Here is a 57671-nt window from a genome sequence, read left to right as displayed (position 1 = left end):
TTACTATGCCGGAACCAACTCATGGCTGCAACTGAAGGATAAAAATGGAAAAACAATAGATGAATACACAGTTGTGAAATGATAAAAAGTTTGTACTTATTTCTTGACAGATAAAAAAAAGTAGTCTATATTAAAATTACAGTTAAATATTTGTTAGGTGAGGCTCCTATATGGACACAAGCTACTGCCGCGAAAGAATCGAGAGACTCTTAGTTGGTAGAACAGGAATAATCGTGAAGGTTATTCATAATGTAGCTGATACGGTGTATCTACGCCCTATAGTGCTAAAGCTCAACATTGATCATGATGAATGTATTAGCATGCTCTTTGTTGGGGCGTGCTTTTTTTGCGAAAGCCGTTCCATAAGGCACACCACCATTTATTTTTCTAAAAAAATATATTGATTGGTTTTTATAATTATTTGATACATCGAGTAGGGATAAAAATTAATCAGGGTCTTGGAGGTAAAGACAATGAAAAAAATGGACGTCAAGAAAAATTCAGGAAAAGAAAAAGAACTAAAAAAACTTGCTCTTTTATCTGAAAATGAACTTTTCAAAACATTCAAAACTTCTTCACAAGGTTTGTCAGAAGAAGAAGCAGAAAAAAGACTAGAGGAGTTTGGTCCTAATAAGGTTGATGCTGAAAAGCCAACACCTGCAATTATTCTATTTTTAGAAGCACTAAAGGATCCCTTTGTTCTAGTATTAGCTGGTTTAATGCTCGTATCATTTGCAACAGGTGATTATCAAGCAGGATTTGTTATGGCTGTAATGATTCTAGCTAGTGCGACAATTACCTTTGTTCAAGAATATCGTTCACAGAAGGCAAGTCTGGAATTAAAAGAGTTAATTGAAAATACTTGTGCCGTTACTCGTGATGGTGTAACAAAAGAAATTCCTATGGATGAAGTTGTTCCTGGAGATATTGTTAATCTTGCAACAGGGGACATGATTCCAGCAGATGCAGCATTAATATGGACAAAAGACTTATTTGTTAATCAATCTTCGTTGACTGGAGAATCTCTTCCTGTAGAAAAATTTGTTCATGCAGGTGTTAGAGATGAATCAGAAGGCTCAGCAATTGATATGAAAGACCTTGTCTTCATGGGTACAGACGTATTAAGTGGTAAGGGACGTGCTGTAATTCTGAAAACCGGTCAATCAACATTTTTCGGAGATATAGCTCTAAATTCTACCAAAAAACGTGGTAAAACATCATTTGACAATGGACTATATAAAGTAAGTAGACTTTTACTTCGTATGTCGTTGATTCTTTTTCCAATTGTACTTTTAATTAATGGTTTTACAAAAGGAGATTGGGGACAAGCATTCTTCTTTGCAATTGCGGTTGCGGTTGGTCTAACTCCTGAAATGCTACCAATGATTGTTACAAGTAATCTAGCTAAAGGAGCTATGACTCTTTCTAAGGAAAAAGTTATTGTTAAGGAACTCCCTTCAATTCAAAACTTGGGATCAATGGACGTTCTATGTACGGATAAAACTGGGACAATTACAGAAGATCGTGTAGTGCTTGTGCAACATTTAAATCCACTTGGAGAAAATAATGAGAATGTACTTGATATGGCATTTCTCAATTCTAAATATCAAACAGGTTGGAAAAACCTTATGGATATTGCCGTAATCAATTACTATGATGAGACTGGTCGCAAAGAGCCTTTTACAAATGTTGAAACAATTGATGAAATTCCTTTTGACTTTTCACGTCGTCGTTTAACAGTTGTTGTAAAAGCAGATGGTCACCAACTAATGATTACAAAAGGTGCTGTTGAGGAAATGGATGCTGTTTGTTCTCATGCTGAAATTGATGGAGAAGTTGTTGCACTTACTCCAGAATTACGTGAACAAATGCGTGCAGTTAACGTTGAACTTAATAAACAAGGTATGCGTGTACTTGCAGTAGCCATTAAGAAAGACGTTCATGATAACGCAATTTATTCAGTTGCTGATGAAAGAGATATGACCTTAATCGGATTCATGGGCTTCCTTGACCCAGCTAAAGAATCAGCAAAAACTGCGATTGGTTCACTACATGACCATGGTGTTACTGTTAAGGTTTTAACTGGTGATAATGAAATCGTTGCTGCCAAAGTTTGTCGAGATGTAGGTATTGAAGTTGAAGATTCAATACTTGGAACTGAAATTGAGAAAATGACTGATCAAGAACTTGCTGAGAAGGCACGCACAGTAAACTTATTTGCAAAACTTAATCCAATGCAAAAATCACGTATTATTGCTGCCATTCAAAATGATGGGCATACAGTTGGATTTATGGGGGATGGTATTAATGATGCACCAGCCCTTCGTACAGCAGATGTAGGTATTTCTGTAGATACAGCAGCAGATATTACAAAAGATGCTAGTTCTATCATCCTTCTTGAAAAGAGCTTAGATGTTCTTGATAAAGGTGTTGTAGAAGGACGTAAGGTATTCTCAAATATGATGAAATATATTAAAAATACAATTTCATCAAACTTTGGTAATGTATTCTCTATCTTGGCAGCAAGTGCCTTCTTACCAATTCTACCAATGCTTCCAATTCAATTATTAGTTCAAAATCTAATTTATGATATGGGACAACTTACTATTCCTTGGGATAATGTAGACAAAGAAGAACTTGCTAAACCAGTTAAATGGAGCATTGATGGGCTACTTAAATTTACTCTTTGTATTGGCCCAGTATCAAGTATCTTTGATATCATTACTTTCTTAGTAATGTGGAATATCCTTGGTTTCAATTCAGATGCTAAACAAGGTATGTTCCAAGCAGGATGGTTTATGGTTGGTCTTACAACTCAAACACTTGTTATGCATATCATCAGGACTAAGAAAATTCCATTTATCCAATCTAATGCTTCACTTCCAGTATGGATTTCAGGAATCCTAGCAATTGGAGCTGGATTTGTAATCATGCTTACTCCAATAAACGAATACTTTGATTTCTTACCATTACCAGCAAGCTATTGGCCATGGTACATTGCAATTACAATAGGTTATCTTATAACTGTTGAATTTGCAAAAAGAATTTATATCAAACTTGGAAATGAATGGGTTTAAAAAATTTACGCTAGTTTGCTAGCGTAAATTTTTTTGTTGTATAGTATTTAAAATTTATGTGTAAATACGTATATAGATATGATAAAATTAATTATTAAATACTTTTTATTTTAAGGAGACGTAATAGTGAGTAAAAAATTTGTAGTTGGTATTGCTTCAATGCTAGCATTATCTACAATGTATAGTAATTCTGCTTTGGCCAATGAGACCTCTTCTAGTTCATCTGAGAACTATACTACAAGTAGTTCAATTGATAGCCAAGCTAAAAGTGAGCAAAAGATTGCTGAATCAACTAGTGGTAGTGATTTAGATCAGTCCACTACTGATTTTAGTGACAGCTCTCAGTCAAATGTAAGTTCAAGCAGTTCAAGTGAAGAAATAACTGAAAATAATTCTGTAAAAACTGCTGATGCCATATCAACGACTGAAGAAGACAAAAAACAGGATAAGATTTTTTTAGATACATTGACTCTTTCTAAAAAAATAATTGCACCTGCTCAAGAACAATTACTTGATATTAGTAAAGTTAGTCAAAATAGAATTTCACAAATGGAATTAACGTCAAGTGACGGTAAAATTGTTAAAATTGACAAGACCGGTAAAATAGTCGGTGTTTCAGTTGGAAAAGCAAAGATAAAAATTGAATTTAAAGATACAAAAGAGTCTAAAATTTTTGATATTGAAGTAATTAAACCTAGTATTTTATATAAAACCCATATACAAAATATAGGTTGGGAAAAAAATTATAAAACTAATGGTGAAATGAGTGGAACAGAAGGCCGTTCGCTTAGACTTGAAGCAATTGAAATAAAACTTAAAGATATCACATATGATGGTAGTATAAAGTATCAAACACATGTTCAAGACTACGGTTGGCAAGATTGGAAAACAGAAGGACAAATCAGTGGAACTTCTGGTCAATCTAAGCGACTAGAGGGAATTAGGCTCAGTCTAACTGGAGAATTAGCTCAGAAATATGATATTTACTATAGAACTCATGTTCAAAATATTGGGTGGTTAGACTGGGCGAAAAATGGCGAAGCATCAGGTAGTCAAGGTTTGTCTGCTAGGCTTGAAGGTATAGAAATCCAGTTGGTTGAAAAAGATAAAGGGAGTTTAACGACAAAAAGAACTTTTGTAAATGGCTCAAACACTAATCTTATTTATCAAGTTCATGTTCAAAATAACGGTTGGCAAGATTGGAGAAGTAGTGGACAAATAGCTGGAACAACAGGAAGTTCATTGCGACTTGAGGCTTTAAGGATGAAAATGGTTGATACTGATTTAAAAGGTGGTATCTCATATCAATCACATGTCCAAAATATTGGTTGGCAGAATAGTGTAGCAAACGGTGAAATGTCTGGTACATCTGGAATGTCATATCGAATGGAAGCAGTTAAAATTAATTTAACCGGTGAGATTTCAGGATTTTATGATGTTTATTATAGAGCACACGTTCAAGATAGAGGATGGTTAGGATGGACTAAGAATGGTCAACCTGCAGGTAGCGAAGGGGTATCTAAAAGGGTAGAAGCCATAGAAGTTAAACTTGTTCATAAGGATCAAAAAGGTCCTAATCTTTCAAATAGTTTATATACAAGTGAAGTTCCACAAAAAATGGCAAGAGTTCAAAACTTGTTAAATAGAAAATATAATAACCAAAGTTATGGTATATATGTCATGTCAGAAAACGGACAGTATTCTGCTTCTATTAATGGAAATACACAATTTATTGCAGCGAGTACGGGTAAGTTACCAGGAATATATTACACTCAGAAAAGATTAAATAATGGAAGTCTAAGATTGAACCAACAATGGAACTATAATGGAAATGTTAATAATTTCTCTGGAGCCTATCAACCATGGGGTGCAGGAGTAATGTCTAAATATCCAGACTATAGAAATTATAGTGTTGATACAGTACTTCATAACACAATCAAGTATTCAGATAATGTTGGTGCAAATTTCTTAGGATATTATGGTGCAAATTCTTATGATCAAACTTTTTTAAGAGAAATTAATAGGATTACTGGTAGAAATTGGAGTTTCTTCACACTAATAGCAAGTGCTCGAGATAATGCAAGATTGATGAAAGGTATATATGATATTGGTGGTATCTCAAATACATACTTCCAAAATACAGTTTATGATAATGAAAGAATTCCTAAGTACCTTCCAGTAAAAGTTGGTCACAAAATAGGTGATGTATATGATTATAGACATGACGTTGCTGTAGTTTATACAAAAGAGCCATATTTTATCAGTATCATGACGAAAAATAATACTTCGTATGAAACAATTTCAAGAATATCGAAAGATGTGTATGACATATTGAAGTAACTTTTATTGAACTTAGAAAAATAAGAGTTTAAAATAAAAAAATTCGCTAGGAAACTAGCGTTTTTTTGTTATAATAATGAAAAAAGGAGAATATATGATTATTTGGTTAAATGGAGCATTTGGTGCTGGTAAAACAACTATTGCAGAGATACTTAATGAAAAAATTCCAAATTCTTATTTATATGATCCAGAAGAAATTGGTGATTTTTTTAGACATAATTTACCAAAGTCAATTCAAAAAGACGATTTTCAGGAATACGAAGAATGGCGGGCTTGGAATTTCCATATTTTGAAGAAATTAAATGATGAGTATGAAGGTCACGTTATTGTTCCAATGACACTCTATAAAAAAGTTTCTTTTGAACAAATTATTGGTAGATTAAGAAAAGAAAACATTGATATCGGACATTTTATTCTTGAAGTAGATAGAGATCAGATTCTTAAACGACTTTCTAGCAGGTCAGAAGGATTGCAAGAATGGGGAGCTAATCGTCTGGATGATATTAATAGATGTTTTGAAAAGATGACCCATGAAGAAAGAATAAAAAATGATGGAAGAAAACCTATTGAGACGGCTGATGAAATTATTGAACGTCTTAATTTAGATTAGGAGAATATTTTATGGAAAAGAATGAAGTTTCAATTACAAAAGTTGAGTCTAGCCAAATTGAAGAATTACTCAACATTCAGAAAGCGTGTTTTAAGAAACTTTTTGACAAGTATCAAGATGTTGATACAAATCCCTATGCTGAAGATTTAGCATGGATTACTGAAAAGTTTAATCGAACTCATGCTCAATATTATTTCATTAAGAACCAAGAAGAAGTTGTGGGTTATTTTAGGGTTGACATCTTTGATGAAACACCAACTAGTGCAAGAATCGCAATAATTGGAGTAACTCCTGAACATGAAAATAATGGATATGCCAAAACTGCAATGAGATTGATTGAAGAAGAAAATCCTCAAGTTTCTAAGTGGCAAATTGAGACAATTAAACAAGAAGATAAACTCGTTCATTTATATTCAAATCTTGGTTATGAGTTAACAGGAAAAGTAGAAGCCATTAAAGATGGTATGGATATTGTGTATTTGGAAAAACATATTTAGATAAACTATAATTCAACATAGAAAAAGCCCTTGAAAGCCAAACTTTCAAGGGCTTTTTTATACATAATTAATGTAAATTATTTAAAGCTGTCTTTTATATTTTTTGCCATTTCTTTGAAATCTTTACTGATTCCTTTTCCCATTTTTTTATATTCTTCGCCGATACTTTTGCCTTTTTCAGCATATTCTTCGCCAATGCTTTTGCCTTTTTCAGCATATTTTTTTCCTAATTTTTTACCATCTTCGGCATATTCTTTGCCTATTTTCTTTCCTTCTTCTGAAATACCTGAAGCTTTGTTTTTGATTTTATCTACAGTTTCTTTAGATGATGACATATAATTTCTCCTTCATAATAAGTACTATCTACTTCAATGTAAGCAAATTTTACCACTCTATATTAAGAAAATAAAATATTTAGGGTTTTAATAATACGAAAAAAAATTATAACAAGTTATTTCTTTCTAGTTTCTTTTAATTTTTCCCTGAATCGTTTAATATCAACATTTTTAATACGATGACGAATATTCACCACACAGATGATAACCATTAGCACTGATAATAGTATTAGCATTAAGAAGCTGATATGATAATCAAAAGCGTGAGCTAGTTCATATATGGCAGTGATTCCTTCCAACATACCAGCTAGTGCTACATAAAACCAGGCAGTTGCCTTTCTGCCAAAGACGATAGCTTCTTCAAAGTCCTTATTGCTTATCAGGCTCTCGCTTAGAATAGCTATACCACGTTTTTTCTCTAGTTCAAGTTTGAGAGGAGGAAGTATCCAGTACCAAGGAGAGATTTTTGGATATTTTTTTGACTTTTTGGTAAATCTTCCTACAACTCTTTCTTGCTCTGATAATTCAATATATGCTTGATATAGGGGGAAGGCAAAAAGAAGCCATTTGGCGATAAATGAAATTATTACAATAAATTTTTCCATGATAATTCTTTCTATATTTTTCGTTCAGAAATATTATAGTACTTTGTGGATTATATTCAAGAATACTGCAGATTAATTACAGTAGAAGGCGAGAGTTTGACCACTGAAAACTTCGACATTTCCACCAACTTTATCTACAAATTCATTGCTTGTTGCATTGACAGATTTCCAAGAAACAGCAAGATTCTCTGCATTGTATAGGAACCCTCGGATATTGACTAATGATTTATCAAAAGAAAGGAAAGAAATATATTTATATCCTTCTTTATAAGGAACAAAATTATTCCCTTCCTTTAATAAATAGCAGTAATTATCATCATTTCTGAGAATTACATCATATTCCGCAATAAGTCCAACAGCTGCAATAGTCATATCAATACGACTTCCATCAGCAATAAACACAACTTCCTGAGGTTTGCGAGACACAGCATATTGAACAGCAATCTCACCATCAATTAAATCCTTCGCTGCTGGAAAACGGATTAATTTATCACTATATGCTTCAATTTCTTTAAACTCTTCTTCTGATACTGAGTCGAAGTCACCAACAGCATAGTTGATAGGAAGTCCAGCTTTCATCAAGTCCAAACATCCTCTTTCAACACCAATCGTATAATAATCCTTATATTCACGCGCTAAATCAATATGCGATTTACTACAAACAATTAAAATCTTTTCATTCATTATATAATCCTCAATCTAATATTCTAGCCATATAAAACTCATCATAATATCGTCCGTTCATCAAAAGAGAGTCTTTCTTGACACCTTCTTCTACGAATCCAAATTTTTCGTATAGAGCAATAGCTGCCACATTTTCAGTGACAACAATTAGTTCTAGACGATGAATGCCTGAAACACGTGCCCAATCAATCACTTGAGCTAAAAATTCAGAGCCAAGACCTTGGCCCGCATAATCTGACAGCACACCAATTACCAAGTAAGCAGAGTGTTTGATTTTCGCAAGAGACGAAAGGTGTACGCTGACATATCCGACATATATGCTATCTTCCTCAGCAACTAAAATTAGGCCATTTTCCGAGGTATTTCGGATAAAAGTTTCTAGCTTTTTCCTATCGTATTTTCTTTCTTCGGGTTGATAAAGCATGTAGGTCGTTTCTTTGTCTAAGGTCGACATTAATTCGAATAATTTATCGGCTTCAATCTGCGTATTTTTAATAATCTTATCTGTCATCTGCCCTCCAATTTTGTGGCTTTTGTTCATTATATCAAAATTTGCTATACTTATGTAAGAAGCAAAGCTTATAAAGTAAGCACATGTAGAATCTTAAGGGACTAAGAAGGAGATGTAAGAAATTGGATACCAAGAATTATTTAGTCGGTGAGACTATTTATTTAGACCGTGTAAAAGAAGAAGATATAGACGAATTGCTTTCAATTGAGAATTCATATGCGACAAAATTCCTAGCTGATGATGAGCTACCTTATCCTCAAACAAGAGAGGAATTAGAAAATACTCTTGCAGTTGAAAGCCCTAACCAATTTTTAGGGATTTATAATTCTGAACGTCGTGAAATTATCGGAAGTGTTGCTGTTTTCAATGTTAATCTCGTTCACTCAAACTGTGAAATTGGACTTTCAATATCAGAATATTGGCAAGGTGAAGGAGTAGGAACTGAAACTTTTGAACTTATCCTAGGCCATATCTTCAATAATTTACCAGTTAATAAAATTAAAGTTGAAGTATTTGATTTTAATGAACCTGCTATTAAGTTATACGAAAAATTTAATTTTCATTTAGATGGTCGATTGAGACAGGAAATATTCCGTTTTGGTGAATACCATGATTTATTAGAGTATAGCTTACTTCGTGAAGAGTATGAAGCTAATTTAGTTTCAACAGATGATGATTTGGATTAATTTCAAATTTTAGAGTTTAATATTGGGGTAGAAGTTTGATTAAAAATATCAAGAAATTTTTAATTATTATATTACTATTGTTTTTTGCATATATTATTCTTAGTGAAGAGTTTGGGCCATTAGATTTTTCTGGGCAATCCTTGTTTAGGATTCTTATGGTTATTTCGATTATTATTATTATCATCATATATATTTTTGCTGAAAAATTTGAAAAAATTTATACTGAACGTTCAGCGATGAAATATCAACTAAAAAAAGAACGCATAAGACAGGAAAATGAATTAAAGCAGCAAGAGATGAAGCTCCTTAATCAAAGATTGAAGCAAGAACGAATACAGAAAAATAGAAACAGAAAAAGAAATTATAATGAAGTTGATGGTTGGGATGACTATTAATATCAAAATTTGTTATATTAATCAACAAGAACATAAAACATACACTAAATAGAGGCTAAATTATTTGCCATCAATTATTTGTGTGTTATACTAATTAGGTTATTATATTTAAAGTCGTACAGATGGTAGGTAATTTACTTTTTGCCTATCCGAGAAGATAGAGGCGGCTCCTATTGCATATTTTGTAGTAGGAGTCGTTTTTTTGGGAAAAATTGACTTTGAATTATAGATTTTAATGGAGGTAGCAATGCAAAAAAGACAAACAAATGTTCTTTTGGTAACTGTGGCTGTGTTTATCGCAACTTTTATGACAGCTATTGAAGGAACTATCGTAACAACAGCCATGCCAACAATTGTTGGGACATTACATGGTATTGAAATAATGAACTGGGTGTTCTCAATTTACCTATTGACTAGTGCAATGGTGACACCTATATATGGAAAACTTGCTGATAAGATTGGTCGTAAGCCTGTATTTATTTTTGGTACTTTAATTTTTATTATCGGTTCAGCCCTATGTGGTTTTTCAAACTCAATGATGACTTTAATACTTGCACGTGCAGTACAAGGGATTGGTGCAGGGGCGATGATGCCGGTTTCGCTTACTATCATTGCTGATATGTACTCACCAGAAAAACGTGCTAAGATTATTGGATTAACAAGTACAGCTTGGGGTATTGCAAGTATTGTCGGACCTATGGCTGGTGGTTTAATCGTTGATTCTGTTGGTTGGAATTGGATCTTCTTTATCAATGTGCCAATAGGTATCTTACTGATTGCCATGATTGGCCTTTATCTAGTTGAAGGTAAAAGAGAAGCTGAAGCTAAGAAAATGGATATCTTGGGAAGTCTGACACTTATGTTAGCGCTTATGTCCTTACTTGTTGCCTTCCAAATTTTAGGAGATTCTGGAATAAACTTTGTAGTAATTGGATTGTTACTGGCAACAATTATTTTCTTCATTTTATTTGTGATGGTAGAAAAAAGAGCAGAAGATCCTGTTATCTCTCTAGAATTATTCAAGAACCAAACATTTATCATTGCTAACTTAGTTGCTGCCTTGGTCAGTGGGTTCCTCATGAGTTTAGATGTTTACATACCAATGTGGATGCAAGGTGTACTGGGCTATAGCGCTGGTATCGGTGGACTTGTTCTAGCACCAATGTCTATTTTATGGATCTATGGAAGTAATCTTTCAAGTAAATGGTTAACAACAAAATCAGTAAAATGGGTTCTAACAGTTAGTACGACCATCACATTCATTGCTGGTTTAGCACTTGTTTTAATTCCTGCAAACTCACCGTTTATAGTATTTGTACTAATTTCAAGCTTACTAGGAGTTGGTCTTGGAGCAGTGATTGTCTCAACAACAGTAATTTCTCAAAATAGTGTACCTCAAGAAGAACTTGGAGTAGCTACATCATTCAATACTCTTGCTAAAACAATTGGTCAGACAATCATGATTTCAGTATTTGGAATCGTTCTAAATACAGTTATGAAAGCAACACTAGTAAAAGAAAATATAAACGTAGATAAAGGAATTATGAATCAGCTTGTAAATCCTCATACAGCTTCAAGTATCCCTGCTGACCTCCTTAAACCATTGAAAAATGTTTTATTCCAAGGTCTTCACGGTGTATTCTTAACTGCATTATCACTTGTTTTAATCTCAATACTTGTGGTTCAACTTATAAAAAGTCCAAAAAAGTAAATTAATATTTTTCCAGTCAAATGGCTGGTTTTTTTGCGCAAAAAAAGCAACTTAATTAGTCGCTTTTGTATAAATATTTTTATGAAGTTTACATCTTGGATTAAAAGATGATTTGCAAGAAGGACAGTTATTGAGCTCACTATATATTTTATATGAAAACTTTTGCCCACAAACGCAACACATTACAGATAATTTATTTGAATAAAAGTCAAAACCTTCAAAACTATGCAATTCATTTTCATCATGACATTTAAAACAGGAATATAAATTATTACAAATTTGGCATCTATTAGCAATAATATCTAAGTCTGTATGATAGTGTCGACATCTGCCTTGATTATCAACAAGAAAACCGTAAACTTTTTCCATAAACTTTTCTTATTTTTTATCAATTATTGATAAAGGAAGTAGTGAGTAAACCACTGAGGCAGCAACTGCTTTAACTGTATCTCCAGGAATAAAAGCAAGTTGTGCTTTAAAAGCAGAAGCAAGAGACATACCTTTAATATTAATGTGCATGCCGATTGCACCAATACCATCAAGTAAAAGAACTCCAATTAAAAATGTAACAATTAATGCAGTGAAAAGGTTATTTGGTTTTGGAACATATTCCATAGCCCATGCGATTAAAAATGCACAGATTGGATAAGCAAGTAAATATCCTACTGAGGGACCAAAGAATGGTGTAAGTCCTCCACGACCACCAGACAAGAAAGGTAGACCTGCCGCAACCATAAGTAAAAATACAATAACTACTGTAAATGCTTCACCCTTACGAAGTAAAAGTCCAGTAAGCAAAATACCTAAATTTTGAATAACAATTGGTACTGGAATAAATCCTAATGGAATTGGTGGAAAGAAACCTAATACTACTATAATAGCAAGCATCATAGCACAAATTGTGAGTCGTTTGATTTTCAAAATAAAAATCTCCTTCTGTTAACTTATTTTACTTACATAGGTTAACAAAAATCAATGAACATTACAAGGTGCTTAATAATTTCCTAGTGTTTTTTTTCTGAACTTTCTATCTTGAAATCACAAATTTTTTAAAAAAATTGCTATAATGAAAGCGAATACAAAGTTGTACCAATTTAAAAAGACAAGTTGTAAAGGTGGAGAATATGAGTCAAGACAAGTATTACCAATTACTAAGGGAAAATTATGGAAGTAGAGAAGCAGTTCTAACTGAGATCATCAATTTAGAAGCAATCCTACAATTACCTAAGGGTACTGAACATTTTGTTAGTGATATACATGGCGAATTTAACGCATTCGATCATGTTTTGAGAAATGGTTCGGGAAGTGTGAAAGAGAAGTTAAAAGAGTGCTTAGAAGATGATATTGATATCAATGAGTTAGCGGTTCTTATATATTATCCAGAAGAGAAGATTTTACAAATTAAGGAAGAATTTTTACCAAGTGAACTTAACGATTGGTATAAAAAAAATATTATGCTCTTAACCCGAGTGATAAACTATGCTAGTCGTAAGTATACACGTTCAAAGGTTAGAAAGGCTTTACCACAACGTTTTTCATATATAATTGAAGAACTCTTAACTGAAGTTCAAGACCAAGACAAATATGAATATTATCACGCAATTATAGATAAAATTATTGAGTTAAATCAAGCACCTGCTTTAATACATGATCTTTCCGAAACTATTCAAAGATTAGTTGTTGATCATCTTCATGTGGTTGGAGATATTTATGACCGTGGACCGTCACCGGATCTTATAATGGATCGATTAATTGATTATCATTCAGTTGATATTCAATGGGGAAATCATGATATGGTATGGATTGCTGCCGTATCTGGGTCATTGCTTTCAATAATAAATTTAATTAGAATTTCTGCAAGATATGCAAATCTAGATACACTAGAAGAGGGATATGGGATTAATTTACGTCCTATTGTGGAGTATGCCAAGAAATATTATGAACCATTAGATATTTTTGCACCAAAACTTTTAGCAGGAGATAATTCTGTATCTGAAACTGAAAAAAGAACATTAAATCTTGTTCAACAAGCAACTGCAATTCTCCAGTTTAAACTTGAAGGGCAGTTAATTGCTAGACGCAAATGTTTTAAAATGCAAGATCGTGCTATGCTATCAAAAGTAAATTATGAAGATAGCACTATTGAAATTGGTGGAGTTTCATATGAACTGAAAAATTTTTCTATACCTACAGTTGATATTGATGATCCTTGTAGACTAACTATAGAAGAGGAAGCAATCCTTGAAAAATTAAAAGTATCTTTTCAGTCATCAGATCGGTTAAGAAAGCATATGGACTTTCTCATGGAAAAAGGTAGCATGTATCTTTGTTATAATGGTAATCTTTTGATACACGGATGTATTCCGCTCCATGAAAATGGCGATTATAAGTCGCTGACTTTAGAAGGTAGACACTATTCTGGTAAAGATTTATTAGATTATTTTGAAAGACAAGTCCGTGTTTCATATCGAAATCCTCAAGTAACTGATGATATTCCTACAGATTTGATGTGGTATCTATGGACGGGGGAATGTTCGTCTTTATTTGGTAAAGATGCCATGACAACATTTGAGCGTTATTACATTGAAGATAAAGCCACGCATGAGGAAGTGAAGAACTCATATTATAAACTTAGAAATGAAGAAGATGTTTGTCGCTATATCTTGAGAACATTTGAACTACCTGAATCTGGACATATAATAAATGGACATACTCCTGTAAAAGAGAAAGATGGTGAAAATCCAATAAAAGCTAATGGTCATTTAGTTGTAATTGACGGTGGTTTTGCAAAAGCCTATCAAAAACAAACCGGACTTGCAGGCTATACTTTGCTTTCCAACTCATATGGCATACAACTCGCAGCCCATCAACCTTTTACATCAATTGAAGATACCATAAAAAATGGTTTTGATATTCTTTCAACTAAACGACTTGTTGATAAAGTTGATCAAAGAACGACAGTTAGTCAAACTAACATTGGAAAAAGATTAATTCAAGAAAGAGAAGATTTAGAAGAACTATATATGAACTTTTAAAGTCGAATGATAAAGAAATTATGCATATAAATGCTCACTTTTAGCAACTTTATTGTTAAAAAGTGAGTGCTTTTTTGTTTAAAATACTGTAAAATATATTTATTAACAGAAGGAGGCTTTTTCGTGAGCAAAGTAACAGAGTATGTAACAAGTATTCAAAATAAAATTCATTCAAATGATCCAAACCAAGTTGAATTTTTACAGGCTATTGATGAGTTTTTACCATCAGTAATTCCATTCTTGGAAGAGCATCCTGAATATGTAGAATCTGACATTTTGTCTTTAGTTACTGAACCTGAACGCTTGATTCAGTTTCGTGTTCCATGGCAAGATGATAAAGGTAAGTGGCAAGTTAACCGTGGATACCGTATCCAATTTAACTCTGCAATGGGACCTTATAAAGGTGGATTACGTTTCCATCCAAGTGTAAACTTAAGCATTTTGAAATTCTTAGCTTTTGAGCAAATATTTAAAAACAGCTTAACTGGTCTACCAATCGGTGGTGGTAAAGGTGGAAGTGACTTTGATCCTAAAGGGAAATCTGATGCTGAAATCATGCGTTTTTGTCAAAGCTTTATGACTGAGCTTTCTAAACATATTGGACCTGATACAGATGTACCTGCTGGAGATATCGGTGTTGGAGGACGAGAAATTGGTTACTTATTTGGTGCTTACAAACGTCTAAAACAATATGATGCTGGAGTTCTAACTGGTAAACCGCTTGATTTCTGGGGTTCAAAAGGACGTACAGAAGCTACTGGTTACGGTGCAGTTTATTTTGTTAAACATTTACTTGCTGATCTTGGTCAAGATTTCCAAGACAAAAAAGCAATTGTTTCTGGTTCAGGTAATGTAGCAATCTATGCTATTGAAAAACTTGAACAACTTGGTGCAAAGGCAATTACAGCATCTGATTCATCTGGTTTTGTATATGATCCAGAAGGTATCGATGTAGCTCTATTAAAAGACGTCAAAGAAGTTCGTCGCGAACGTTTAACTGCATATGTTGTTGATCGTCCATCTGCACAGTATTTCGATGGTGAATCTGTTTGGGATTTCAAAGTCGAAGCAGATCTTGCATTCCCATGTGCAACGCAAAATGAAATCAATATTGATCAAGCTAAGATTCTTGCTGATAATGGTGTTAAAGTTGTTGCTGAAGGAGCTAATATGCCATCAACTCTTGAAGCAGCTGAATACTTTATTGAAAATGGAATTTTCTACTGTCCAGGTAAGGCAGCAAATGCTGGTGGAGTAGCTGTATCTGCACTCGAAATGAGTCAAAATTCTCAAAGACTTCAATGGGAAAAAGACCAAGTTGACTCAATGCTAGATAATATTATGAAAAATATCTTTGAAGCTTGTCGCGATACTGCTAATGCTCATGGAGCAGAAAATAACTTCATGCTAGGTGCTAATATTGCAGGATTTGAACGAGTTGCAAAAGCAATGCTTGCTCAAGGATTGGTATAATAAAATTACAAAAGTTTATATTTTTAGTTTATACTAGAGATATAAACTTTTTTACTTATAAAGGAGATACGAATATGAAAATAGGATTTATCGGAACAGGCGTTATGGGTCATGCAATTGTAGGTCACTTAATGGATGCGGGTCATGAACTCTTTGTCTTCAATCGTACTAAGTCAAAAACTGATGATTTGGTAGAACGTGGTGCTGTATGGAAAGACACGCCAAGAGAAATAACAGAAGCATCTGAAATTATCTTTACTATGGTAGGTTATCCAAGTGATGTTGAAGAAACATATTTTGGTCCAAAAGGGATTCTTCAAGCAGATGTAAATGATAAAATCCTAGTTGATTTAACCACAAGTACACCAAGTTTAGCAGTTAAGATATATGATGCAGCAAAAGAAAAAGGAGCAAGTGCCTTAGATGCCCCTGTTTCAGGTGGTGACCTAGGAGCTAAAAATGCAACTTTAACTATCATGGTAGGTGGAGATGAGTCTACATATGAGAAAGTTCTTCCATTGTTTGAAGTAATGGGTAAAACATTTGCTTATCAAGGAAAAGCCGGAAGTGGTCAGCATACAAAAATGGCTAATCAAATTATGATTGCGGGAACAATGACAGGAATGACAGAACTTTTAGTATATGCAAAAGCTGCTGGTCTCGATGTTGAGAAAGTAATTGAAACAGTAGGTGGTGGAAGTGCAGCCAACTGGTCGCTAGCTAATTATTCTCCAAGAATTCTTAAAGAAGACTATTCTGCTGGATTCTTTGTTAAGCATTTTATAAAGGACTTAGGAATTGCCCTAGATGAAGCAGAAAGGATGAATATTAACTTACCAGCCACAAAAGTTGCCCGTAAATTATACGTAGAACTTGCAGATAAAGGCTTTGAAAATGATGGAACCCAGGCGCTTATTAAACTTTGGTGGGATTAAACTATTATAAAAAAACTTAGGTATGAAATTAAAGAAGAACAGTGAGTTTAATCACTGTTCTTCTTTTTGATGTAATTTGAAATAGGTTTTTGATATTTTTCGGTATCCCAGTTACCATTATTAAAATAATCAGCAATTAGATATCCCATATAAGGACCAGTAGTAAGACCTGATGAACCCAAGCCGCTAGCAGCAACAATCTTTTCATTGTCTTCCAGTGGAGCGAAAAATGGAGCAAAGTCACTTGTATATGCGCGTGTTCCCACTCTGAAATCAAAGGGGCTTGAAAGTAGTTCGACTGATTTACTTTCATCTAAAAATCCTTTTGCATATTCAGTAAGGAAATTATAGGCATCTTCCGTTGGTGTTAAATCCCACCCACCATCATTTTCATGAGTAGCACCGATTAGAATGTTACCTTCTGAGAAAGGTATCAAATCAGCTTCACCATCTAACACGACAACTGGCCAATCATTTGATTCTTTAAGATTTGTTTCAAAGGTTAAAAGTTGTCCTTTTTGAGGTCTGATATCTGTTTCATATCCTAAATTTGAAAGAATATCCTTTAAGTGAGGACCAACGGTCAGTATTAAATAATCAAATTCTTCTCTTTTGTCTTTAGTAAGAATATACAGCTTACCATCAATCTCTTCAATACTAACTTTTTCATTAACAATTTGTATTCCTTTAGAACTAGCTAACTGACTCATCTTTTCGAGATACTTAAGACCATCAAGTCTACCACCACCAGATAATTTAAGAGAAGGCATCCCTTTTAATAAAGGAAGTTGTTCTTTTGTTTGATTTGGATTTAGTAGATCAATTTCCCCCATTTCAGGAGCATCAACCAATCTTTCTTTTGCAAGCTCAAATAAGTCATCCAGATTCTTTTGAGGTCTGATAATTAAGGTTCCTGATTTTTTATATATTGTTTCATCTAGCTGAAAATCTTCAATTAGCTTTTGATAGAATTTTGTTCCATCCTTGGCTAGTTGGTACCACTTTTTATTTCGTCTCTTTGATAACCATGGTGAAATTATTCCAGCACTTGCCTTGGTAGCCTGTCCAAGACCATCGTCAAAAATTGTTATATCAAATTTATCAGTATCTAGATAGTTAGTAGCGGTAAGTCCAATAATGCCGCCACCAATAATAGCTATTCTTTTCATCTTAATCTCCTGAATATATTATTTACCTATTTTCCCATAATTAAAGTGGAAAATCTAGTTAGTCAATTTTTCTATTTGTTCCCATTTTACTTTGTTGTTATAGACAAGTATGATATAATATCGAAAAAAGTTAATTAATTCACTAAGTTTGATTGTATATGAGGATAGAAAATATGGAAAAGCATTTTGAAGATATTGACCAAGAGAACTATACTCCAATTATAGAAGAAGATTCGATAGTTAGAGAAATGTGGGGAGAAGCCGATACGGTACTTTTTATATTTGGAGGATGTGCTGCAGAATTTGCTTTAAATAAAGCAGTTGATTGGCTTTATTTTACTGGAAAACTGCCTAATAATCCTATTGGTAGACTATTTTCTACAATCAAATATTCTCATGCAATAATGTCCGCTGATCCAGTTGAGGGAAACCTTGCTTTAGAAAATATTGTCAATATTCATAGAAACTTACAAAAAAATAGAAAAATGAATATTCCTAATTGGGCCTTTAAAGATGTTCTGTATATGCTTATATATTATTCTATTGTTTCTTATGAAGCGTTAGAACGTAAAGTTACTGATCAAGAAAAAGAAGAAGTATTTGAAGTATTTTATAGGATTGGAACTGGCTTATTAATTAAGGATTTACCTAAAAGTTATGGGGAATGGGAAATTGATTATCAAAAACATTTAGATGAGGACTTGAAAAAAAGTGAGCTAACTGACGATTTGTTAAAACAATATAAAAGAAATATAGGAGTTTTTAGATATTTTATATTAGTTGAAATTCAAAAATTATTAGTAAATGAAAAAGTTAGGAGTTTGTTAAATTTAAAAAGATTTTCTTTAGTTTCTGTAATTCTTCCATTTTATAAATTTTCAAGGCTAATAAAACTTGATGGTTTTATTAGAAATTTCTTACTTCCTAAAGAGTTTAAGGAACAAGTGAAAAAACTTGATATTATCTAGTTTACTTTCGAACATAAGTAAAAGATAATAATCTTCTATATGTTATAATTTGTATACAAATAAAATTATTTACATACGAGGTTAATAATGGAAAATAATATATTGATTTTAATAATAATTTTACTCTTAGGAGTACTAGGATACGTATTTTTCAAGAATAGAAATAAACAAGGAGATGTTGAGAACACGGCTAATCCATCAGATGAAAAAGGTGTGGATGATGAAATTTTCGAGATTGAGGATAATAGCCCTGCTATCGTAATTGAAGAGTTATTTGCGACCGATGCTTTTAACCATGCTAATCTAGCAGAAATAACTGATAAGGAAGTTATTTCACAACTCTCAGACCTTGTTTCAGGGGCGGTTGACGTCTTGACCAAACGAACAAGTAATAAAAGCATAAAAGATATGGAATTGTACAAGGTTATTATTCCAGGAACTTCAAATGTTTCCCAAGCAGCTAAAGCAAGTGATGCTGTAAAAGGAATTTATAAGGATGCTTCTGGAATCGAAAAGCAGTTGAGTCTTAATAAAATTGACCCTAAATCAATTGCTAATGCTGGTTCTTCAATATTTAGTCTTGCGGCTGTTATGAACGTAGGCGCTATGGTGGTTGGTCAATACTATATGGAAGAAGTCAGTGAGAAACTTGAAAATGTTTCAAGAAGTATCTCCAAGGTTCGCGACTTTCAAGAAAGAGAATTTAAGAGTAAGATTCTTGCCTTAGTTGCACGTGTTGGAAAAATTACCGAGTTCAGTAAAGAGATTATTTATAACGATGACCTTAGAAAAAGTAAATTGATGACTCTTGAGGCACTTGAAGGTGAAGCAACACAACTCATTCAACAAGTGAATATCTCAATTGAGGAGCTTTCAACTGTCGAAGAAGATGGAAGATTTAAGAATTATAATCAAGAAGTCAATGAAATTTCAATCCTTCTTCAATACCAATCAATTCTTCTGACTATTTTAAATGAAATTAGTCAACTCACATATCTTCTTTCAAAAGGGGAAGTTTCAACTGAAATGAGTTACTCGATTTATAATAAGTATCTTCAACAGTCAAATTTAACACGTGACTTACTTGCTGACTGGCATGAATTTCAAATTGAGCATTTTAACATCGACCTTGAAAATAAAAGAAGAGAAAAAAGAGATTTATTCGGTAGAGCACAGGGTGCTATTCGTGAAGAATGGAAGTACAAAGATGTTTCTGAAGATACCGTTCAAAAAATTAATACCCAACGTGAGGATAAAATCCTTAAACTAGATGAACCAAAAGATTATTTGGATAAGGATGTTGAAATAATCGTAGATGATGGAAAATATTATTATCTTGAAGAAAAATAGAGATTTAAGGAAGCGTTCGTTTGAGCGCTTTTTATAAGGAGAATATATGGATCATATTGAAATTTATGTTTCAGATTTGATGAAGACAAAAGATTTTTATGAATTTTTATTAGTTGGTAATTTATCTTTTGAGATCTATCAAGAGTGGAGTGAAGGTATTAGTTATCGAAAAAACGGCTTTTATATCGTTTTTGTTCAATCTAAAAATCTTAATGTAAAATATAATCGGACAAATGTTGGACTAAACCACTTGGCATTTAAGATTGATAGTCATGTGCAGTTAGAAGTATTGAGAAATAAATGTATAAGCAAAAATATTGTTTTACTTTATGATGAAAAATATCCCCATGCAGGTGGTCAAGACCATTATGCATTATTTCTTGAAGATCCAGATAGGATAAAAATCGAAATCGTGGTAGAATAATATTAATTAAATAAATAACTATATATAACAGGAGTTTTCATATGAATAATTTAAAAATAGAAAAGGGTGGGCGTCAAGAAGCTGAAGTTCTTGATGAAAAACTAGAAGAATATAATTTATCTAAAAGACCACTTATGCAAGATTCTGATTATGTTCCCTTTATAAGAGTTATTCGTGATAACGAAGGGAAAGTAATCGCTGGAGCAGTCGCATATTCATCAATGTATTATATTGGATATTTAGAAACTTTATGGGTATCTGATGAATATCGTAGACAGGGATTAGGACATAAATTACTAAATGCAATTGAAAATGATTTAAGGGAATTTGGATGTGAAAACTGTCATCTAGATACTTTTGATTTTCAAGGACCTGAATTTTATAAAGCACAAGGATATAGTCAATTTGGAAAAATTGAACATAAGAAGGTGGGAATAACTGAGTACTTCTTTGTTAAAAGTCTTTAAAAAATTTTTTTAACTAAAATATGCACTTATGTGTTCTAATTTTCTGAAAAGTTCTTCAATTGCTTCGTATTGATTGTAATTACTTATAAAAAAGTATATTATCTTAATAAGCTATATCTGTTAAGCGCTTACAATATAATGAGGAGGAGTTGTCTATGTCAAATTATCAAGTAAATCAAGAAAAAATTGTTAATAGAATTATGAATGAAATTTCGAGATTCGATGAATCCGATAGTAAATACATTAGCCAACCACTTGATGGACGCTCTCAAAGAATTAGAGAGTGGTATGAAACTAAAAAAGCACTCCATGAAATTAAGAAAATCCTTAAATATTCAGAAATGCTTTCTGACTATGATGAGCACGGAGCTGAAAACGAACTAAAGGAATTGGAATACTATATTAATCGTGTAACAAGATACAATTATTAAAATAAACTATAAAAACTTCAGATTTTCGTCTGAAGTTTTTTAACTTATCTAAGTTGATTATTTAATCATATCGTTTTTATCGTAAATATGATGAGCAATTTCCAAAACCATAGCTGGTAATGAAAATAGTAATTCACGAAGCATTTTTCCATTCGTAGGGTCCAGTAGTGCGGTAATCACCTCAGTAAGTAAAATTTATTTTTTTCTATGTTGTGATTTTTGGTTTTGGCTTTCAAATCCCTATTATAGCAGGCAAATAACCAAAAGATTCTTGTCTTTATGGCATTTAATTACTCTACTTACCCTTTAAAATAACTTTATTCCTTTTTATTTTTTAATTCGAAAAAAATCACCTAGGTTGACTGACAATACTAACACGGAAAATAATATAACAATCCAATAATTTATTATATTAGAAAAGAATTCTATAATAATCGGTTCATCCACAAACATTTCTTTAAATATATTCAAAAAGTTTGGATTGATGATATTATGACGTAAGAATAATACACAGAACAAAATAAGATTTACTACATCTAATATCGTTACCCAAATGTATAGTTTTACATTCATGTATCTGTTCACAATCACACTACACTCACGAATTAAAACTACAACTAGCATTCCAATAATTACAAACCTCAACTGCAGGAATAAATCTTCATTTAGAATACTAATTCGTTTCCCATGACTTACTGCATAAAATATCAATGATGGTTTGATATATGTAATAATACCGATTACAAATGAAATTATTAGAATACAAATCGATTTTATATTTATGTTTTTTCTCGCTTCATCGGATGTCTTTTGAAGAGTACCAATATTATAACTATTGAATTTTACATTGTATCTTTGTAAAAGTACAAATATTGCGGTAATTACACAGAAATAGAAGCAAAATGCATATATAGCTGATTCAGTGCAAGCCTTCAAATTACTCATCCAGTCCTCTTGTGAAAAGGCATTCGTTATATAAGAGTCAGTTACACTAATAATGACAACCAATGGCAACACCAATAGTAATATACGCTTATAATATCTAAAATATATGCCAGATAATAATGTATTTTTTTCATCTCCCATATACTTTTCTGCCACATGATAAGGACTACCTAGCTCTTCAAGGACAGCATATACATCGGTCTCCAGGGCTTCTCTTCCCGACGTTCTTTCCTCTAACTTGTCTAAAATTAAGCTGTTCAATTCTTTTTTGACTTTCTCTCGCTTAGGATAATCCAAATGTTTCACTACGTCATATAAATAATTATCAATAATACTACGCATATTTACTCCTCTTATCTGATTATTTCCACATTTTAAAACACCATAATTTCATTTAAGCGCTTATATTATTGGTGCAGATTACATATTCAATTCCATTAATTTTTTCAAAGCTTCCAACATTGGGTAAAAGAATACCAGTTATCATCTTCATCAGTGTAGACTTTTCACTACCATTTTTCCCCTTGATAAATGAAATTACCCAAGTATTGTACTTGAATTGACAACTTGCGGAAGTTTTTAAATATCATTTTTTTCTTTTTTTCAATTGTTGATTTATGGTATCTACATCTTTTCTTTGGAAAAAGTATATCCCAATCCAAATGATTACATAGATGAATATAAATTGTGCTAAATATGTGAAGATGTGATTTAAAAGAAATGTTCCACTTCCTAATATGAAATTGGAAATAGTTATAATAGTTAGAGTAACGAAAAAGTGGATAATTATTGCAGTTACATAGCTTAAACTAGTAATATCAAAAATTGTTGTTACCATTCCAACAATAAATCCCATGATAAAGACAGTAATTACCGTTTTTTTATCCAAAGAAGAATCAAGATAGAATAATGAACCTACTAAAAAGCCAAAGCTTGACATCAGCATTCCCATTATTCCGTATTTTAAAATTTTTTTCATATTATTACCTACAATCCAATTAATTTTTTTAGGTCAGGAAGATACTTGCGACTAACATTTGTCTTAACTTTATTTGTCAAGAAAGCAGTCATATTACCAGAAAATGCTGCTTCTAAATAATCTAGGTGGTCGATATTAATTATTGTATTTTTAGAAATTTGAATAAATGTTGATTTAGGTAGTTGATTATATATAGTTTTGAGTTGACCCTTTGTTTCATATATTTTGTCAACTGACTGTATGATAATTTGATTTGTAAATACTTCAATTAATATTATTTGGTTATAAGAAAGCATTTCAAGCCTATCTTCCGTATTAATAGCTAGAATGCTTCTCTTACTTCCTAAATTTTCAATATCAGACATAAGTTTCATAACATCCTTGTCTAATTCACTTGCTTCAATAATTACCTTTATTTCATTTTCTGCCAGTTTAGGATTTTCCCGGTACTTTATATCCATAATTATCCTTTTCTTTTACTTTCTTATTTTATCTATTATCATACCACCGATTAGACAAATTAGGCAAAAGAATATTAAAATCAAAGCATTTTGATAGCCACTCGTTAGTTTTCCATAAAACTCAATTCCAATACCTAATAATTTCCTAAAATCAAATTCCTCGCTAGTTGGCATTTTTATTTTTTCTAAAGGTCTTTTTAAAAGAATTTCTCTAAAAAGAGAAGACGAATAAGGAGCAGGAGTTAGTTTTATTATTGAGTAAGCTGATTTGGAAAATACACCTAGTGGTATATAGGCACCTGCGAAAAATCCGATTGCAGTTGATAGAAGTGCTTCAATTCGGCCTAAACTTTTTATATTCTTAATATTTTTTATGACAAGTAGGTTAAACCCTGACCAAACCAGACTATTAAGGATAAAAATTGGAAGTAGTGTTAGACTTGTTTCAACGTCTATTTTAAGGTCATCAAGGATGAAGAATAAAGCATAGGTCAATAGATAGACCATAGCTTGCATGACAAAGGAAATTATCACAGATGAACATAGATAAGATAAGGATACTTCACTTGATTTTAGAGATGTTAGCGATAAATCCTTTAATACTCCCTTTTCTCTATCATAGACGCTTTGACTAATACCGGTAAAGCTCGTGGTCATAGCGGTAATTGTAAGAATACCACCTATCAACCAAAGGTCGAGTATTTTATCTGTATTGCTAATCCCTGACATACTATCAAGCAAATTATTTTTAAGAAAAACTAGATAGAGTGTCAATGAAATCATTGATGAAAAAAGTGAAAGTATAACGTTTTTAGGTTGTGAGAAGAAAAGTCTCAAATTTCTATTTATGAATGATTTCATGCCCTAAGCTCCTTTCCAGTAAGTGTTAAGAAAATATCATCAATTGTCCCTTTTTGAAATTCAAAATCAATCCAGTCAGCATCCTCGAGTATTTTATATGCTTGTCTGGCACCATCTAATTTGATTACTAAAGTATCTTCGTCTTTTTTTTGCGAAAAAGCTTTGTATTTTTCGTATATTCTATTAAGAGATTCATGATTTTTAGTTTTAAGAGTTAAAATTGATTTAACATATTCATTTTTAAGATTTCCAACACTGTCACTTGCAATAATATTTCCCTTATCAATTATATAAATAAAATCTGCCGCTTCGCTTTCTTCAAGATAATGAGTGGTTAATACGATTGAAAATTTATATTTTAATTTTAGTTTTATAAGGATATCCCAAATAAGCTTACGATTTTGTATATCAAGACCTGTTGAAGGTTCATCAAGAAATAGAATTTCTGGCTTGTTTAATAAAGATCTAGCTATATCAACTCGTCTCTTTTGACCACCAGATAGATTTCCATAATTTTCGTTTAGAAGTTCTCTTAACATAAATTCATCTAATAAATCTTCAAACCAAGAATCATCTATATTTTTATACATTTGTAGGCGATAAAGAAGATTCTTTTTTACTGAGAGTTTTTCATCTAAAATACTATCTTGAAAAACAACTCCAATTTTTTGTTTATACTCTGAAGAATTTACCTTTAAATTTCCATAAGTAATTTGACCACTAGATGGTTCAAGAAGACCAATCATCATATTTATCAAAGTAGATTTTCCTGCACCATTCGGACCCAGAATGGCAATGAATTTATCTGAGTCGATCTTCAAATTAACATTATTTACAACAATATTTTTCCCGTAACGCTTGGAAAGACTTTTTGCTTCTAACATATGTTTCCTCCTTTAAGTTTATAGACCAAGTATAAATTAGTACATTTGAAAAATATCGTGAGATTAGATAAGAGGTGAAATTTCAATTATGAGTGGTGGAAAAATCATGCTATAATTACAGGAAAAATGATGGGAGTGTTATATGTGTATCTTCTGTAGTCAAATTGATAAGAAGCAAATTTTACGTGAATCTAAAGACTTCTTTTTGGTTTTAGATATTAACCCTAATCAAATTGGGCATTTACTGCTTATTTCTAAGAAGCACTATGAAAGCTTAGAAGATATTCCTGATTCAGTCTTACTTGATGAGATTAAATTTGAAAAAGAAATTGTAGGTATACTAAAAGAAAATTTTGATATCCTTGATGTGACAATATTTCAAAATAACGGATTTACAATGGATGAAGGAGTGCATTTTCATAAGCATATTATTCCTAGGTACAAAGAAGATGGTTTTTGGGATAATTTTCATGTTAAAGAAGTCCACATGGATTTAGAAAAATTATCTGAGCTACTTAAGAAATAGTATAGGAATAATTATGGAATTTATTAAATTAAGAGAAAAAAGTGATATTATTCAAGATGCAGCAGTTTGGTTTAGTCAAAAGTGGGATATTTCAAAGGAAGCATATATTGAAAGCATGCATCAAATGATGGAAGGTATAGGAGTTATTCCTCAGTGATACTTAGTCGTAATTGATAATAAAATCATAGCTGGTGTTGGAGTTATTGAAAATGATTTTCATGAACGAAAAGATTTGAAACCTAATCATTGTGCCTTATATGTTGAAGAGGAATATATAGTCACTTAAAAATAGATTAATACATCGTTGACTCATCTCGATGAACGCTAGTTCTATCATCAATTCGTCGCCTTGTCTTATTTCTATTTTAATCAACTATAGGTCACAAGGTATTGCTCGTGACCTTCTAAATTTTGTTTATCAAGATATGCTCTCTTTAGATATTGATATACTATATTTGATTACCGACCATGTAAATTTATATGAAAAATTGAATTGGAATTTTTTAGCTATGGTAAGAGATGATGACAATATGTTGACTAGAATGTATGAATATAAAATAAATACGAACGATTAATTATTTTTATATAAAATCATTCGTAAAAACTTTGACAATAACTTTAAGCCTTGTTAAAATTAAATTATCAATAATAGAAGGCGAGTTTATTTATAATGAGTGCTGAAGTTGCAGTAATAATGGGAAGTACTTCCGATTGGGAGACTATGAAGTTGGCTTGTGATATCTTGGAAGAGCTTGAAGTTTCCTACGAAAAAAAGGTTGTATCTGCTCATAGAACACCTGACTTGATGTTTGAATTTGCGGAAAGTGCACGTGCGCGTGGACTAAAAGTAATTATTGCAGGTGCAGGTGGAGCAGCCCACTTACCAGGAATGGTTGCGGCTAAAACTACTTTACCTGTTATCGGAGTCCCTGTTAAAAGCCGAACATTAAATGGTTTGGATTCACTTTTATCAATTGTTCAAATGCCTGGAGGAGTTCCAGTTGCGACTACAGCTATTGGAGCTGCAGGAGCTACAAACGCAGGCTTATTAGCTGCAGAAATTCTGTCAATTACTAACATTGAACTTGCAGAAAAACTGAATAAACGTCGTAAAAAGCTTGAAGAACAAGTATTAGAAAGTAGTGATCAACTTGATTAAGGATTTAATATTACCAGGGTCAACCATTGGAATTGTTGGTGGTGGTCAACTTGGTCAAATGATGATAACTTCAGCAAAAGAAATGGGATATAAGGTTATAGTACTTGACCCAACGGATGATTGTCCCGCAGGACAAATGGCTGATAGTCAAATTGTAGCTTCATATGATGATTTTCAAGCCTTAAAAGAACTTGCTGAAAAATCTGATGTTGTAACTTATGAATTTGAGAATGTTTCAGTTGAAACACTAGAAAAACTGTCAGACATAATAAATCTTCCTCAGAGTACAAATCTTCTTGCCAAGACTCAAGATAGACTTACAGAAAAAGAATTTTTAGAATCATGTGGAGTTGATATTGCGCCACATAAGCAAGTTGAAACAAGTGAGCAACTAGGAAACGCTCTTGAGGAAATTGGTTATCCATCTGTTCTTAAGACAATACGTGGTGGCTACGATGGAAAAGGTCAATATGTACTCAAATCAGTTGAAGATATTTCTGATGCTGAAAAATTGTTAAGTACAGGTGCAGTTTGTGAGCTTGAAGCGTGGGTTCCTTTTGATAAGGAAATTTCAGTTATAGTTGCTGGTAATGGATATGAGTTTAAGGTATTTCCTGTTGTAGAAAATATTCATGTAAATAATATCCTTCATGAAACAATTGCTCCTGCTCGTGTTAGCGATGACATATCTGAGAAAGCAAAAAAAATTGGATTGATAATTGCTGAAAAGCTTGATTTAAGAGGTGTACTAGCCATTGAAATGTTCCTAACTAAAGATGGAAAAATTTATGTTAATGAGCTTGCTCCCAGACCTCATAATTCAGGTCACTATTCAATTGAAGCTTGTAATTTCAGTCAATTTGATGCACATATTAGAGGTGTACTTGGCTGGCCCCTTGCTGATGTTGAACTTTTATCACCAGCACTTATGGTCAATATTCTTGGACAACACCTTGAAGGAACATATGATTTGATTTCTCAAAAAAATGACTGGCATTTTCATTATTACGGAAAAGATGAATCAAAAGTTAATCGTAAAATGGGTCATATTACAATTTTAACTGATTGTATTGAAAATACTTTAAGTGAAGTAGACGAAAATAAAAATTGGTAATAATCTTAAAAAGATGAACTATTATGTTCTCTTTTTTTATTGACAATGTATATAATTTATAATAATATTTGTATAAGTACAGAGTTATATAATTATATTACATATTTTGTTTATAATGAAGGAGAAGTCATGAATAAAAAAAATTTATTTTCAACGTGTATAATTTTTTTTGCTATTCTAGGAACATATATTTTTTACGCAAATAGTAAAGAAAAAGAAGTTTCTAATGGCCTTGAAATAACTACTTCTAACACTAAGGTGGGTAGTGATGAAATCGCTACTACTTACGAAAGTGACAACGAATATAAAGTGAGTAATTCAGCTACCAATTTAGAAAATGAATTACCAGTCAATGATTCTTCAAAAAGAGTTATTGACAATAGTAAAGAGAATTTAACCAAAGAAAGTCAAAATAATATGCAATTGTCAACAAAGTATAGAATAGATGTTGTTCAGCAAATTCAAAAGACACCTACAAATTGTGCTCCAACTACTGTTAGTATGATGCTTTCTACAAGAGGCATTACTGTACCACAGGAACAACTTGCTATAGAGATGGGAACGACTAACACTTGGGGAACACATAATAAAGATGCAATCAGAATTTTAAATAAACATCTAATTGGTAGGGAATCTCCAGCTGCAGATCAGACTGGTTATAGAATCGCAAGGGTAACTGATCCTTCAATAAATTCTGAAGATATGATTTTATTTAAAATGAGGCTCGTCGAAAATTTTAAAAGCGGTTATCCAATGTATTATACATTAGAGTTATCTTCTTTATATCCTGAGAAAAAAGGTGAGCATAATGTTATAGGGACAGGTTATAAGACAAGTGATGATGGTTCAGAAATTATTGGTATATATTATGTTGATCCATTAGCATCAATGCAAGATCCAGTATATGCTGGCTTGAAGGTAATCACTCCAGAAGAACTTCTTTCTGCTATGTCAGTTTGTGTAGAACCTAACTATGCTTGGTAAATAACTAAGGAAAAGTCAACAAAATTTGTTGGCTGTTTTTTTGTGTCTTTTGTTGTTGAACAAATGTATAAATTTTTTACAACAGATTATGATTGTGATATTGTTTAGTTAGAAAAAAATAAATAAATAAATAAACGAAAAAGGAGAAAATTTATGTTAGAAACTACTCAAAAAACAGCGCTAAGTGAATCAATTGATTCACTCGTTATTAAGGCAAATGAGGCCTTAAATGAAATGAACAATTTTGATCAAAGCCAAGTTGATAAAATCATTGGTCGAATGTCTGAAGTTGCTATGCAAAATGTTGAAAAATTAGCAAAAATGGCTCATGAAGAAACAGGGAGAGGTGTTTACGAACATAAGGTAATAAAAAATACTTTTGCTGCTGAAAATGTCTATAACGATATTAAAAACGAAGCTACAGTTGGAATAATTAAAGAAGACACTGAAAAAGGTTTGATGTATGTTGCGGAACCAGTTGGAGTAATCTGTGGAGTTGTACCAACTACAAACCCAACATCTACAACAATCTTCAAATCACTAATTGCGTTAAAAACTCGTAATCCAATAATTTTTGCATTTCATCCGGCTGCTCAAAAGTCATCTTCTGAAACAGCTAGATTAATGCGTGATGCAGCAATTGAAGCGGGTGCTCCAGAGAATTGTATCCAATGGGTTACTGAACCTTCTATTGAAGCTACTGGCTTATTAATGAATAATCCGGGAGTAGCTATTGTACTTGCAACAGGTGGTGCAGCCATGGTGAGAGCAGCGTATTCTACAGGAAAACCCGCACTTGGGGTTGGACCTGGGAATGTCCCAGCTTACGTAGAAAAATCTGCAAATATCAAACGTTCAGTTGAAGACATTTTTAACTCGAAAATATTTGATAATGGTATGATTTGTGCAGCTGAACAAGTACTTATTGTTGATGAAGATATCTATGATGAAGTGAAGAGTGAGCTTGAAACAAAGGATACATACTTTGTAAGAGATGAAGATATTCCACGCCTTGAAGACGTAGTTTTAAATGAAGAAAAAACAATGGTTAATGGGGCAATTGTTGGTCTTCCAGCAACAGTAATTGCAAAAATGGCAGGAATTACAGATGTTCCTGAAAATACAAAAATGTTAATCGCAGAAATTGATGATGTAGGTGTTGATTATCCACTATCGAGAGAAAAATTATCTCCAGTTCTTGCAATGGTTAAATCAAGTGATAGTAAAGATGGAATTAATAAGGTTGAAAGAATGCTCAATGTTGCAGGTCTTGGACATACAGCATGTATCCATACTGAAGATAAAGAATTGCAGAAAGAATTTGGTCGTAGAATAAAAGCTTGTCGAATTTTAGTTAATTCACCATCTTCACAAGGAGCGATTGGAGATTTATTTAATAACTTGACACCTTCGCTTACATTAGGATGTGGTTCTTATGGACGCAATTCATTATCACATAATACTACTGCTATGGATTTACTAAATATTAAGAGAATAGCTCTAAGAAAAGAAGATCTGTAAAAAAATACTTTTAAATAAATAAAAAGTACATTTTAATAAAAATGTGCTTTTTTTATCTTTAAAAACGAACATTAATAATAAAATTTGTTAAAATGATAAGAATTAAATTGACTATACCATTTTACAGGTGTTATACTTTATTTACAGAAAAGACGAATATTATCTGCAAATTACTAATTAAAATTAAGAATATGGAGAAAAAATGGAAAAAGGTAATTCAATTTATCAAGGTAAAGCAAAAGAACTTTATTTGACAAATCAACCAGAAGTACTTTGGGTTGAATATTTAGATCAAGCTACTGCCCTTAATGGTGTTAAAAAGGACAAGGTTGTCGGTAAAGGTCAAATGAATAATCAAATTACTTCAAAAATTTTTGAAATTTTAGCTGACCAAGGAATTGAAAGTCACTTCATTGAAAAAATATCAAATACCGAACAATTGATTAAAGCCGTTGATATTATTCCTTTGGAAGTTGTTGTTCGAAATTTTGCTGCCGGCTCATTTTCAAAACGTTTAAACGTTGAAGAAGGAGTTGAATTACCATTTCCTATTGTTGAATTTTACTATAAAGATGATGCACTAGATGATCCATTTATTAATGATATGCATGTTAGGGTATTAGATATTGCAAGTGATGAAGAAGTAAAGGAAATTAAAGAGTTAGCACTTAAAGTTAACGAAGAGTTGAAAAAACTTTTTGCTTCAGTGAATATTAAATTAATTGATTTCAAAATTGAAGTTGGTCGTGATTCTCAAGGAAATATTCTTTTAGCAGATGAAATCTCACCAGATACATGTCGTTTGTGGGATATGGATACAAATGACCATTTAGATAAGGACATATATCGTCGTGATTTGGGAGATTTGATTCCAGTTTATGAGGAAGTTTTAAATCGTATTAACACATTATAAGAATCAACTTTTTACAAGAATAAAATAAAGAAAATCAGGAGAAAATTATGTATTTCGTTAAAGTTTATGTTACCTACAAAGAATCAGTTTTAGACCCTCAAGGTGAAGCAGTTAAAGGTGCCATCCATAATCTTGGATATGATGAAATCAAGGATGTTCGTATTGGTAAATATTTTGAGTTCAAGGTAGAAAAATCTGATCGTGATGTTGAAGCTGTGATTGAAGAAATCTGTGACAAGTTACTTGCTAACGTAAACATGGAGACATACTCTTACGAAATCACGGAGGAAGCATAAATGAAATTCGCAGTTATCGTTTACCCTGGTTCCAACTGTAACATGGACCTATACTGGGCAATCAAGGATATTATAGGCGCAGATGCTGAATATGTTCGCCATGATGCTACAAGTCTTGAAGGTTTTGACGGAGTTCTTCTACCAGGAGGTTTCTCATATGGTGACTATCTCCGCTGTGGAGCAATCGCCCGTTTTTCTCCAATTATGGACGAGGTTAAACGTTTCGCAGAAGAAGGAAAGCCAGTCTTCGGTACCTGTAATGGATTCCAGGTTCTAACTGAAGCTGGTCTTCTACCAGGAGTTTTGCTTAGAAATCGTGACCTTAAATTCATCTGTAAAACAGTTCCTTTGAAAGTAGAAAATAATAACTCTAATTTCACAAGTGAATATGAAGCAGGTGAGATTATCAATATTCCTGTTGCACATGGTGAAGGAAATTACTACTGTGATGATGAAACTCTTGAAGAGCTAAAGGCTAATAATCAAATTATCTTTACATACGACGGAGAAAATATTAATGGAAGCCGTGAAAGCATTGCGGGAATTACAAATAAAGCTGGTAATGTCTTGGGAATGATGCCACATCCAGAACGTGCAATGGAAGCTATTCTTGGATCAGAAGATGGCAAGAAATTCTTTAAATCACTACTTAAAAACTTTTCAGAGGGAGCAGCAGTAAATGTCTAAAATAGTTGAGCCAACAGCACAAGAAATTAAAGACCAAAAAATTTATAGTGAGTGGGGACTTACTGATGAAGAGTATCGTATGATTTCAGAAGATATTCTTGGACGTTTACCAAACTACACTGAAACTGGACTATTTTCAGTAATGTGGAGTGAACATTGTTCATATAAAAACTCAAAGCCAGTTCTAAGAAAATTTCCAACAAGTGGACCTCAAGTTCTTCAAGGACCAGGTGAGGGAGCAGGTATTGTTGATATCGGTGATAATCAAGCAGTTGTATTTAAGGCTGAGAGTCACAATCACCCATCAGCAGTTGAACCTTATGAAGGTGCAGCAACTGGTGTAGGTGGAATTATTCGTGATATCTTTTCAATGGGAGCTCGTCCTATTGCGATTCTTGACTCACTTCGTTTTGGTGAAATTGATAACCCTCGTACAAAATATTTAATTGAACAAGTTGTTGCTGGTATTTCAGGATATGGTAACTGTATTGGAATTCCAACTGTTGGTGGAGAAGTTTCATTTGATCCATGTTATGCAGGAAACCCATTAGTAAATGCAATGTGTGTTGGATTAATTGACCACAAAGATATCCAAAAAGGTCAAGCTAAGGGTGTTGGAAACTCAATTATGTATGTCGGAGCAAAAACTGGACGTGATGGAATTCACGGAGCAACTTTTGCCTCTGAAGAATTTAATGAAGGTGAAGAACAACAACGTTCAGCTGTCCAAGTTGGTGATCCATTTATGGAAAAACTTTTATTGGAAGCCTGTCTTGAATTAATTCTTGATCATTCTGATATTCTTGTAGGAATCCAAGATATGGGTGCTGCCGGACTAGTTTCATCAAGTGCTGAAATGGCCTCAAAAGCAGGATCAGGCCTTAAACTTTATCTTGATGATGTTCCACAACGTGAAACAGACATGACTCCTTACGAAATGATGCTTTCAGAATCGCAAGAGCGTATGCTTATCTGTGTTGAAAAAGGTCATGAAGATGAAGTGGTTGATTTATTTAAACTATATGATTTAGATGCAGTAACTATTGGTCATGTTACAGATGATGGACAATATCGCTTGTACCATGAAGGAGTTGAAGTAGCTAATTTACCAGTTGATGCCCTTGCAGAAGACGCTCCAGAATATCTTAAAGAAAAAACTGAGCCAGTACGTATTGCTGAGTTTGCTCAAATGGAAGACTTTGTTCCAGTTGTTGAGGATGCAGGACAGACTCTTTTGGATCTTCTGGCACAACCAACAATTGCTTCTAAGAAATCGATCTACGAAACATATGACTCTCAAGTTTTAACAAATACAGTTGTTCGTCCTGGTTCTGATGCTGCCGTCCTTCGTGTTCGTGGAACTAATAAAGCATTAGCCATGACTACTGACTGTAATGGTCGTTACTTATATCTAAATCCAGAAATCGGTGGGCAAATTGCGGTTGCAGAAGCAGCACGTAACATCGTAGCCTCTGGTGGTAAACCACTTGCAATAACTGACTGTCTAAACTATGGTTCACCTGACAAGCCAGAAGGATTCTGGGAACTTTGGACATCAGCAGATGGTATTTCTAAAGCATGTCGAGTTCTTGATACACCAGTAATTTCAGGAAATGTATCAATGTACAACGAAACTGACGGAAAATCAATTTATCCAACTCCAATGATTGGTATGGTTGGTCTAATCCAAAATCTCGAAGATGTGACTACTCAAGAGTTTAAAAATGTTGGCGATTTAATCTATCTAGTTGGAAAAACTGAAGATGATTATAACGGTAGTGAGATTCAAAAAATGCAAGAAGGTCGTATTGAAGGTAAGTTGATGAACTTTGATATTGACTATGAAAAAGAAATACAAGATTTAGTTCTTTCTTCAATCCAAAAGGGACTCGTTGTTTCGGCTCACGATTTGGCAGAAGGTGGATTTGCAGTTGCATTAGCTGAAGCAGCTTTCAAAAATGAACTTGGTCTTGACGTAACAGTTGACTTTGAAAAAGAAAAGCTTTTCTCAGAAAGTCAATCACGCTTTATTCTATCTGTAAAACCGGAAAATAAAGCACAGATTGAAGAAGTTTTTGGAAGTTATGCAGTTGAAATCGGAAATGTAACTGATTCTGGAAAACTAGAAATTAAAACAGTTGATGCTGAATTATCTGTTTCAACGAAAGAGGCTAAAAAAGTTTGGGAGGAAGCCATTCCATGTCTTATGAAGTAAAAAGTCTTAATGAAGAATGTGGGGTTTTTGGAGTATGGGGACACACTGATGCTTCTCGTGTAACCTACTTCGGACTTCACAGCCTACAACATCGTGGTCAAGAAGGAGCTGGGATTGTTTCTAACGATGAGGGTAGACTTTTGGGATATAGAAATCTAGGTCTTTTATCGGAAGTTTTTTCTGATGATAGAACTATTGGTAAGTTAAGTGGCGATGGTGCGATTGGACATGTTCGCTATGCTACTGCTGGAAATGGAAGCGTTGATAATATTCAACCTTTCCTTTTCGATTTTTATGATGGGCAAGTAGCTCTCGCTCATAATGGAAATTTAACAAATGCTAAATCCCTTCGTGAAGAATTAGAACGAAATGGAGCAATATTCCATTCAAATTCAGATACAGAGATTCTCATGCATTTAATCAGAAGAAGTCACAAGGATACTTTCCGTGAACAACTTAAGGAAGCTTTGAATGAAGTTAAAGGTGGTTTTGCTTATCTTTTGATGACTAAAGACTCAATGATTGCAGCTCTTGACCCAAATGGTTTTAGACCCCTTTCAATTGGTCAAATGAAGAACGGAGCTTATGTTGTCGCTTCTGAAACGTGTGCCCTTGATTCGGTTGGAGCTGACTTTGTTCAGTTTGTAAAACCTGGTGAACTTGTTTATATCAATGACGAAGGTATTACGATTGAAAACTATACTGATGATGTAATGCCTGCTATTTGTTCAATGGAATATATTTACTTTGCTCGTCCTGATTCAAATATTGCTGGAGTAAATGTACATACTGCTCGAAAGAATATGGGACGTGCCTTGGCTCGTGAAGCATACATAGATGCTGATATGGTAATTGGTGTTCCTAATTCATCTCTTTCTGCAGCTAGTGGATATGCTGAGGAATCAGGTATTCCTTATGAGCTTGGTCTTGTGAAAAATCAATATGTAGCAAGAACTTTTATCCAACCAACCAAAGAACTTCGTGAACAAGGAGTTCGTATGAAACTCTCTGCAGTACGAGGAGTTGTTGAAGGCAAGAAAATTATTATGGTTGATGATTCAATTGTTCGTGGTACTACATCTGGAAGAATCGTTAGATTACTTAAAGAAGCGGGAGCTAAGGAAGTACATGTAAGAATTGCATCTCCACCACTAAAATATCCATGCTTCTATGGGATTGATATTCAATCTCGTCATGAGTTGATTGCAGCTAATCACTCGATTGAAGAAATTCGTCAATATATTGGAGCAGATTCTCTAAGCTTCCTTTCTGTTGACGGCGTAGTTGATTCAGTTGGATTAGATTATGATGCACCATACGGTGGTTTATGTATGGCATATTTCACTGGTAATTTTCCAACACCACTTTATGATTACGAAGAAGAATACCAAAAATCACTTGAAGAAACGACTAAATTTTTCTAGGAGGAAAAACGTGGCAAATGAATATGCAAAAGCTGGTGTTGACGTTGAAGCTGGCTATGAGGTAGTTGAAAGAATTAAAAAACACGCTAAGAGAACAGAACGTAAGGGTGTTATGGGAGCACTTGGTGGATTTGGTGGCTGCTTTGATATTAGTCAATTTGACCTTAAAGAACCAGTTTTAGTGTCAGGAACTGATGGAGTCGGCACAAAATTGATGCTTGCCATTCAAGAAGACAAACATGATACTATCGGTATTGACTGTGTGGCAATGTGTGTTAATGATATCGTAGCTCAGGGTGCTGAACCTATTTATTTCCTTGATTACATTGCGACTGGGAAAAATGTCCCAGCACGTCTTGAACAGGTAGTAGCTGGAGTTGCTGAGGGATGTGTTCAAGCGGGAGCAGCTCTTATCGGTGGTGAAACTGCTGAGATGCCTGGTATGTATGATCAAGAAGATTATGATTTGGCAGGTTTTGCTGTCGGCGTTGCCGAAAAATCTCAGTTGATCACAGGAGAAAAGATTAAAGAAGGAGATATCCTTATTGGGCTCCCGTCTACCGGAGTTCATTCAAATGGATATTCACTCGTTAGAAAAGTTTTCTTCCAAACCAATGATTTCAAGGGCTCTGATAGACCAGAAGAACTCAAAGGATTGAGTGTAGCTGAAGAACTACTCAAACCAACAAAAATTTATGTCAATTACCTACTTCCTCTAGTTAAAGAAGAGTTAGTAAATGGAATCTCACATATCACAGGCGGTGGTTTTGTAGAAAATATTCCTCGCATGCTTCCTGAAGATTTAGCAGCTGAAATTAAACTTGGTTCATGGCCAGTTCTACCAGTTTTCAAAGCCTTAGAGAAATTTGGTCAAATTCCAAGTATGGAAATGTACGAAATCTTCAACATGGGAATCGGTATGGTTCTATCAATTGACGAATCTAAAATTGAAGAAGTAGAAGCAAAATTAAATGCTATAAACTCCGATTTCTATGAAATTGGTAATGTTGTGAAAAAAGAAGATGATAAACAGGTAATTTTTCATGGGGAATAGTTTAAAAAGAGTTGCTGTTTTAGCATCAGGAAATGGTAGCAATTTTGAGGCAATTATCCAAGCGGTTGAAGAAGGAAGAATTAACTGCAGTGTAGAATTAGTATTTTCTGACAAACCAGATGCTTATGTTCTTGAAAGAGCAAAAAATCATAAAATACCTTTTACTTCATTTATGATTAAGGATTTTTCTTCAAAGCTAGAATATGAGCAAGAACTACTAAGAATTTTAAAGGAAAATCAGATTGATATTTTGATACTTGCTGGCTATATGCGCCTGATAGGTAATGAACTATTAGCTGCATTTCCACAAAGAATTATTAATATACATCCTTCGCTTCTACCATCATTTCCTGGACTTCATGGTATTGAGGACGCCTTTAATTATGGGGTTAAATACACAGGTGTGACAGTCCATTATGTAGATTCAGGAATTGATACCGGTAAAATCATTAATCAAGCAGTAGTCGATATTGCACCTGATGATGATTTAGAAAGTTTAGAAGCAAAGATTCATCAGACTGAACATATTATATATCCAGACACTTTAGCGAAATTAATTAATAAGGGAGAATAAAATTGTCTAAAAGAGCACTAATTAGCGTATCAGATAAAGCAGGAATCGTAGAATTTGCTGAAGAATTAGCAAATTTAGGTTTTGAAATTATTTCAACTGGGGGAACAAAAAAAGCACTAGATGATGCAGGTCTTGCAACGATTGCAATTGATAGTGTAACGGAATTTCCAGAAATGATGGATGGTCGTGTTAAAACTTTACATCCCAAAATTCACGGTGGACTTCTTGCGAAAAGAGATAATGAAGATCATGTTAAGGCAATGGAAGACCATGATATCAAACCGATTGATTTAGTAGTCGTTAACCTTTATCCATTTAAAGAAACAATTCAAAAAGATGGAGTTACAGAGGCAGAAGCAATTGAAAATATTGATATTGGTGGACCGAGTATGATTCGCTCTGCTGCTAAAAATAGTGATGCTGTGACAGTTCTAGTTGACCCAGTTGATTATGAACAAGTGCTTAAAGAACTTAAGGAAGAGGGGGTTACTACCCTTAAAACAAGGAAAAAATTAGCTGCAAAATCATTTAGACATACTGCAGCTTATGATGCTTTGATTTCTGAATATTTAACAGACTTGGTTGGTCTTGAAACTCCTGAAAAATTAACACGTTCATATGACTTAAAACAAAATTTACGCTATGGTGAGAATTCACATCAAAAAGCAGCTTTTTATAAGAATCAACTCCCAACACCTTATTCAATCGCTCAAGCTGAGCAGTTACATGGTAAGGAATTATCTTACAATAATATTAAGGATGCTGATGCAGCTCTACGTATTGCGCGTGAATACAGTAAACCAACTGTAGTTGCTCTTAAACATATGAACCCATGTGGTATCGGAACTGCTTCTGATATTGATCAAGCATTCGATTTTGCCTTTGATGCAGACCCAATTTCAATTTTTGGAGGGATTATTGTTCTAAATCGTCCAGTTAATGTAGAAACTGCAAAAAAAATGAGTAAAATTTTCTTAGAAATTATTATTGCTCCAGAATTTACTGATGCAGCTTTGGAAGTTCTTACTAAAAAGAAAAATGTTAGACTTTTGACTCTTGATTTCACAAACACTGTAACTAGAGAAAAAGAGTATGTTTCTGTCTTGGGTGGTCTATTGGTTCAAGAACAGGACCTTCCTCATGCTGATAAAATTCAAGATTGGCACGTTGTGACTGACCGTCAACCAACAAACGAAGAGTTGGAAGCTTTAGAATTTGCATGGAATGCAGTTAAGCATGTTAAATCAAATGCTATTTTGCTTGCAAATAAAGAACAAACAGTCGGTATCGGTGCTGGACAAATGAATCGTGTTGGTTCAGTTAAAATTGCCATTAATCAAGCACAGGAAGCTGGTAAACTTGAAGGAGCAGTACTTGCTAGTGATGCCTTTTTCCCAATGAATGACAGTGTAGAGTTTGCAGGAGAACATGGAATTAAAGCAATTATCCAACCAGGTGGTTCAATCAAAGATCAAGATTCAATCGATATGGCAAACAAATATGGAATCGCAATGATCTTTACCGATGTAAGACACTTCAGACATTAAGAAGAAGTGTGCAGTCGAACGTTAAGAATCAATTAATAGGTGAGCACACGGTTCATTAACTATTAACGAAGTTCATAGCCGTTTGCGAGGCAATTAAATAGATTCTGTAAGACGAAACACGACAAAGAGGAAGTGCTATTCCGACTGTTAAGCATTTGAAAGTAAGAGATCATGCAGTATATTTACTCCAAACTCTTTTGTTTGGAGCTGGATGATCTCTTACGAGAAGAATGCTAGGAGGAAATAGCATGACAAAAAAGAAGTGCTGAAATGACTGGTCAGAATTTGAGCATAAGGTAGATTTACAGTTTATTGACTTTGAACGCTGTTCAAAGCTGTAAACATACTTATGTTGAAAATTCTAGGAGTTGAAGCATGACAACAAAAGAAGCGTTAAAATGACTGTTTTTATTAATATTAAATAGAATGGAGAATGAGTGAAATTACTTGTTATTGGTAGTGGTGGTCGAGAACATGCTATAGCAAAAAAACTTCTTGAAGATGATAAAGTTCAAGAAGTATACTGTGCTAAGGGTAATCCGGGTATGGTTGAAGATGGAATTAAGATTCTAGATATTGCTGAAGATGACCATTCCTCATTAATTGAATTTGTCCAAAGAAACGAAATTGATTGGACATTTGTTGGTCCTGAAATTCCACTTGCGAATGGTATTGTAGATGATTTTGAAAAAGAAGGATTGAAAATTTTTGGTCCTAGAAAAGCAGCAGCTCAAATTGAAGGTTCAAAGGATTTTGCCAAACAATTAATGGATAAATACGATATACCTACTGGTTCATATAAAACCTTTACCGACCTTAATGAAGCCAAAGATTATATCAAATCTCAAGGCGCTCCTATAGTTATTAAGGCAGATGGGTTGGCTGCTGGTAAAGGTGTAGTAGTAGCTGAAACAGAAGACCAAGCTATTGAAGCAGTCGAAGATATGCTTGAAAGTAACAAATTTGGACAGTCTGGTGCTAAAGTTGTTATCGAAGAATTTCTGGCTGGTGAAGAGTTTTCACTTCTTGCCTTTGTTAAAGGTGCAGATGTGTATCCAATGGTAATTTCACAAGACCACAAACGAGCATTTGATGGTGATAAGGGACCGAATACTGGTGGTATGGGAGCATATTCTCCAGTACCTCAAATTCCTCAATCAATGGTTGATACCGCAGTTGAAACGGTATTAAAACCTGCAGCAAATGGAATGCTACTAGATGGTAAAGAATTTACAGGAATTTTGTATGCTGGCTTGATTGCAACTACTGATGGACCAAAAGTTATTGAATTCAATGCTCGATTTGGAGATCCTGAAACACAAGTTGTTTTACCAAGACTTGATTCATCACTTGCTCAAATTATTGATGACCTATTAAATGATAGGGTTCCCCAAATAGAATGGAATGATGACATAACACTTGGTGTCGTCGTGGCAGCAGATGGCTACCCAAATGATTATAAAAAAAGGATGGAAATTCCAAAATTTGATAATCCAGATATCCAAGTATATTATGCAGGGGTCGCAAGAGAAGATGATAAATTAGTATCAAGTGGTGGAAGAATATTCCTTGTAGAAGCTTCAGGAAATTCACTTGAAGATGCACAAAATAAAATTTATTCTGCCCTAAAAGAAGTTTCATTACCAGATATGTTTTATCGAAATGATATTGGAGATAAAGCAAAATAAAAAAGTTCCCTGAAATCAAGAGATTTTAGGGAACTTTTTTGGAACAATATATTATTCAGCTATATCAATGATACGATCTACAAAATCTTCGTAGAAATCTTGCTCATGGGAAACGATAATTACGGTTCCTGGAAATTTTTCGATTGCTTCTTTTAAACTTTCTTTAGTTTCATGGTCAATGTGATTGGTTGGTTCATCTAACATTAAAAAGTTAGATTCATCCATTGTCATTTGGGCAAGTTTTACCTTAGTTTGTTCGCCACCACTAAGTCGTTTAAGTGGTTCCTGGGCTAATTCATTGACAAGACCTGCACGTGATAATTCCCCTCTTAAATCCTTGATAGTAGCTTTTGGATATAAATTACTTAAATATTGTAGAGGACTTTGCATTGGAGAGTCCCAATCTAAATCCTGAGAAAAGTAGCTAATTGAAGTTTTTGCTGGAAAGGCAAATTCACCAGAAAGACTAGGTATAACACCTAAAAGTGTCTTTAAAAGTGTAGATTTACCAATACCATTGAATCCCTTAATAGCAACTTTTTCACCGTAACGAATCGTTAAATTGATTGGATCAAGAAGAGGTTTTTCATACCCTATTGATAGCTCATCGGTGGTGAGTGCAAGAGTAGTTACAATCTCTCTATATGGGAAGTTAAAGTTTGCTTTTGCAGTATGGTCTGGAGGAGTGAGACGTTCAATTTTATCAAGCTGCTTTTCACGACTTTTGGCCATTGTAGAACGAGATCCTGCCTTATATTTTCTAATATAGGCCTCGGTTTTTTCGATATGTTTCTTTTGTGATTCGTAATTTCTAATATATGATTCACGGTTTACTTCTTTTTGTTTAAGTGATTTATCAAGATTACCAGTATATTTAGTCAGTTTGCCAAACTCAATATCTGCAATGTGAGTGGTTATTTCATTTAGGAAATTTCTATCATGTGAAATTACGAGGAAAGTACCATCGAAATTTTTAAGAAATTCAGTTAACCATTCAACATGAGTATCGTCGAGGTGGTTAGTTGGTTCGTCAAGTATAAGAGTATCTGGCTTTTCAAGCAAAAGTTTTGCTAGAATAACCTTTGATCTTTGACCACCACTTAGATTTTTGAGACTTGTATCAAGTCCTAAAACATCAATTCCAAGACCAGTTGCCATTTCGTGAATCAACGTATCCATTTGATAAAAATCGCCTTGGTCTAATTGATTTTGAAGTTCTCCAGCCTTATTTAAAAGTTTGTCATCCATATTTTCAGCATAATCAATATATAGTTGATTAATTTGTTTTTCTTTATCTAAGTCTTTTTGAAAAGCTGTTTGTAAAAACTCCATGATTGTCAAGTTTTCATCAACTTCTACATACTGGTCTAAGTAGCCCAGTTGCATGCTTGGTGGAAAATATACATTTCCATCATCTGGAAGTACTTCACCGGTAATGATCTTTATTAAGGTAGATTTTCCGGCACCATTTTGTCCAATAAGACCTACATGTTCCCCTTTGTTTACTTGTAAATTTAAATCTTGATATAATATTTTATCACCAAATTGTTGGCTTATGTTGGTTAATTTTAACATTTTATTTTCCTTTCTTTAATGCATATAAAAAGCTACGAATTCATTGTCTTCGTAGCTTCATGTTTCATCAAAAATTGGGTACAAGAAAAAACACCAATTTCTGATGAAGCTTTTATATAAGGCTCTTAACAATGCTTCACCATTATCTTATGTCAAGAGCTGCTTTTCTAATAAATTTTAAATATGTTTTCATTCTCATAAGTCGTATACCTCAATTATACAGAATAACATAAAAATATCTCGATGTCTAATACTGTATTATTTTTAGAAATGTGTTATATTATTTTTTGAGGAATAAGAGGAATAATATGAAAAAAATTGATAAAAAAAATAGTTTAAGTATCATCATCATAGTACTAATAGTTGGAGTTTTAGTTTACGGTATAAAAATGTCATCAAAATCATCTCTCAAAAAAGAAATTCCAACTATTTATGTCCCTGGAACTTCTGGTACAGTGGGTAGTCTTGACGGTTATTTTGAAATTGCAAAAATAAAACAAGAAGATATACTCAAAATTAATATTGATGAAAAAAATAATGTTACTGAGTTACAAAAAGTTAAATTAAAACCATCTGATATAAAAAATATTGTAATTGCCTTTTCGGATGCTGGTGAGGATATTGATTCTATGGTTCGACAATCAAGCTATTTACAATCAGCTTTTGAATATCTGGAAAATAAATATAATATTTCTAATGTGAATTTTATTGGACATAGTAATGGAACTGTTGCACTGACAAGTTATTTCACTCAAGTTAAGCCAGTTAAATACTTCAATATTAATAAGATTGTTGCTATTGCTGCACCTTATAATAATGTCTCATATGCTAATGCAGATGATACAAAAGAAAGTGACTATCTTAAAGCCTGGAAAAAAAATACCAATGGAATACCTAGAAACGTCCAGCTGTATAATATTTATGGAAATGTAAACGGCGAAAATAATGATACAATCGTAACTCTAGCAACTATAAAGGAGTCGGAGCAGTTATATCCAAGAAACAATATCCATTATAAAGAATTTAAAGGTAATAAAAGTGAAGCGGGACATGTTGAGCTTTTATTTAACAAAAAAGTTGTTAAATATGCTGAATCTTTAGTTAGAGAATAATCAAATTTATAATAAAAAAGGTAATTTATCCATTTATGGATGAATTACCTTTTTTATTATGGTTATGAATAGGACATTTTAGATTATCGCATGAAATTTTTACATTGTTTTTTTCAATATTATTTTTTATGTAAGAATTTTCATTTCTTACAAAAGTATTCAAGGCAGCACTATGTGCATTTTGTATATGTTTACTTACAACTTTGTTTAAAACACTAATATCTTTAGCTTCAATAGCTCTGATAATCATTGCATGTTCTTTAGTTGCCAAATTTCGTCTTTCTTTTGAGGCAAAAGAAAAGTTACGAAAGTTTTTAAAATAAGTATTTAACTCATCTAAAAGTATGTTTAAAGTACTCATTTTAGCAATTTCAGAAATCTTATCATTAAATTCATTCAAGACTTCTCCAAGATGAATTAGGTCATCTTTTTCTTCATACTTAACCATGTCTTTAGAGTAGCTTTTCAATTGTTCCAATTCAATTTCATTTATATTTTTTAAGACCTCTTGGTGCAGTATCAACTCTAAAGCTAATCTGATCTTATAAATTTCGTCAATCTTATCTGTTGATACGTATTTGATTACAGTACCATATTGTGGAATTGATTCTGTCAAACCTTCTTCGGTTAATTTTTTTACAGCTTTTCTAATTGGGGTTCTTGAAATTGAAAGGAGCTCTGCTAAATAGTTTTCGTTAATTCTCTCTCCTAAGGGGATTGTTCCATCTAAAATCGCACCCTTAAGAGCATCATAAACGATATCAGATAATGGCTTATGCTGTTTGAAATTTATCTTATTTACTAATTCATTTTTGTAATTAAAATCACTCAATTTAATTTCCCCCTTTTTAAAATTAAACATTTGAGCCATAGAAGCTATTACTATTTTATCACAATTAAAAAACGCATTCATCTTGTTTATAAAAAAACAACAGAAAAACAAGGAGTACAACTCAAAAACAAAAAAAGAAGCGCTTTCAATTGGTATATGTGCTATATTTAACATAAAAGAAGGAGGATTTATTTATGGTAACATTTATGGCTTATGCCCTTATCGTTGTGTTCATGATTCTGATCATGACTAAAAAGTTAAGTCCATTTGTTGCACTTGCATCCGTACCATTATTATTTGGTATAGTAGGTCAATTAATGGGATTATGGAACATTGACTTAGGTAAGGCAGCGTTTGAAGGACTAAAGAAAACAGGTCCTACAGCAATCATGCTTTTATTCGCGGTATTATTCTTTACACTAATGATTGATGCAGGCTTGTTTGATCCATTGTCTAACGCAATGATTAAATACGCTAAAGGTGATCCATTAAAAGTAATGCTTGCGACAGTATTCTTATCAGCAGGTGTATCTCTTAATGGAGATGGAACAACAACAATGATCATCGTATGTTCAGCCTTCGTTCCAATCTATAAGAAACTTCATATGAAAATGCTAGATTTAGCAGTTCTTACAATTCTTTCTCACTCAGTCTTAAATCTATTACCATGGGGAGGACCAACAGCTCGTGTAATTACTGTATTGAATCTAAATGAATCAGAAGTCCTTCGTGGCTTAGTTCCAATTATTATCTTTGGTACAATCTACATGATTGGTGTAGCTTACATTATGGGTCGTAGTGAACGCAAACGTTTAGGAGTAACTCATTTCACGGACGAACAAATCCAAGAAATGACAACAATCTCAGATCCAGAGTTATTAGCAATCCGCCAACCTAAGAAACTATTTATTAATTTTGTCTTAACAGCGGCAGTAATCGTATTATTAATCTGGGGAATTGTTCCATCAGCAATTATCTTTATCGTAGCAACAGCACTTGGATTAATGATTAACTATCCAAAACTATCAGATCAACGTGCTCGGATTGAAGCTAACTTACCAGATGGCGGACAAGTAGCTATGGTAGTAATAGCAGCAGGAATCTTCATGGGAATCCTTGCTGGAACAGGAATGGACAAAGCGATTGCGACAAGTCTATCATCAGTAATTCCAGCATCATGGGGCTCATATTGGGGCTTGGTTGTTGCTTTCCTATCAGCACCAGGAACATTCTTCCTATCAAACGATGCCTTCTACTATGGAGTACTACCAGTACTAGCAGAAGCGGGAGTAAACTATGGATTCACACCATTACAATTAGGATTTGCTTCATTAATTGGTCAAGCCTTCCACTTATTGAGTCCATTAGTACCATTTATCTATGTATTACTTCGCTTAACAGATGTAGACATGGGACAATGGCAAAAGAAGAGTGCATTATGGGCAATCGGATTATTCATCGTTTATTTGGTAGTAGCAATCTTATTTGGTTTAATGCCATTTAAAGTTTAATTATTAGTTAGTTAATAGTACAGAAGAGAAGAAGCTAGGAGGCTTACCATCTTGAAAAAAGAAAATTTTATATCAACATTAAAAAATGAAGGTAAATTCTACAATTTAAAAGAATTTGCTCAATCTTATGGGAAAGATTTATCGACTTTACCATATAGTATTAGAATCTTACTTGAAAATATTCTTCGTAAAGCTTCATCAGATGAAGAGCTTGAGAAAAATGCAAATAAGATTTTTAACTGGAAAGATAATGCTGGAGACGATATTGCATTTTATCCTGCAAGAATCTTATTACAGGACTATACGGGAGTACCTTGTGTTGTAGATATCGCTTCAATGCGTGATGCAGCCAAGGAATTGGGTTTAAACCCTGAAGACATTAACCCAGAAATTCCTGTTGATTTAGTAATTGACCATTCAGTTCAAGTGGACCAAGCCGGAAATCCAGCTGCAATGGCTTATAATATTAAAAAAGAATTTGAAAGAAATTCTGAAAGATATGAGCTTCTAAAATGGGCTCAAAAATCATTTACTAATTTTAGAGCAATTCCACCAGATACAGGTATTATTCACCAAATTAATATTGAATATTTGTCACCGGTTGTTCAATACAATGAGAAAGAGAATACTTATTTTCCAGATAGTGTTTTTGGAACAGATTCTCATACAACCATGATTAACGGTCTAGGAGTTCTTGGTTGGGGAGTTGGGGGTATTGAAGCAGAAGCTTGTATGTTGGGCGAACCTTCAGTATTTTCAATCCCACAAGTTATTGGAGTGCGTTTTATAAATCAACTTCCATCAGGAATTGTTGCTACGGATTTGGCGCTAAAAGTAACTCAAGTATTGCGTGAAAGAAATGTTGTAGGAAAATTCATCGAGTATTTTGGTCCAGGTTATGAAACTTTACCTCTTCCTGATAGAGCAACTATTTCAAATATGGCTCCTGAATACGGTTCAACATGTGGCTTCTTCCCAGTAGATGCTGAGACAATTAATTATCTTCATTTAACTGGTCGAAAAGAAGATGACATCGCTAACATTGAAGACTACATGCATGAAAATCATCTATTCTATAATGCTGATGAAGAAAGCAATATCGAATATACTGAAGTAATTGAGATAGATCTAGCGAAAATCACTACCAACCTTGCTGGTCCCAAGCGTCCACAAGATATGGTAGAGTTATCTCATCTATCGTCAGAATTTAAAAAAACAATTACAGCTCCTCTAGGTAATCATGGTTTTGGGTTAACGGAAACTGAATTTGACAAAGTGATTCCAATTGAACTTGACGGACAAAAAGATGAGCTAAAGACAGGGGATGTTTTAATTGCAGCAATAACAAGCTGTACAAATACTTCAAACCCATCAGTATTGATTGGCGCAGGTCTTCTAGCTAAAAAAGCGGTAGAACTCGGTCTAACAATAGATCCAAAAGTTAAGACATCGTTTGCGCCAGGTTCTCAGGCAGTAACAAGATATCTTGAAGAAGCTGGACTTTCACCTTATCTTGATAAACTTGGCTTTAACATAATTGCTTACGGATGTACAACATGTATCGGAAATTCTGGTCCACTTGATGCTACAATAGAACAAGCTATCATTGATAACGATTTGGTATCTGGGGCAGTCTTGAGTGGAAATAGAAACTTTGAAAGTCGTGTCCATCCTTTGATTAAAGCAAATTATCTTGCCTCTCCAATTTTAGTAATTGCTTATGCACTTGCTGGTAATTTGAGAATGAATCTTCAAACGGACGTCATCGGTAAATCTAGTGATGGAAAAGATATCTACCTAAAAGATATTTGGCCAACAAGTGATGAAATCAATGATTATGTAAGTAAATTTGTCACATCTGAAAATTACCGTAAATCATATGAGAATATTTTCTCAGGAACAGAAGAATGGAATAATCTAGAAGTTGTTGATTCACCAACATTTCCTTGGAATCCAGAGTCAACTTATATAGCTAATCCACCATATTTTGATGATCAAGTAAAAGGAATTGTTGAATTACCAAAACTTGAAAGTCTACTAGCTTTAGCTAAACTAGGGGATTCTGTCACAACTGACCATATTTCACCAGCAGGATCTATTGCCATTAAATCAGCAGCGGGTGAATACTTGAAGGAACATGGAGTTGCTCCTAAAGATTTCAACTCTTATGGTTCACGTCGTGGAAATCATCATGTAATGACAAGAGGAACACTAGCAAATACAAGACTTCATAACGATTTAGCTGATGGCAAGGAAGGAAGTTGGACGGATTATTTTCCAACAGAAGAAATAATTCCAATCTTTAATGCCAGTGAAAAGTATTTGGCTGATAAGCAAGAACTTGTAATTTTAGCAGGCAAAGACTACGGTATGGGATCATCGCGTGACTGGGCGGCCAAAGGTGTTAAACTTCTTGGAGTTAAGGCAGTAATTGTTGAATCTTATGAAAGAATTCATCGTTCAAACCTTGTTATGATGGGAGTTGTACCACTTGAATATATTAATGGTCAAACTGCTGATAGCCTTGGTTTAACTGGAAAAGAAAATTTCGAAATTCTTCTTGGTGATAATCCAACACCGAAGCAAATTGTTAAAGTTATTGCTAGAAGAGAAGATGGAACAACAATCGAATTTGATACTCTATCAAGATTTGATTCTGAAACAGAGATTAAATTCTATCACGATGGTGGAATCTTAAATACTGTACTAGATGAAAAAGTACGTCAACACAAGTAACATATAGGGCGTGGAAGTCGACATACTTCCATGTCTTTTTGTATAAATATGTTTTTTTGTGTTCTTTTGCAAAAATTGGTATTGTTAAACAAATCACGATAAAATCCTTTTGTAATATAGGTTTTATGTATTTTATTTTTAATAATAAAAAAATTGTCTAAATATTTGAAAAAATATTTATATTTTTATACAATTTTCTATGTTATATTATGTGACATAGAAGGAGGATTTATTTATGGTAACATTTATGGCTTATGCTCTTATCGTTGTGTTCATGATTCTGATCATGACTAAAAAGTTAAGTCCATTTGTTGCACTTGCATCCGTACCATTATTATTTGGTATAGTAGGTCAATTAATGGGATTATGGAACATTGACTTAGGTAAGGCAGCATTTGAAGGACTAAAGAAAACAGGTCCTACAGCAATCATGCTTTTATTCGCGGTATTATTCTTTACACTAATGATTGATGCAGGCTTGTTTGATCCATTGTCTAACGCAATGATTAAATACGCTAAGGGTGATCCATTAAAAGTAATGCTTGCGACAGTTTTCTTATCAGCAGGTGTATCTCTTAATGGTGATGGAACAACTACAATGATTATCGTGTGTTCAGCATTCGTTCCAATTTATAAGAAGCTTCATATGAAAATGCTAGATTTAGCAGTTCTTACAATTCTTTCTCACTCAGTCCTAAACCTATTACCATGGGGAGGACCAACAGCCCGTGTAATTACTGTATTGAATCTAAACGAATCAGAAGTTCTTCGTGGCTTAGTTCCAATTATTATCTTTGGTACAATCTACATGATTGGTGTAGCTTACATTATGGGTCGTAGTGAACGGAAACGTTTAGGAGTAACTCATTTCACGGACGAACAAATCCAAGAAATGACAACAATCTCAGATCCAGAGTTATTAGCAATCCGCCAACCTAAGAAACTATTTATTAATTTTGTCTTAACAACGGCAGTAATCGTATTATTAATCTGGGGAATTGTTCCATCAGCAATCATCTTTATCGTAGCAACAGCACTTGGATTAATGATTAACTATCCAAAACTATCAGATCAACGTGCTCGTATTGAAGCTAACTTACCAGATGGTGGACAAGTAGCCATGGTAGTAATCGCAGCAGGAATCTTCATGGGTATCCTTGCTGGAACAGGAATGGACAAAGCAATTGCGACAAGTTTATCATCAGTAATTCCAGCATCATGGGGATCATATTGGGGCTTGGTTGTTGCCTTTCTATCAGCACCAGGAACATTCTTCCTATCAAACGATGCCTTCTACTATGGAGTACTACCAGTACTAGCAGAAGCGGGAGTAAACTATGGATTCACACCATTACAATTAGGATTTGCTTCATTAATTGGTCAAGCCTTCCACTTATTGAGTCCATTAGTACCATTCATTTATGTATTACTTCGCTTAACAGATGTAGACATGGGACAATGGCAAAAGAAGAGTGCATTATGGGCAATCGGATTATTCATCGTTTATTTAGTAGTAGCAGTGCTATTTGGTTTAATGCCATTTAAAATCTAGTGATAACAATTAATGTTTTATCAATAACTACAAGCACGGATAATTCCGTGTTTTTTGATTCTTGTAATAATGGATTAATTGAATTAAAATAAACAGTAAACACGTATGTTAGGCAGAGGTTTACAAATGAACGAATATGATTTTACCATTATTGGCGCAGGAGTTAGTGGACTTTTTACAGCCATTGAAATTATAAAAGAAAAGCCTGGAGTAAAAATTTTAATCATTGAAAAAGGTCCATCATTTGATAATAGGACTGAAAGTGATGTATATAATGGATTTGGAGGTCTTGGAATCTCAGAAGGAAAATATAATTTTTCGGTAGATTTCGGAGGTGATTTAGTTGATAAAATCGGTCTTCAAAATACTACTTATTGTTTATCAAAGGTTGAAGAATATCTAAATGAATTTAACGGGAAAGATAGCTTGAATTATCAGAGCCATTATTTTCAAGCACCAGATGAAAGTGAAATACGTTTTATTGATAACAAGGTAAAACATCTTGGTAGGAAGTTATCAAAAGAAGTTATAAAAAATATATTTAATTATTTGGTGGAAAATAATACTCAAGTGATAAATTCAGTAAATATTTTAGGAATTGAAAAAAAGAATTCAAAATTTCTAATAAAAATTGAAGGAGTTGAAAATTCAATAATATCAAGAAATTTAATTATTGCTACAGGTATAAACAGTGACTTTGTAACAAATTTATCAGATAAATTTCAACTTACTAAGGAAAAATCTCGTGTAGATTTTGGACTAAGGATGGAGATGCCTTCAAATCAACTTAATCAAATCTTAGGAGATGATTTAGAGGTCAAAATGCTCTACAAGGATCTTTACACTTATTGTATGAATAAAAATGGGAATATCATACCAAAGAAAATGTTGGGTTTTTCTCTAGCTGATGGGCAGAACTACCGTGAAGGAGAGCTAAGTGATAACTTGAATTTTTGTTTATTTAAACCATATTATTTTGAGGGTGAGCCGCATCTATTGAATTACTTAAACAATATGATGGAAAAAATTAATAAAGCTAGTGATGAACTTATAGGTCAAAAACTTTCAGATTTTGATCCATATTTTAAGGAAAAAAATACAATAAGTAAAAGTATGAATTATCGGGAGTCAGATTTATATAATTATTTACCCGAAGATTTATTAAATGATACAAAAGGGTTTCTGCATGAGTTAGATGAATTACTTGACGAGGATATTGAAGGAAATTCAATTTTATATGGGATTGACATCAAATTTCATTCCCCGAAAATTAAAACAGACCCTGTCTTTCAATCTAGCGTAGAAGGACTATATTTTGTTGGGGATTGTTCGGGAGTAACCTATTCTTTGAGTCATGCTGCAGCAAGTGGAATCTACTTAGGAAGACAAATGGTGTATGATATATAGTAAAGGAAATATATTCTTCTTTACAATTTTGCATTTTTATTCCATAATAAAAACTTAGAAAAGAGGATTTCATGGTTCAAACAGTTATATCATTTTTAGAAAATCATTTAAGCCCAGAAGTTATTGTATTTATAATTTCAGTATTACCAGTATTGGAGTTACGTGGTGGATTAGTAGCAGCAAGCCTAATGCATGTTCCTTGGTATACTGCTACACCAATTGCTATTCTAGGGACGATGCTTCCTGTACCTTTCATTATCTTTTTCATTGAGAAAATTTTAGACTTTTTAAGTCTTCATGGGCCTATTAAAAAATTATCACAAAAAATAGTAGAAAAAGGACGTTCTGGTGGTGAAAAACTTAAGAAAAACCATCCCAATAGTCTTAATCTAGGTCTGTTGATTTTTGTAGCCATTCCTTTACCAGGATTTGGCGCATGGACTGGTGCTCTTATAGCAGCGCTTTTAGGTCTTAATCCAAAAAAATCACTTCCTGTAATTTTTCTAGGAGTAGTACTATCAGCAATTATTATGTTAGTTCTTGCATATTTACTACCGGATTTAGTACACCATGTATAAGATGAAGACATCATTTGATTGATGTTTTTATTTTTCATATTTAGCATATTGTACTGATAAAGGGGAAAGTTAAAAAACTTGAACTTAATTCTAAAAAATAATTCTTGATAGTAATAAAAAAATGCAGTAATTTTTTGTTTTAAAAAAACAAATAGACTATAATAAATCTTGTAACAACAATTGCAGAAGTATTTCACTTTTATTTTTAGAAAGAAGGAGACTAAAATGGCTACTTATGATGAAAAACAAGAAAAAGTATTAGATAAAATTGCAGCTACAATTAAAGATTTAGACTCAACTGTCGCAGACTATACTAAACTTTCAGTTGATGGTAAATCTCACTCTTTTAGAGAATGGATTGATGAAAAAAAAGCAATTCATGAAATCAAAAAAGCACTTAGAGAAGTTGGTAAGTATGATGATAATGCTGAAGGACAATTTGATAAAGAGCTTTCTGATATATCAGATTATGTGAAATCAGTACAGTCAAAATTACAAAATGATTTAGAATCTAACAATAGCTCTAAATCTTCTAACTCATCAAATAAATAGTACTAAAAGGTGCATAGGTAAACCCTATGTACTTTTTTAAATTTTCGCAGTAAATATTTTACTATTACTGATTATGCTATTATAATTAGCTTGTGAAGTTTAATAAATGTCAGAAATTTCTGAGCATATTGTTTGACCAAATTTGACCAAAGCGTTATAATTGTATTTGTAAGGTTGAGATAAGACCTTAATCCTAGTAAAAGGAGATAATTTAAATATGAATATTGAAAAAATGACAACAACTATGCAAAATGCACTTGGGGAAGCTCAAGGTATTGCTGTAACTAGGCAAAATCAAAATATTGAGATAGCTCATTTATGGAAAATTTTCTTACAGCCTAATCATTTTGCAAGAAACTTTTATACTGATAACGGAATAGATGTTAAAGATTTTGAAAAAGTAGTAGACAAAATGCTTGATTCTATACCAACTGTATCTGGAACGAATGTTCAATATGGTCAAAGTATCAGTCAAGATTTATTTAATCTGTTTAATGAAGCAGATAAGATAAGAGAAGAATTTGGGGATGATTTTTTAGCTACAGAAGTAGTAGTCCTCGCATTGATGAAACTTAAAAATAACGAATTGACTAAATATTTACTTAGTCAAGGGTTAAACGAAAAAGAAATTAAAACTTCAATAGAAAAATTAAGAGGAGGTGAGCGTGTGACTTCACAAAACCAAGAAGAACAATATGAAGCATTGGAAAAATATGCAACTGATTTAAACGAACAAGTAAAAAATGGGAAGATGGATCCAGTTATTGGACGTGACGAAGAAATTCGTGATGTAATCCGTATTTTATCTCGTAAAACAAAGAACAATCCAGTATTAATTGGGGAACCTGGTGTTGGTAAAACAGCCATTGTAGAAGGTTTAGCTCAACGTATTGTTCGTCGTGATGTGCCAGAAAACTTGAAAGATAAAAAAATCTTTTCACTTGATATGGGAGCATTGATTGCCGGAGCTAAGTTCCGTGGAGAATTTGAAGAACGTCTTAAAGCAGTGCTTAAAGAAGTTACAAAATCAGATGGTCAAATCATTCTCTTTATTGATGAAATCCATAATATTGTAGGAGCTGGTAAAACAGAAGGAAGCATGGATGCAGGAAATCTCTTGAAACCAATGCTTGCTCGTGGAGAGCTCAACACAATTGGTGCAACAACTCTTGATGAGTATCGTCAATACATGGAAAAAGACAAAGCGCTTGAACGTCGTTTCCAAAAAGTATTGGTAAAAGAACCGTCTGTTGAAGATACAGTATCAATTCTACGTGGATTAAAAGAGCGTTTTGAAATTCATCACGGTGTTAATATTCATGATAATGCTTTAGTTGCAGCAGCAACTTTATCAGATCGTTATATTACTGATCGATTTTTACCAGATAAAGCAATCGATTTAGTCGATGAAGCTTGTGCTAATATTAAAGTTGAAATGAATTCAATGCCGACAGAACTTGACCAAGTTACTCGTCGCCTTCTTCAACTAGAAATTGAAGAATCAGCACTTAAAAAAGAAACTGATGATGCATCTAAAAAACGTCTTGCTAATTTAAAAGAAGAACTTTCAGAACTTCGTGAAGAAGCAAATAACATGAAGATGCAATGGGAAACTGAAAAAGAAGCAGTTAATGCAGTTTCTAATAAACGTGCAGAACTAGATAAAGCTAAGCATGAATTAGAAGATGCACAATCTTCTTATGATTTGGAACGTGCAGCAATTTTACAACATGGTGAAATTCCAAAAATTGAAAAAGAATTAAAAGAACTTGAATCAAAAGAATCATCAAGCAACTCAATGGTACAAGAATCAGTTACTGAAGATCAAATTGCCGATGTAGTTGGTCGTTTAACTGGTATTCCAGTTTCTAAACTTGTTGAAGGTGATCGAGAAAAACTTATGAAGTTAAACGAAACACTCCATAAACGTGTAATTGGTCAAGATGAGGCTGTTGATGCTGTAAGTGATTCAATTATCCGTTCACGTGCAGGTCTTCAAGATCCAAACCGTCCTCTAGGCTCATTCCTATTCTTAGGTCCAACTGGGGTTGGTAAAACAGAACTTGCGAAAGCACTTGCTGAAGATTTATTTGATTCTGAAGACCATATGGTTCGTATTGATATGAGTGAATATATGGAAAAACATTCAGTGTCTCGTTTAGTCGGAGCGCCTCCAGGATATGTTGGGTTTGAAGAAGGTGGTCAATTAACTGAAGCAGTTCGACGTAGTCCTTATACTGTTATCTTACTTGATGAAATTGAAAAAGCTCATCCAGATGTTTTCAACATTTTATTACAAGTACTTGATGATGGACGTCTCACTGACTCAAGAGGCCAAGTAGTTGATTTTAAAAACACTATTCTTATCATGACAAGTAACATTGGTTCTCAGTATCTTCTTGATGGAGTGACTCCTGATGGTCAAATTCCTGATGATGTTAAGAGTGAAGTACTTGAACAATTACGAGTTCACTTCAAACCAGAATTCTTAAACCGTATTGATGATACAATTCTGTTCACACCACTTAGTCTTGATGATGTTAAAGGAATTGTTAATAAGATTGTTAAACAACTTTCTAACAGACTTGAAGATCAAGAAATTCAACTTGAGATTACAGATGATGCAAGAACATGGATTGCCGAAAATTCATATGAACCTGCGTATGGTGCTCGACCACTCCGTCGTTTCATAACAAAAGAAGTTGAAACACCACTTGCAAAAGAAATTGTTTCTGGTAAAATTCAACCAAAAACAAAAGTTACAATTTCATTAGGTGATAATGAACTTTCATTCTCAAATGAACCATCATCTGAATTTGAATAAATAACAAAAAACAAAATATCATTTGATATTTTGTTTTTTTGTTGAAAATTTCATAGTGATTTCACAATAAATTTTGGAATTATATACTTAATTTAATTTTTGATTTTTTAATTTATTTATAACATTCATATATATTAAGTTTATTCTTGATTTATTAACTATATATGATAATATATAGTTATAAAAATGGAGGGACACTATAGTATGAAACAAATTGAAGAAAAGAAACGTTACAAACAATTTAAAAAAGGTAAGTTCTGGGTTACAGCACCAGTTACGTTTTTAGTTATTGGAGGAACACTTGCACCAAGTATTGGTGGTATTGCTCAGACTTTAGAGAGTGTAGCAAATACAAAACCAAATGTTGCTGTTTCAACATCGAGTACATCCAGCTCTGCTAAAGTGCAAGCTGCTTCGTCGGTGGTTCCCACTGCGGTTCAAGCAACTTCCGAGGTTAAAGTAGAAACTAAAGTTCAAGAGCCAAGTCTTACACCTACTTCTGAAAAGGCAGTTTCAACAGTGGAAGAAAGCAAATTAGCTGAATCAACTTCTGAAGTTTCTACAACAGAAGTGCCAAAGTCTGAAACACCTATTGAGCAAGTATCAACTACCGAAGCAAAGACAAGTGAAACTACAAAAGAAGTATCAACTTCAGAAACACCGAAATCTGAAGTGAAAAAAGAAACAAAAGAAGTAAAATCACCTTCAACGACAACTCAAGATAAAAAAGAAGTTGCAAAAGAAGAAGTAGAAACTGCTAGGTTGATTTCAGAAAAAGTTAATTTACAAGAATTGAAAGGATTGTATCCTAAAGATATCTTTGTTGATAACGATTCTGTCAAAATTTTTGGTTATGAAGCAAGAGTATTTAAAGATGATTTAGTTTCTATTAATATTTCTCCTGCAAAAGAAGATGAAAATAAAATGGGTTATATTAATTATTTGGATGGAGATCGTCAATATAAAGCTGGAGATATGATCACTTTTGAACAAAAAAATTCTAATGGTACGTGGGAATATAAAGAAATACAGACTGAAGGAAATAATAACGCAAAAATTTTCTACACTCCAGATTCTAAAGATCCAAAGTTTATGAAGTATAAAGAACTTGTTCCTGGTGTAGAATATAGAACTTCTTACACAAACATAAAATCAAATTCGGAACCTTCTGAAAATACATATCATATTATATTTAAAGGTGAAAATCTTGTATCTGGAAATAATTATGATATTCAAGCATCATTAAGTGTTTTACCTGGTAGGAAAGTTCTATTCCACTATAAAGATGCTTCTGGAAATGTACAGTCTGCCTATATAATCGTTGGTGAAGAACCCAAAGTTGATCCTGTTCCCGAACCAAGTACAAGTGCACCAACAGCACCAACGAGTTCAAGTACAAGTGAGCCAACAGTACCAACGAGTTCAAGTACAAGTGAGCCAACAGTACCAACAAGTTC

54 protein-coding genes, 1 pseudogene and 1 riboswitch (1 of these 56 running past the window's edge) are annotated in these 57671 nt (G+C 33.2%); of the genes and pseudogenes, 41 read left to right on the top strand and 14 right to left on the bottom strand.

Annotation, left to right across the window (positions count from 1 at the left end):
• From BG262_RS01330 to BG262_RS01310, 5 genes are all read left to right on the top strand, one after another.
• A protein-coding gene (locus tag BG262_RS01330) for a hypothetical protein (RefSeq protein ID WP_070787096.1) crosses the window boundary here: on the top strand, nucleotides 1–82 show its 3' end. Its footprint begins 725 nt before the window's first position; only the last 82 of its 807 coding nucleotides appear in the window; its start codon lies beyond the left edge, outside the window; it ends in the stop codon at nucleotides 80–82.
• A gap of 60 nt (nucleotides 83–142) precedes the next feature.
• A riboswitch (M-box (ykoK) riboswitch) is annotated at nucleotides 143–309 on the top strand.
• Nucleotides 310–473: 164 nt separating this feature from the next.
• On the top strand, nucleotides 474–3077 hold the full coding sequence (gene mgtA, locus BG262_RS01325; protein ID WP_233278807.1) for a magnesium-translocating P-type ATPase: 2604 nt from the start codon (nucleotides 474–476) through the stop codon (nucleotides 3075–3077).
• A gap of 126 nt (nucleotides 3078–3203) precedes the next feature.
• A complete protein-coding gene (locus BG262_RS01320) occupies nucleotides 3204–5417 on the top strand; it encodes a serine hydrolase (RefSeq protein ID WP_070787095.1) in 2214 nt (737 codons plus the stop codon).
• 94 nt (nucleotides 5418–5511) lie between these two features.
• On the top strand, nucleotides 5512–6027 hold the full coding sequence (locus BG262_RS01315; RefSeq protein WP_070787094.1) for an AAA family ATPase: 516 nt from the start codon (nucleotides 5512–5514) through the stop codon (nucleotides 6025–6027).
• Nucleotides 6028–6038: 11 nt separating this feature from the next.
• Nucleotides 6039–6524: a GNAT family N-acetyltransferase gene (locus BG262_RS01310; protein ID WP_070787093.1), complete on the top strand. Its 486-nt coding sequence runs from the start codon at nucleotides 6039–6041 to the stop codon at nucleotides 6522–6524.
• A 77-nt stretch (nucleotides 6525–6601) separates the two neighbouring features.
• Here BG262_RS01310 and BG262_RS01305 read toward each other — a convergent pair whose 3' ends face one another.
• The 4 genes from BG262_RS01305 to BG262_RS01290 all read right to left on the bottom strand — a co-directional run bounded on the left by BG262_RS01305 (nucleotide 6602) and on the right by BG262_RS01290 (nucleotide 8659).
• On the bottom strand, nucleotides 6602–6859 hold the full coding sequence (locus BG262_RS01305; protein WP_070787092.1) for a hypothetical protein: 258 nt from the start codon (nucleotides 6857–6859) through the stop codon (nucleotides 6602–6604).
• Nucleotides 6860–6975: 116 nt separating this feature from the next.
• Nucleotides 6976–7464, bottom strand: coding sequence for a hypothetical protein (locus tag BG262_RS01300; RefSeq protein ID WP_083312853.1), 489 nt, complete (start codon nucleotides 7462–7464; stop codon nucleotides 6976–6978).
• Nucleotides 7465–7536: 72 nt separating this feature from the next.
• Entirely contained in the window at nucleotides 7537–8148 is a 612-nt protein-coding gene (locus tag BG262_RS01295) for a thiamine diphosphokinase (RefSeq protein ID WP_070787090.1), read from the bottom strand.
• A 10-nt stretch (nucleotides 8149–8158) separates the two neighbouring features.
• On the bottom strand, nucleotides 8159–8659 hold the full coding sequence (locus BG262_RS01290; protein ID WP_070787089.1) for a GNAT family N-acetyltransferase: 501 nt from the start codon (nucleotides 8657–8659) through the stop codon (nucleotides 8159–8161).
• A 122-nt stretch (nucleotides 8660–8781) separates the two neighbouring features.
• Here BG262_RS01290 and BG262_RS01285 point away from each other — a divergent pair, with 122 nt between their 5' ends.
• From BG262_RS01285 to BG262_RS01275, 3 genes are all read left to right on the top strand, one after another.
• Nucleotides 8782–9345: a GNAT family N-acetyltransferase gene (locus BG262_RS01285; RefSeq protein ID WP_070787088.1), complete on the top strand. Its 564-nt coding sequence runs from the start codon at nucleotides 8782–8784 to the stop codon at nucleotides 9343–9345.
• Nucleotides 9346–9380: 35 nt separating this feature from the next.
• Nucleotides 9381–9740 carry a hypothetical protein gene (locus tag BG262_RS01280; RefSeq protein ID WP_070787087.1) on the top strand — a complete coding sequence of 120 codons (360 nt, stop codon included), beginning with the start codon at nucleotides 9381–9383 and terminating at the stop codon, nucleotides 9738–9740.
• A 247-nt stretch (nucleotides 9741–9987) separates the two neighbouring features.
• The gene (locus BG262_RS01275; protein ID WP_070787086.1) at nucleotides 9988–11451 is read left to right on the top strand and encodes an MDR family MFS transporter; all 1464 of its coding nucleotides are present in this window, start codon (nucleotides 9988–9990) and stop codon (nucleotides 11449–11451) included.
• 51 nt (nucleotides 11452–11502) lie between these two features.
• Here BG262_RS01275 and BG262_RS11020 read toward each other — a convergent pair whose 3' ends face one another.
• Complete coding sequence (locus BG262_RS11020; protein WP_083312851.1) at nucleotides 11503–11820, bottom strand: CHY zinc finger protein; 318 nt, start codon at nucleotides 11818–11820, stop codon at nucleotides 11503–11505.
• A 9-nt stretch (nucleotides 11821–11829) separates the two neighbouring features.
• Nucleotides 11830–12372, bottom strand: coding sequence for a biotin transporter BioY (locus BG262_RS01270; protein WP_070787085.1), 543 nt, complete (start codon nucleotides 12370–12372; stop codon nucleotides 11830–11832).
• A 203-nt stretch (nucleotides 12373–12575) separates the two neighbouring features.
• Here BG262_RS01270 and BG262_RS01265 point away from each other — a divergent pair, with 203 nt between their 5' ends.
• From BG262_RS01265 to BG262_RS01255, 3 genes are all read left to right on the top strand, one after another.
• On the top strand, nucleotides 12576–14486 hold the full coding sequence (locus BG262_RS01265) for a fructose-bisphosphatase class III (RefSeq protein ID WP_070787084.1): 1911 nt from the start codon (nucleotides 12576–12578) through the stop codon (nucleotides 14484–14486).
• Nucleotides 14487–14609: 123 nt separating this feature from the next.
• Nucleotides 14610–15959: an NADP-specific glutamate dehydrogenase gene (gdhA, locus tag BG262_RS01260; RefSeq protein WP_070787083.1), complete on the top strand. Its 1350-nt coding sequence runs from the start codon at nucleotides 14610–14612 to the stop codon at nucleotides 15957–15959.
• 74 nt (nucleotides 15960–16033) lie between these two features.
• On the top strand, nucleotides 16034–16894 hold the full coding sequence (locus BG262_RS01255; RefSeq protein WP_070787082.1) for an NAD(P)-dependent oxidoreductase: 861 nt from the start codon (nucleotides 16034–16036) through the stop codon (nucleotides 16892–16894).
• A 47-nt stretch (nucleotides 16895–16941) separates the two neighbouring features.
• Here the strand turns inward: BG262_RS01255 and BG262_RS01250 are convergent, their stop codons facing one another.
• Nucleotides 16942–18063, bottom strand: coding sequence for an NAD(P)/FAD-dependent oxidoreductase (locus tag BG262_RS01250; protein ID WP_070787081.1), 1122 nt, complete (start codon nucleotides 18061–18063; stop codon nucleotides 16942–16944).
• Between the two features lie 173 nt (nucleotides 18064–18236).
• Between BG262_RS01250 and BG262_RS01245 the strand changes: the two genes are divergently transcribed.
• The 5 genes from BG262_RS01245 (at nucleotide 18237) to BG262_RS01225 (ending at nucleotide 21703) form a co-directional block, all read left to right on the top strand.
• The gene (locus BG262_RS01245; protein WP_070787080.1) at nucleotides 18237–19031 is read left to right on the top strand and encodes an oxygenase MpaB family protein; all 795 of its coding nucleotides are present in this window, start codon (nucleotides 18237–18239) and stop codon (nucleotides 19029–19031) included.
• Nucleotides 19032–19118: 87 nt separating this feature from the next.
• Nucleotides 19119–20381: a hypothetical protein gene (locus BG262_RS01240; RefSeq protein ID WP_070787079.1), complete on the top strand. Its 1263-nt coding sequence runs from the start codon at nucleotides 19119–19121 to the stop codon at nucleotides 20379–20381.
• A 46-nt stretch (nucleotides 20382–20427) separates the two neighbouring features.
• A complete protein-coding gene (locus tag BG262_RS01235; protein WP_070787078.1) occupies nucleotides 20428–20805 on the top strand; it encodes a VOC family protein in 378 nt (125 codons plus the stop codon).
• 41 nt (nucleotides 20806–20846) lie between these two features.
• On the top strand, nucleotides 20847–21272 hold the full coding sequence (locus BG262_RS01230; protein WP_070787077.1) for a GNAT family N-acetyltransferase: 426 nt from the start codon (nucleotides 20847–20849) through the stop codon (nucleotides 21270–21272).
• 155 nt (nucleotides 21273–21427) lie between these two features.
• Nucleotides 21428–21703: a hypothetical protein gene (locus tag BG262_RS01225; RefSeq protein WP_070787076.1), complete on the top strand. Its 276-nt coding sequence runs from the start codon at nucleotides 21428–21430 to the stop codon at nucleotides 21701–21703.
• A 327-nt stretch (nucleotides 21704–22030) separates the two neighbouring features.
• Here BG262_RS01225 and BG262_RS01220 read toward each other — a convergent pair whose 3' ends face one another.
• The 5 genes from BG262_RS01220 to BG262_RS01200 all read right to left on the bottom strand — a co-directional run bounded on the left by BG262_RS01220 (nucleotide 22031) and on the right by BG262_RS01200 (nucleotide 25833).
• Nucleotides 22031–22990, bottom strand: coding sequence for an LTA synthase family protein (locus BG262_RS01220; RefSeq protein ID WP_070787075.1), 960 nt, complete (start codon nucleotides 22988–22990; stop codon nucleotides 22031–22033).
• Between the two features lie 244 nt (nucleotides 22991–23234).
• A complete protein-coding gene (locus tag BG262_RS01215) occupies nucleotides 23235–23627 on the bottom strand; it encodes a DUF3021 domain-containing protein (RefSeq protein ID WP_070787074.1) in 393 nt (130 codons plus the stop codon).
• Nucleotides 23628–23635: 8 nt separating this feature from the next.
• Nucleotides 23636–24088: a LytTR family DNA-binding domain-containing protein gene (locus BG262_RS01210; protein ID WP_070787073.1), complete on the bottom strand. Its 453-nt coding sequence runs from the start codon at nucleotides 24086–24088 to the stop codon at nucleotides 23636–23638.
• Between the two features lie 15 nt (nucleotides 24089–24103).
• Complete coding sequence (locus BG262_RS01205) at nucleotides 24104–24949, bottom strand: ABC transporter permease (protein WP_070787072.1); 846 nt, start codon at nucleotides 24947–24949, stop codon at nucleotides 24104–24106.
• Nucleotides 24946–25833, bottom strand: a complete 888-nt coding sequence (locus BG262_RS01200; protein WP_070787071.1) for an ABC transporter ATP-binding protein — start codon at nucleotides 25831–25833, stop codon at nucleotides 24946–24948. The genes BG262_RS01205 and BG262_RS01200 overlap by 4 nt, the downstream gene beginning before the upstream one ends.
• A gap of 142 nt (nucleotides 25834–25975) precedes the next feature.
• Between BG262_RS01200 and BG262_RS01195 the strand changes: the two genes are divergently transcribed.
• From BG262_RS01195 to purD, 16 genes and pseudogenes are all read left to right on the top strand, one after another.
• A complete protein-coding gene (locus BG262_RS01195; protein WP_070787070.1) occupies nucleotides 25976–26359 on the top strand; it encodes an HIT family protein in 384 nt (127 codons plus the stop codon).
• A 13-nt stretch (nucleotides 26360–26372) separates the two neighbouring features.
• A complete protein-coding gene (locus BG262_RS10680) occupies nucleotides 26373–26516 on the top strand; it encodes a hypothetical protein (protein ID WP_158006628.1) in 144 nt (47 codons plus the stop codon).
• Between the two features lie 160 nt (nucleotides 26517–26676).
• On the top strand, nucleotides 26677–26934 hold the full coding sequence (locus tag BG262_RS10635; RefSeq protein WP_143602630.1) for an N-acetyltransferase: 258 nt from the start codon (nucleotides 26677–26679) through the stop codon (nucleotides 26932–26934).
• A 95-nt stretch (nucleotides 26935–27029) separates the two neighbouring features.
• Nucleotides 27030–27518 carry a 5-(carboxyamino)imidazole ribonucleotide mutase gene (purE, locus tag BG262_RS01190; RefSeq protein ID WP_070787069.1) on the top strand — a complete coding sequence of 163 codons (489 nt, stop codon included), beginning with the start codon at nucleotides 27030–27032 and terminating at the stop codon, nucleotides 27516–27518.
• Entirely contained in the window at nucleotides 27502–28632 is a 1131-nt protein-coding gene (purK, locus tag BG262_RS01185; RefSeq protein ID WP_070787068.1) for a 5-(carboxyamino)imidazole ribonucleotide synthase, read from the top strand. Before purE ends, purK begins: the two co-directional genes overlap by 17 nt.
• A gap of 129 nt (nucleotides 28633–28761) precedes the next feature.
• Nucleotides 28762–29616 carry a C39 family peptidase gene (locus BG262_RS01180; protein WP_070787067.1) on the top strand — a complete coding sequence of 285 codons (855 nt, stop codon included), beginning with the start codon at nucleotides 28762–28764 and terminating at the stop codon, nucleotides 29614–29616.
• 153 nt (nucleotides 29617–29769) lie between these two features.
• A pseudogene (locus tag BG262_RS01175) lies at nucleotides 29770–31134 on the top strand (aldehyde dehydrogenase family protein); the annotation flags it as partial.
• 205 nt (nucleotides 31135–31339) lie between these two features.
• Nucleotides 31340–32050: a phosphoribosylaminoimidazolesuccinocarboxamide synthase gene (purC, locus tag BG262_RS01170; RefSeq protein WP_070787065.1), complete on the top strand. Its 711-nt coding sequence runs from the start codon at nucleotides 31340–31342 to the stop codon at nucleotides 32048–32050.
• Between the two features lie 47 nt (nucleotides 32051–32097).
• Nucleotides 32098–32346 carry a phosphoribosylformylglycinamidine synthase subunit PurS gene (gene purS / locus BG262_RS01165; RefSeq protein ID WP_070787064.1) on the top strand — a complete coding sequence of 83 codons (249 nt, stop codon included), beginning with the start codon at nucleotides 32098–32100 and terminating at the stop codon, nucleotides 32344–32346.
• Nucleotides 32347–33033 carry a phosphoribosylformylglycinamidine synthase subunit PurQ gene (gene purQ, locus BG262_RS01160; protein WP_070787063.1) on the top strand — a complete coding sequence of 229 codons (687 nt, stop codon included), beginning with the start codon at nucleotides 32347–32349 and terminating at the stop codon, nucleotides 33031–33033.
• Nucleotides 33026–35248, top strand: coding sequence for a phosphoribosylformylglycinamidine synthase subunit PurL (purL, locus tag BG262_RS01155; protein WP_070787062.1), 2223 nt, complete (start codon nucleotides 33026–33028; stop codon nucleotides 35246–35248). Before purQ ends, purL begins: the two co-directional genes overlap by 8 nt.
• Entirely contained in the window at nucleotides 35233–36672 is a 1440-nt protein-coding gene (gene purF, locus BG262_RS01150) for an amidophosphoribosyltransferase (protein ID WP_070787061.1), read from the top strand. Before purL ends, purF begins: the two co-directional genes overlap by 16 nt.
• Nucleotides 36673–36682: 10 nt before the next feature.
• Entirely contained in the window at nucleotides 36683–37726 is a 1044-nt protein-coding gene (purM, locus tag BG262_RS01145) for a phosphoribosylformylglycinamidine cyclo-ligase (protein ID WP_070787060.1), read from the top strand.
• Nucleotides 37716–38300, top strand: coding sequence for a phosphoribosylglycinamide formyltransferase (purN, locus tag BG262_RS01140; protein WP_070787059.1), 585 nt, complete (start codon nucleotides 37716–37718; stop codon nucleotides 38298–38300). Before purM ends, purN begins: the two co-directional genes overlap by 11 nt.
• 2 nt (nucleotides 38301–38302) lie before the next feature.
• Nucleotides 38303–39847, top strand: a complete 1545-nt coding sequence (purH, locus tag BG262_RS01135; protein WP_070787058.1) for a bifunctional phosphoribosylaminoimidazolecarboxamide formyltransferase/IMP cyclohydrolase — start codon at nucleotides 38303–38305, stop codon at nucleotides 39845–39847.
• Nucleotides 39848–40284: 437 nt separating this feature from the next.
• Complete coding sequence (gene purD, locus BG262_RS01130; RefSeq protein ID WP_070787057.1) at nucleotides 40285–41535, top strand: phosphoribosylamine--glycine ligase; 1251 nt, start codon at nucleotides 40285–40287, stop codon at nucleotides 41533–41535.
• 51 nt (nucleotides 41536–41586) lie between these two features.
• On the opposite strand, the gene BG262_RS01125 is transcribed toward purD, so the two are convergent.
• On the bottom strand, nucleotides 41587–43110 hold the full coding sequence (locus BG262_RS01125; protein WP_070787056.1) for an ABC-F family ATP-binding cassette domain-containing protein: 1524 nt from the start codon (nucleotides 43108–43110) through the stop codon (nucleotides 41587–41589).
• Nucleotides 43111–43418: 308 nt separating this feature from the next.
• On the opposite strand from BG262_RS01125, the gene BG262_RS01120 reads away from it, so the two are divergent.
• Nucleotides 43419–44222, top strand: coding sequence for an alpha/beta hydrolase (locus BG262_RS01120; RefSeq protein WP_070787055.1), 804 nt, complete (start codon nucleotides 43419–43421; stop codon nucleotides 44220–44222).
• Between the two features lie 25 nt (nucleotides 44223–44247).
• Here the strand turns inward: BG262_RS01120 and BG262_RS01115 are convergent, their stop codons facing one another.
• A complete protein-coding gene (locus BG262_RS01115) occupies nucleotides 44248–45054 on the bottom strand; it encodes a GntR family transcriptional regulator (protein WP_070787054.1) in 807 nt (268 codons plus the stop codon).
• Nucleotides 45055–45248: 194 nt separating this feature from the next.
• Between BG262_RS01115 and BG262_RS01110 the strand changes: the two genes are divergently transcribed.
• The 8 genes from BG262_RS01110 to BG262_RS01075 all read left to right on the top strand — a co-directional run.
• Nucleotides 45249–46565 carry a CitMHS family transporter gene (locus tag BG262_RS01110; protein WP_070787053.1) on the top strand — a complete coding sequence of 439 codons (1317 nt, stop codon included), beginning with the start codon at nucleotides 45249–45251 and terminating at the stop codon, nucleotides 46563–46565.
• 51 nt (nucleotides 46566–46616) lie between these two features.
• Nucleotides 46617–49301 (top strand): aconitate hydratase AcnA, encoded by a 2685-nt coding sequence (gene acnA, locus BG262_RS01105; RefSeq protein ID WP_070787052.1) that lies wholly within the window; start codon nucleotides 46617–46619, stop codon nucleotides 49299–49301.
• A gap of 235 nt (nucleotides 49302–49536) precedes the next feature.
• The gene (locus BG262_RS01100; RefSeq protein ID WP_070787051.1) at nucleotides 49537–50853 is read left to right on the top strand and encodes a CitMHS family transporter; all 1317 of its coding nucleotides are present in this window, start codon (nucleotides 49537–49539) and stop codon (nucleotides 50851–50853) included.
• Between the two features lie 126 nt (nucleotides 50854–50979).
• The gene (locus tag BG262_RS01095; RefSeq protein ID WP_070787050.1) at nucleotides 50980–52260 is read left to right on the top strand and encodes a hypothetical protein; all 1281 of its coding nucleotides are present in this window, start codon (nucleotides 50980–50982) and stop codon (nucleotides 52258–52260) included.
• A 71-nt stretch (nucleotides 52261–52331) separates the two neighbouring features.
• A complete protein-coding gene (locus BG262_RS01090) occupies nucleotides 52332–52838 on the top strand; it encodes a COG2426 family protein (RefSeq protein WP_070787049.1) in 507 nt (168 codons plus the stop codon).
• Nucleotides 52839–53063: 225 nt separating this feature from the next.
• Nucleotides 53064–53390: a hypothetical protein gene (locus BG262_RS10855; protein ID WP_070787048.1), complete on the top strand. Its 327-nt coding sequence runs from the start codon at nucleotides 53064–53066 to the stop codon at nucleotides 53388–53390.
• A gap of 217 nt (nucleotides 53391–53607) precedes the next feature.
• Entirely contained in the window at nucleotides 53608–56214 is a 2607-nt protein-coding gene (gene clpB / locus BG262_RS01080; protein ID WP_070787047.1) for an ATP-dependent chaperone ClpB, read from the top strand.
• Nucleotides 56215–56418: 204 nt separating this feature from the next.
• On the top strand, nucleotides 56419–57671 hold a 1253-nt coding region (locus tag BG262_RS01075), incomplete at its 3' end, for a KxYKxGKxW signal peptide domain-containing protein (RefSeq protein ID WP_173861955.1).

The organism is Floricoccus penangensis, assembly GCF_001832885.1.
Classification (GTDB): Bacteria; Bacillota; Bacilli; order Lactobacillales; family Streptococcaceae; genus Floricoccus; species Floricoccus penangensis.
This window is presented reverse-complemented; position numbering and strand designations above follow the sequence as displayed.

Excerpts from the sequence above, each read along its gene's own strand:
- mgtA (WP_233278807.1), top strand. The coding sequence starts at position 474 with ATGAAAAAAATGGACGTCAAGAAAAATTCAGGAAAAGAAAAAGAACTA.
- BG262_RS01295 (WP_070787090.1), bottom strand. The coding sequence starts at position 8,148 with ATGAATGAAAAGATTTTAATTGTTTGTAGTAAATCGCATATTGATTTA.
- BG262_RS01090 (WP_070787049.1), top strand. The coding sequence starts at position 52,332 with ATGGTTCAAACAGTTATATCATTTTTAGAAAATCATTTAAGCCCAGAA.
- BG262_RS01125 (WP_070787056.1), bottom strand. The coding sequence starts at position 43,110 with ATGTTAAAATTAACCAACATAAGCCAACAATTTGGTGATAAAATATTA.
- BG262_RS01210 (WP_070787073.1), bottom strand. The coding sequence starts at position 24,088 with ATGGATATAAAGTACCGGGAAAATCCTAAACTGGCAGAAAATGAAATA.
- BG262_RS01195 (WP_070787070.1), top strand. The coding sequence starts at position 25,976 with ATGTGTATCTTCTGTAGTCAAATTGATAAGAAGCAAATTTTACGTGAA.
- BG262_RS10635 (WP_143602630.1), top strand. The coding sequence starts at position 26,677 with ATGAACGCTAGTTCTATCATCAATTCGTCGCCTTGTCTTATTTCTATT.
- BG262_RS01300 (WP_083312853.1), bottom strand. The coding sequence starts at position 7,464 with ATGGAAAAATTTATTGTAATAATTTCATTTATCGCCAAATGGCTTCTT.
- BG262_RS10680 (WP_158006628.1), top strand. The coding sequence starts at position 26,373 with ATGGAATTTATTAAATTAAGAGAAAAAAGTGATATTATTCAAGATGCA.
- BG262_RS01225 (WP_070787076.1), top strand. The coding sequence starts at position 21,428 with ATGTCAAATTATCAAGTAAATCAAGAAAAAATTGTTAATAGAATTATG.
- BG262_RS01240 (WP_070787079.1), top strand. The coding sequence starts at position 19,119 with ATGGAAAATAATATATTGATTTTAATAATAATTTTACTCTTAGGAGTA.
- purQ (WP_070787063.1), top strand. The coding sequence starts at position 32,347 with ATGAAATTCGCAGTTATCGTTTACCCTGGTTCCAACTGTAACATGGAC.
- purN (WP_070787059.1), top strand. The coding sequence starts at position 37,716 with ATGGGGAATAGTTTAAAAAGAGTTGCTGTTTTAGCATCAGGAAATGGT.
- BG262_RS01250 (WP_070787081.1), bottom strand. The coding sequence starts at position 18,063 with ATGAAAAGAATAGCTATTATTGGTGGCGGCATTATTGGACTTACCGCT.
- BG262_RS01095 (WP_070787050.1), top strand. The coding sequence starts at position 50,980 with ATGAACGAATATGATTTTACCATTATTGGCGCAGGAGTTAGTGGACTT.
- purF (WP_070787061.1), top strand. The coding sequence starts at position 35,233 with ATGTCTTATGAAGTAAAAAGTCTTAATGAAGAATGTGGGGTTTTTGGA.
- BG262_RS01310 (WP_070787093.1), top strand. The coding sequence starts at position 6,039 with ATGGAAAAGAATGAAGTTTCAATTACAAAAGTTGAGTCTAGCCAAATT.
- BG262_RS01180 (WP_070787067.1), top strand. The coding sequence starts at position 28,762 with ATGAATAAAAAAAATTTATTTTCAACGTGTATAATTTTTTTTGCTATT.
- purS (WP_070787064.1), top strand. The coding sequence starts at position 32,098 with ATGTATTTCGTTAAAGTTTATGTTACCTACAAAGAATCAGTTTTAGAC.
- clpB (WP_070787047.1), top strand. The coding sequence starts at position 53,608 with ATGAATATTGAAAAAATGACAACAACTATGCAAAATGCACTTGGGGAA.
- BG262_RS01290 (WP_070787089.1), bottom strand. The coding sequence starts at position 8,659 with ATGACAGATAAGATTATTAAAAATACGCAGATTGAAGCCGATAAATTA.
- BG262_RS01220 (WP_070787075.1), bottom strand. The coding sequence starts at position 22,990 with ATGCGTAGTATTATTGATAATTATTTATATGACGTAGTGAAACATTTG.
- BG262_RS01245 (WP_070787080.1), top strand. The coding sequence starts at position 18,237 with ATGGAAAAGCATTTTGAAGATATTGACCAAGAGAACTATACTCCAATT.
- BG262_RS01200 (WP_070787071.1), bottom strand. The coding sequence starts at position 25,833 with ATGTTAGAAGCAAAAAGTCTTTCCAAGCGTTACGGGAAAAATATTGTT.
- BG262_RS01235 (WP_070787078.1), top strand. The coding sequence starts at position 20,428 with ATGGATCATATTGAAATTTATGTTTCAGATTTGATGAAGACAAAAGAT.
- purE (WP_070787069.1), top strand. The coding sequence starts at position 27,030 with ATGAGTGCTGAAGTTGCAGTAATAATGGGAAGTACTTCCGATTGGGAG.
- BG262_RS01265 (WP_070787084.1), top strand. The coding sequence starts at position 12,576 with ATGAGTCAAGACAAGTATTACCAATTACTAAGGGAAAATTATGGAAGT.
- BG262_RS01275 (WP_070787086.1), top strand. The coding sequence starts at position 9,988 with ATGCAAAAAAGACAAACAAATGTTCTTTTGGTAACTGTGGCTGTGTTT.
- BG262_RS01315 (WP_070787094.1), top strand. The coding sequence starts at position 5,512 with ATGATTATTTGGTTAAATGGAGCATTTGGTGCTGGTAAAACAACTATT.
- BG262_RS01110 (WP_070787053.1), top strand. The coding sequence starts at position 45,249 with ATGGTAACATTTATGGCTTATGCCCTTATCGTTGTGTTCATGATTCTG.
- BG262_RS01215 (WP_070787074.1), bottom strand. The coding sequence starts at position 23,627 with ATGAAAAAAATTTTAAAATACGGAATAATGGGAATGCTGATGTCAAGC.
- BG262_RS11020 (WP_083312851.1), bottom strand. The coding sequence starts at position 11,820 with ATGGAAAAAGTTTACGGTTTTCTTGTTGATAATCAAGGCAGATGTCGA.
- BG262_RS01305 (WP_070787092.1), bottom strand. The coding sequence starts at position 6,859 with ATGTCATCATCTAAAGAAACTGTAGATAAAATCAAAAACAAAGCTTCA.
- purC (WP_070787065.1), top strand. The coding sequence starts at position 31,340 with ATGGAAAAAGGTAATTCAATTTATCAAGGTAAAGCAAAAGAACTTTAT.
- BG262_RS10855 (WP_070787048.1), top strand. The coding sequence starts at position 53,064 with ATGGCTACTTATGATGAAAAACAAGAAAAAGTATTAGATAAAATTGCA.
- BG262_RS01255 (WP_070787082.1), top strand. The coding sequence starts at position 16,034 with ATGAAAATAGGATTTATCGGAACAGGCGTTATGGGTCATGCAATTGTA.
- BG262_RS01100 (WP_070787051.1), top strand. The coding sequence starts at position 49,537 with ATGGTAACATTTATGGCTTATGCTCTTATCGTTGTGTTCATGATTCTG.
- BG262_RS01205 (WP_070787072.1), bottom strand. The coding sequence starts at position 24,949 with ATGAAATCATTCATAAATAGAAATTTGAGACTTTTCTTCTCACAACCT.
- purL (WP_070787062.1), top strand. The coding sequence starts at position 33,026 with ATGTCTAAAATAGTTGAGCCAACAGCACAAGAAATTAAAGACCAAAAA.
- BG262_RS01120 (WP_070787055.1), top strand. The coding sequence starts at position 43,419 with ATGAAAAAAATTGATAAAAAAAATAGTTTAAGTATCATCATCATAGTA.
- BG262_RS01230 (WP_070787077.1), top strand. The coding sequence starts at position 20,847 with ATGAATAATTTAAAAATAGAAAAGGGTGGGCGTCAAGAAGCTGAAGTT.